This window comes from Maribacter huludaoensis (genome assembly GCF_029350945.1).
Taxonomy (GTDB): Bacteria; Bacteroidota; Bacteroidia; order Flavobacteriales; family Flavobacteriaceae; genus Maribacter; species Maribacter huludaoensis.
In genome coordinates this window covers 397,288-448,589 of record NZ_JARKMS010000004.1, presented here as the reverse complement: position 1 = coordinate 448,589, position 51,302 = coordinate 397,288, and the positions used below count along the sequence as shown (strand labels likewise).

The 51,302-nt window shown below is 35.1% G+C and carries 56 protein-coding genes; 34 read left to right on the top strand and 22 right to left on the bottom strand.

All coding sequences use genetic code 11. From position 1 onward, the window contains the following. Positions 1–203 precede the first annotated feature (203 nt). The 5 genes from PXC01_RS14270 to PXC01_RS14250 all read left to right on the top strand — a co-directional run bounded on the left by PXC01_RS14270 (position 204) and on the right by PXC01_RS14250 (position 5,174). Entirely contained in the window at positions 204–980 is a 777-nt protein-coding gene (locus PXC01_RS14270) for a ribonuclease E inhibitor RraB (RefSeq protein WP_276472951.1), read from the top strand. Positions 981–1,254: 274 nt separating this feature from the next. Then, complete coding sequence (locus PXC01_RS14265; protein WP_276472950.1) at positions 1,255–2,403, top strand: hypothetical protein; 1,149 nt, start codon at positions 1,255–1,257, stop codon at positions 2,401–2,403. An 881-nt stretch (positions 2,404–3,284) separates the two neighbouring features. Continuing rightward, complete coding sequence (locus PXC01_RS14260) at positions 3,285–4,130, top strand: alpha/beta fold hydrolase (protein WP_276472949.1); 846 nt, start codon at positions 3,285–3,287, stop codon at positions 4,128–4,130. Positions 4,131–4,132: 2 nt separating this feature from the next. Then, complete coding sequence (locus tag PXC01_RS14255) at positions 4,133–4,600, top strand: RNA polymerase sigma factor (protein WP_276472948.1); 468 nt, start codon at positions 4,133–4,135, stop codon at positions 4,598–4,600. Further along, positions 4,590–5,174, top strand: coding sequence for a hypothetical protein (locus PXC01_RS14250; RefSeq protein ID WP_276472947.1), 585 nt, complete (start codon positions 4,590–4,592; stop codon positions 5,172–5,174). Before PXC01_RS14255 ends, PXC01_RS14250 begins: the two co-directional genes overlap by 11 nt. A 223-nt stretch (positions 5,175–5,397) precedes the next feature. Here PXC01_RS14250 and PXC01_RS14245 read toward each other — a convergent pair whose 3' ends face one another. Next, positions 5,398–5,808 (bottom strand): Lrp/AsnC family transcriptional regulator, encoded by a 411-nt coding sequence (locus tag PXC01_RS14245; RefSeq protein WP_276472946.1) that lies wholly within the window; start codon positions 5,806–5,808, stop codon positions 5,398–5,400. Positions 5,809–5,928: 120 nt separating this feature from the next. Here PXC01_RS14245 and PXC01_RS14240 point away from each other — a divergent pair, with 120 nt between their 5' ends. The 3 genes from PXC01_RS14240 to PXC01_RS14230 all read left to right on the top strand — a co-directional run bounded on the left by PXC01_RS14240 (position 5,929) and on the right by PXC01_RS14230 (position 7,912). After that, on the top strand, positions 5,929–6,858 hold the full coding sequence (locus tag PXC01_RS14240; RefSeq protein WP_276472945.1) for a 2-hydroxyacid dehydrogenase: 930 nt from the start codon (positions 5,929–5,931) through the stop codon (positions 6,856–6,858). Between the two features lie 4 nt (positions 6,859–6,862). After that, positions 6,863–7,276 (top strand): VOC family protein, encoded by a 414-nt coding sequence (locus tag PXC01_RS14235; protein ID WP_276472944.1) that lies wholly within the window; start codon positions 6,863–6,865, stop codon positions 7,274–7,276. A 225-nt stretch (positions 7,277–7,501) separates the two neighbouring features. Next, positions 7,502–7,912, top strand: coding sequence for a hypothetical protein (locus PXC01_RS14230; RefSeq protein WP_276472943.1), 411 nt, complete (start codon positions 7,502–7,504; stop codon positions 7,910–7,912). A gap of 56 nt (positions 7,913–7,968) precedes the next feature. On the opposite strand, the gene PXC01_RS14225 is transcribed toward PXC01_RS14230, so the two are convergent. Next, on the bottom strand, positions 7,969–8,514 hold the full coding sequence (locus PXC01_RS14225; RefSeq protein ID WP_276472942.1) for a peptidylprolyl isomerase: 546 nt from the start codon (positions 8,512–8,514) through the stop codon (positions 7,969–7,971). 157 nt (positions 8,515–8,671) lie between these two features. On the opposite strand from PXC01_RS14225, the gene PXC01_RS14220 reads away from it, so the two are divergent. From PXC01_RS14220 to PXC01_RS14210, 3 genes are read left to right on the top strand one after another with little or no spacing between them, the layout of a single operon-like run. Next, positions 8,672–9,562, top strand: coding sequence for a PIG-L family deacetylase (locus tag PXC01_RS14220; RefSeq protein ID WP_276472941.1), 891 nt, complete (start codon positions 8,672–8,674; stop codon positions 9,560–9,562). 11 nt (positions 9,563–9,573) lie between these two features. Beyond that, positions 9,574–10,431, top strand: a complete 858-nt coding sequence (locus tag PXC01_RS14215) for a tetratricopeptide repeat protein (RefSeq protein WP_276472940.1) — start codon at positions 9,574–9,576, stop codon at positions 10,429–10,431. Beyond that, complete coding sequence (locus PXC01_RS14210) at positions 10,424–11,398, top strand: carbon-nitrogen hydrolase family protein (RefSeq protein ID WP_276472939.1); 975 nt, start codon at positions 10,424–10,426, stop codon at positions 11,396–11,398. The genes PXC01_RS14215 and PXC01_RS14210 overlap by 8 nt, the downstream gene beginning before the upstream one ends. Before the next feature lie 12 nt (positions 11,399–11,410). On the opposite strand, the gene PXC01_RS14205 is transcribed toward PXC01_RS14210, so the two are convergent. Then, positions 11,411–12,421: an LLM class flavin-dependent oxidoreductase gene (locus PXC01_RS14205; RefSeq protein ID WP_276472938.1), complete on the bottom strand. Its 1,011-nt coding sequence runs from the start codon at positions 12,419–12,421 to the stop codon at positions 11,411–11,413. Between the two features lie 52 nt (positions 12,422–12,473). Further along, positions 12,474–12,743, bottom strand: coding sequence for an ArsR/SmtB family transcription factor (locus PXC01_RS14200; protein ID WP_058105637.1), 270 nt, complete (start codon positions 12,741–12,743; stop codon positions 12,474–12,476). A gap of 116 nt (positions 12,744–12,859) precedes the next feature. Here PXC01_RS14200 and PXC01_RS14195 point away from each other — a divergent pair, with 116 nt between their 5' ends. From PXC01_RS14195 to PXC01_RS14170, 6 genes are all read left to right on the top strand, one after another. Beyond that, positions 12,860–13,303, top strand: a complete 444-nt coding sequence (locus PXC01_RS14195; protein ID WP_276472937.1) for a hypothetical protein — start codon at positions 12,860–12,862, stop codon at positions 13,301–13,303. A gap of 124 nt (positions 13,304–13,427) precedes the next feature. After that, on the top strand, positions 13,428–14,900 hold the full coding sequence (locus tag PXC01_RS14190; protein ID WP_276472936.1) for a potassium/proton antiporter: 1,473 nt from the start codon (positions 13,428–13,430) through the stop codon (positions 14,898–14,900). A 1-nt stretch (position 14,901) separates the two neighbouring features. Then, positions 14,902–15,276, top strand: a complete 375-nt coding sequence (locus tag PXC01_RS14185) for a hypothetical protein (RefSeq protein WP_276472935.1) — start codon at positions 14,902–14,904, stop codon at positions 15,274–15,276. A gap of 103 nt (positions 15,277–15,379) precedes the next feature. Next, the gene (locus PXC01_RS14180; RefSeq protein WP_276472934.1) at positions 15,380–15,859 is read left to right on the top strand and encodes a hypothetical protein; all 480 of its coding nucleotides are present in this window, start codon (positions 15,380–15,382) and stop codon (positions 15,857–15,859) included. 132 nt (positions 15,860–15,991) lie between these two features. Continuing rightward, on the top strand, positions 15,992–16,603 hold the full coding sequence (locus tag PXC01_RS14175) for an alpha-ketoglutarate-dependent dioxygenase AlkB family protein (RefSeq protein ID WP_276472933.1): 612 nt from the start codon (positions 15,992–15,994) through the stop codon (positions 16,601–16,603). 74 nt (positions 16,604–16,677) lie between these two features. Beyond that, on the top strand, positions 16,678–18,228 hold the full coding sequence (locus PXC01_RS14170) for an NAD(P)/FAD-dependent oxidoreductase (RefSeq protein WP_276472932.1): 1,551 nt from the start codon (positions 16,678–16,680) through the stop codon (positions 18,226–18,228). 192 nt (positions 18,229–18,420) lie between these two features. Here PXC01_RS14170 and PXC01_RS14165 read toward each other — a convergent pair whose 3' ends face one another. Continuing rightward, positions 18,421–18,657 carry a hypothetical protein gene (locus PXC01_RS14165; protein WP_276472931.1) on the bottom strand — a complete coding sequence of 79 codons (237 nt, stop codon included), beginning with the start codon at positions 18,655–18,657 and terminating at the stop codon, positions 18,421–18,423. Between the two features lie 451 nt (positions 18,658–19,108). After that, entirely contained in the window at positions 19,109–19,345 is a 237-nt protein-coding gene (locus PXC01_RS14160; protein WP_276472931.1) for a hypothetical protein, read from the bottom strand. Positions 19,346–19,819: 474 nt separating this feature from the next. Between PXC01_RS14160 and PXC01_RS14155 the strand changes: the two genes are divergently transcribed. Beyond that, positions 19,820–21,121, top strand: a complete 1,302-nt coding sequence (locus tag PXC01_RS14155) for a DEAD/DEAH box helicase (RefSeq protein WP_276472930.1) — start codon at positions 19,820–19,822, stop codon at positions 21,119–21,121. Between the two features lie 50 nt (positions 21,122–21,171). After that, complete coding sequence (locus PXC01_RS14150; protein WP_276472929.1) at positions 21,172–21,864, top strand: Type 1 glutamine amidotransferase-like domain-containing protein; 693 nt, start codon at positions 21,172–21,174, stop codon at positions 21,862–21,864. Between the two features lie 224 nt (positions 21,865–22,088). On the opposite strand, the gene PXC01_RS14145 is transcribed toward PXC01_RS14150, so the two are convergent. Next, entirely contained in the window at positions 22,089–23,072 is a 984-nt protein-coding gene (locus PXC01_RS14145; protein WP_276472928.1) for an SDR family oxidoreductase, read from the bottom strand. A gap of 43 nt (positions 23,073–23,115) precedes the next feature. Continuing rightward, positions 23,116–23,496 carry a glyoxalase superfamily protein gene (locus PXC01_RS14140; protein WP_058105621.1) on the bottom strand — a complete coding sequence of 127 codons (381 nt, stop codon included), beginning with the start codon at positions 23,494–23,496 and terminating at the stop codon, positions 23,116–23,118. Between the two features lie 126 nt (positions 23,497–23,622). On the opposite strand from PXC01_RS14140, the gene PXC01_RS14135 reads away from it, so the two are divergent. Further along, entirely contained in the window at positions 23,623–25,650 is a 2,028-nt protein-coding gene (locus PXC01_RS14135) for a S9 family peptidase (protein WP_276472927.1), read from the top strand. A 95-nt stretch (positions 25,651–25,745) separates the two neighbouring features. Here the strand turns inward: PXC01_RS14135 and PXC01_RS14130 are convergent, their stop codons facing one another. Then, complete coding sequence (locus tag PXC01_RS14130; RefSeq protein WP_276472926.1) at positions 25,746–26,582, bottom strand: alpha/beta fold hydrolase; 837 nt, start codon at positions 26,580–26,582, stop codon at positions 25,746–25,748. A gap of 127 nt (positions 26,583–26,709) precedes the next feature. Between PXC01_RS14130 and PXC01_RS14125 the strand changes: the two genes are divergently transcribed. From PXC01_RS14125 to PXC01_RS14105, 5 genes are all read left to right on the top strand, one after another. Continuing rightward, a complete protein-coding gene (locus tag PXC01_RS14125) occupies positions 26,710–27,318 on the top strand; it encodes an FMN-binding negative transcriptional regulator (RefSeq protein ID WP_276472925.1) in 609 nt (202 codons plus the stop codon). A 104-nt stretch (positions 27,319–27,422) separates the two neighbouring features. Beyond that, a complete protein-coding gene (locus PXC01_RS14120) occupies positions 27,423–27,917 on the top strand; it encodes a CIA30 family protein (RefSeq protein ID WP_276472924.1) in 495 nt (164 codons plus the stop codon). Between the two features lie 85 nt (positions 27,918–28,002). Then, positions 28,003–28,491 carry a DoxX family membrane protein gene (locus PXC01_RS14115; protein WP_276472923.1) on the top strand — a complete coding sequence of 163 codons (489 nt, stop codon included), beginning with the start codon at positions 28,003–28,005 and terminating at the stop codon, positions 28,489–28,491. Positions 28,492–28,625: 134 nt separating this feature from the next. Then, positions 28,626–29,045 carry a DUF2141 domain-containing protein gene (locus PXC01_RS14110; RefSeq protein WP_276472922.1) on the top strand — a complete coding sequence of 140 codons (420 nt, stop codon included), beginning with the start codon at positions 28,626–28,628 and terminating at the stop codon, positions 29,043–29,045. 81 nt (positions 29,046–29,126) lie between these two features. Continuing rightward, the gene (locus PXC01_RS14105) at positions 29,127–30,062 is read left to right on the top strand and encodes a LysR substrate-binding domain-containing protein (RefSeq protein WP_276472921.1); all 936 of its coding nucleotides are present in this window, start codon (positions 29,127–29,129) and stop codon (positions 30,060–30,062) included. A gap of 3 nt (positions 30,063–30,065) precedes the next feature. Here the strand turns inward: PXC01_RS14105 and PXC01_RS14100 are convergent, their stop codons facing one another. Beyond that, a complete protein-coding gene (locus PXC01_RS14100; protein ID WP_276472920.1) occupies positions 30,066–30,485 on the bottom strand; it encodes a hypothetical protein in 420 nt (139 codons plus the stop codon). Positions 30,486–30,563: 78 nt separating this feature from the next. Next, positions 30,564–30,761, bottom strand: coding sequence for a hypothetical protein (locus PXC01_RS14095; protein WP_276472919.1), 198 nt, complete (start codon positions 30,759–30,761; stop codon positions 30,564–30,566). Between the two features lie 144 nt (positions 30,762–30,905). Between PXC01_RS14095 and PXC01_RS14090 the strand changes: the two genes are divergently transcribed. After that, positions 30,906–32,174 carry a D-alanyl-D-alanine carboxypeptidase/D-alanyl-D-alanine-endopeptidase gene (locus tag PXC01_RS14090; protein WP_276472918.1) on the top strand — a complete coding sequence of 423 codons (1,269 nt, stop codon included), beginning with the start codon at positions 30,906–30,908 and terminating at the stop codon, positions 32,172–32,174. Here the strand turns inward: PXC01_RS14090 and PXC01_RS14085 are convergent, their stop codons facing one another. From PXC01_RS14085 to PXC01_RS14060, 6 genes are all read right to left on the bottom strand, one after another. After that, positions 32,175–32,675: a peptide-methionine (S)-S-oxide reductase gene (locus PXC01_RS14085; RefSeq protein WP_276472917.1), complete on the bottom strand. Its 501-nt coding sequence runs from the start codon at positions 32,673–32,675 to the stop codon at positions 32,175–32,177. Positions 32,676–32,696: 21 nt separating this feature from the next. Continuing rightward, positions 32,697–33,281: a GDP-mannose pyrophosphatase NudK gene (nudK, locus tag PXC01_RS14080; RefSeq protein ID WP_276472916.1), complete on the bottom strand. Its 585-nt coding sequence runs from the start codon at positions 33,279–33,281 to the stop codon at positions 32,697–32,699. Positions 33,282–33,355: 74 nt separating this feature from the next. Beyond that, positions 33,356–34,114 (bottom strand): DUF2461 domain-containing protein, encoded by a 759-nt coding sequence (locus PXC01_RS14075; protein WP_338089472.1) that lies wholly within the window; start codon positions 34,112–34,114, stop codon positions 33,356–33,358. Between the two features lie 449 nt (positions 34,115–34,563). Further along, positions 34,564–35,361 carry a TIGR00266 family protein gene (locus PXC01_RS14070; RefSeq protein WP_276472915.1) on the bottom strand — a complete coding sequence of 266 codons (798 nt, stop codon included), beginning with the start codon at positions 35,359–35,361 and terminating at the stop codon, positions 34,564–34,566. A 68-nt stretch (positions 35,362–35,429) separates the two neighbouring features. Then, a complete protein-coding gene (locus PXC01_RS14065; RefSeq protein ID WP_276472914.1) occupies positions 35,430–35,939 on the bottom strand; it encodes a hypothetical protein in 510 nt (169 codons plus the stop codon). 5 nt (positions 35,940–35,944) lie between these two features. Continuing rightward, complete coding sequence (locus PXC01_RS14060; RefSeq protein ID WP_276472913.1) at positions 35,945–36,406, bottom strand: DUF4442 domain-containing protein; 462 nt, start codon at positions 36,404–36,406, stop codon at positions 35,945–35,947. A gap of 194 nt (positions 36,407–36,600) precedes the next feature. On the opposite strand from PXC01_RS14060, the gene PXC01_RS14055 reads away from it, so the two are divergent. The 7 genes from PXC01_RS14055 (at position 36,601) to PXC01_RS14025 (ending at position 42,949) form a co-directional block, all read left to right on the top strand. Next, on the top strand, positions 36,601–37,083 hold the full coding sequence (locus PXC01_RS14055) for a DUF4870 domain-containing protein (protein WP_276472912.1): 483 nt from the start codon (positions 36,601–36,603) through the stop codon (positions 37,081–37,083). Positions 37,084–37,266: 183 nt separating this feature from the next. After that, a complete protein-coding gene (locus PXC01_RS14050; RefSeq protein ID WP_076550581.1) occupies positions 37,267–37,602 on the top strand; it encodes a PadR family transcriptional regulator in 336 nt (111 codons plus the stop codon). A gap of 2 nt (positions 37,603–37,604) precedes the next feature. Next, on the top strand, positions 37,605–39,395 hold the full coding sequence (locus tag PXC01_RS14045) for a PspC domain-containing protein (protein ID WP_276472911.1): 1,791 nt from the start codon (positions 37,605–37,607) through the stop codon (positions 39,393–39,395). 110 nt (positions 39,396–39,505) lie between these two features. Then, positions 39,506–40,228: a head GIN domain-containing protein gene (locus PXC01_RS14040; protein ID WP_276472910.1), complete on the top strand. Its 723-nt coding sequence runs from the start codon at positions 39,506–39,508 to the stop codon at positions 40,226–40,228. 88 nt (positions 40,229–40,316) lie between these two features. Then, entirely contained in the window at positions 40,317–41,330 is a 1,014-nt protein-coding gene (locus PXC01_RS14035) for a dipeptide epimerase (RefSeq protein WP_276472909.1), read from the top strand. Continuing rightward, positions 41,330–42,373: an aminotransferase class I/II-fold pyridoxal phosphate-dependent enzyme gene (locus PXC01_RS14030; protein ID WP_276472908.1), complete on the top strand. Its 1,044-nt coding sequence runs from the start codon at positions 41,330–41,332 to the stop codon at positions 42,371–42,373. Before PXC01_RS14035 ends, PXC01_RS14030 begins: the two co-directional genes overlap by 1 nt. A gap of 129 nt (positions 42,374–42,502) precedes the next feature. After that, on the top strand, positions 42,503–42,949 hold the full coding sequence (locus PXC01_RS14025; RefSeq protein WP_276472907.1) for a hypothetical protein: 447 nt from the start codon (positions 42,503–42,505) through the stop codon (positions 42,947–42,949). A gap of 63 nt (positions 42,950–43,012) precedes the next feature. On the opposite strand, the gene trxB is transcribed toward PXC01_RS14025, so the two are convergent. After that, positions 43,013–43,996, bottom strand: a complete 984-nt coding sequence (gene trxB, locus PXC01_RS14020) for a thioredoxin-disulfide reductase (protein ID WP_276472906.1) — start codon at positions 43,994–43,996, stop codon at positions 43,013–43,015. A 221-nt stretch (positions 43,997–44,217) separates the two neighbouring features. Between trxB and PXC01_RS14015 the strand changes: the two genes are divergently transcribed. Then, positions 44,218–44,913 carry a LytR/AlgR family response regulator transcription factor gene (locus tag PXC01_RS14015; RefSeq protein WP_276472905.1) on the top strand — a complete coding sequence of 232 codons (696 nt, stop codon included), beginning with the start codon at positions 44,218–44,220 and terminating at the stop codon, positions 44,911–44,913. Between the two features lie 12 nt (positions 44,914–44,925). Here PXC01_RS14015 and PXC01_RS14010 read toward each other — a convergent pair whose 3' ends face one another. The 4 genes from PXC01_RS14010 to PXC01_RS13995 all read right to left on the bottom strand — a co-directional run bounded on the left by PXC01_RS14010 (position 44,926) and on the right by PXC01_RS13995 (position 50,863). Continuing rightward, positions 44,926–46,059, bottom strand: coding sequence for a formylglycine-generating enzyme family protein (locus PXC01_RS14010; RefSeq protein ID WP_276472904.1), 1,134 nt, complete (start codon positions 46,057–46,059; stop codon positions 44,926–44,928). Positions 46,060–46,108: 49 nt separating this feature from the next. Continuing rightward, positions 46,109–49,300, bottom strand: coding sequence for a beta-galactosidase, LacZ type (lacZ, locus tag PXC01_RS14005; RefSeq protein ID WP_276472903.1), 3,192 nt, complete (start codon positions 49,298–49,300; stop codon positions 46,109–46,111). Positions 49,301–49,801: 501 nt separating this feature from the next. Beyond that, complete coding sequence (locus tag PXC01_RS14000; protein ID WP_276472902.1) at positions 49,802–50,041, bottom strand: hypothetical protein; 240 nt, start codon at positions 50,039–50,041, stop codon at positions 49,802–49,804. 225 nt (positions 50,042–50,266) lie between these two features. Continuing rightward, the gene (locus PXC01_RS13995) at positions 50,267–50,863 is read right to left on the bottom strand and encodes a GrpB family protein (protein ID WP_276472901.1); all 597 of its coding nucleotides are present in this window, start codon (positions 50,861–50,863) and stop codon (positions 50,267–50,269) included. Positions 50,864–51,302 lie beyond the last annotated feature (439 nt).

The window sequence follows — 51,302 nt, the reverse complement described above, 5'->3', positions numbered from 1 at the left end:
TAAAACTAAACAATAAGCTTTAGCTTCGTGCGCAGACGGAAACGAAAAGTTTCCTTGCCTCCGCACTACGCTTAGCCCAAACGTTGTAACCAATTTAAACAAGCCTTTAAGATATAAGAATGACCAAACAAATAATTCTACTACTAATTACAATTCTTCTAACTTCTTTTAAAGGAAAATCACAAAACAAACAGAATTCTAATATGATTACATTCGAGAAAGTCCAAGAAATGTATACAAACATGCACTCAAACGGAGTTGATACGGACAACAAAATGTTATATGGTTATTTTTTCACTAATGTTGAACCGAAACAATTGGAAAAAGTGTCTGAGCACTTAAAAGAAGATGGATTTGAATATGTTGACATTTATCCCGATAAATCAGGAGAATACTGGTTGCATTTAGAAAGAATTGAAATTCATAATGCAAAATCATTGTTCGAGTTGAATAAAAAATTATACGCAGTTGCTGACGAATTCAAAGTAACCTCATACGATGGATTTGATGTTGGAAATGCAGACAAAAACCAACCAATAGAAAGAGACACATATGTTGTTCCTGAAGAATTTGGAACAAAAGACCTAATGATTGGCGGCATACCTAAACTAATTGTTGGAAATAAAGCGTTTGAACAATTTCCTCACAAAGACGAATTCTATTATTTTATTGAAATCAAAACAAAATATGAGGTAGAAAATGCCTCTATGCTACCAACAAATAATGAATTAGAAGTTCTTAACGATTTTGAAATCTTTATTGAAAATAATTTAACACAAAACGAGATATCCAATTACTATATTGGTCGCACAACCTTCAATGAAGAAAGAGTAATCAACCTTGTCACAAATGAAAAAGAAGGAGCAACTGGACTTCTGGAGTTTATAAAAGAGAATGGGAATCAAAGAGAATTTGAGTATAAAATAATTGAGGATAAAGAATGGAAATTATACTCGGATTTGATTAGTACGCTGGAATAAAACTGGTTACAACAAAACCTATAAACAATACGGGCTTCGGGCTTAATTGAAAGGTTTGTGTATTTTTATGAAGTCCGCAAAATCTTTTGGATTTTGCTATGGACAGGAAAAAATAAATCAAAACAATAAGCTTTAGCTTCGTGCGCAGACGCAAACGAAAAGTTTCCTTGCCTCCGCACTATGCTTAGCCCAAGCGTTACCTGCAAGCAAAATGAACAAACTGCATATAATCATAATTCCATTCTTATTGTTGTTACAGACTATGTTTGCCCAAATGAAAGAAATTAAAGGAGACACAGCTTATTGGTATAAAAGAAATGTTGAATTTCAAAAAACCTTGGGTTTAAAAAAATTTGAAAAATCGCAAGATGAATTCAATTTTAGATTTTGGAATCACGGACAGGTAATTGAAATTTCAAAAGACAGTTCAGAAATAAATGGTTTAATTGTCAATTATATTTATCACACCAAAAAGGCTAACAAAAGTCAAAGTGAAGCACTAACAAACAAAGTGCTTCTGACATCACAACAATCAGAGAATATCTATAATATTTTACAAAACTCTAAAGTTTTAGAATTGCCGTCGGATAAAAATATAGAAAATTGGACTCAAGGAATGGACGGAATTACTTATATAATAGAACATTCTGATAAAAAAAGCTATTGGTTTAAAAATTACTGGACACCATCTTCACAAGATTCAATTCCAGAAGCAATTGTTGTGTTAGATTTAGTAAAAAAGCTGTCAGACACTTTAAACCTAAAGGAAGTTTATACGTCATTTAAAAAATCATTACCAAAAAAAGGTTGTTACAATTCTGGAGGAATGGTAAATATGTGTTATATATCAAATTCTTTAGAGTTAGGATATAGCGGAGCTACAAAATTACCTTTAGGTTTTTATTCATCTTATTCAGCTACATACATAGGCGAAACAAAAATAAACGGAAGTGCTTCATTTCGGTACAATTTTGACAATAACGGATTTCATCATCTGAACTTACAAATAGCCAAATGGAATATATTTCATAAAAATTCAAGTCTGTCCGATTACATAACATATAATTATCAGAATAGAATTCTCAATATTAATGATGCAAAAAATGAATTTGAAAATCATCAATTCAAATACGGCTTAAATCTTAAAAAGAACTTGGGTATAGGATTTGGATTGGACTATTTGAGCAGGAATTATGATAAAATTGGAGGTCTTTTATATGCTTCTAAATGGTTTTCTAACCCAAAAATAAGCACGACATTTTCGACTTCAATATTAAATAATCAGATTAATTACAAAGCTGAAATCTTCAAGGATATCAACTTTAACAATACATTCCTTGTAAACAGAATTTCTTTCGGAATAGCTTATGAGGATTTTATGGAATATAAAGATTTGTACTTTAGTTTTAGAGTACTGCTTTAAGAAATGCCAGCAGGTAACACTATATATAGCAAATTGGGCGAATAGTGTTTAATCCAAAGGTTATTGTTTATTTGCAAAGTCACCAAATCTTTTGATTTGGTATTAAAAGAGAAAAATTAAAACAAAATAAAAAGATTTGGCTTGTGGTTAATCCGAAAATAATCGCTTATTTTCTGCCCAACTTGCCAAATATTTAACGTTGCCATTCATTGTAAAAAAATAAAAACTCAATAATCTAAATGAAATACAGCAAATGGAGTTTGATATTTGGAATTATTTCTTCTATAGTATTTATTGGGCTTCTAATGGATTCCGAACCTTTATCTTATCGAGGACTAGAAATTGACATTCGAGTAGCAAGAATGGTATGCTTACTGATTGCCATATTAAACTTAGCTAGTTATTTGGGGTTAAAAAAATGGAAATAAGTTAATTCATTTTCAGGATTATTAAATTAGTTGAATTGCAATACATTCAATTTTAAATGGAATCTAAATAACAATACCCTTAAGAAAAACTTACGGATTCTTAATTGGAAGGCACTAATTGAACGCAAAGAAAAGTAACTGTACAAAAACAACGAATGGCAACAAAACCTATACGTAATGTGGGCTTTGGTGTTTATTCAAATGGTTTGCGTATTTTTATGATGTCGAGAAATCTTTGTGATTTCGCTTTGACCAGAAAAAGAAAAAACAAAACCAAAAGATTTCGCTAAGCGCTATGGTTGAATGGGAAGCCCAACTCCGCTGCCACATTATATATAGCTCAGGCGTTATATGCAACCCTATTAAAAATCCTGCAGAAAGAAAAAATAAAGTACTTTGTAACATTTTGTAGTTCCTCGTATCTAAAAGGCGAACCATAAAGAAAACTACAAAATGAAAAACTCACTTTTTTCAAGCATCTTTATTCTAATCATCACTCAAACATTTGGACAAACGATTTCCGAATATCCATTTGAAGTGAAGAAAAGCGGGAACGGAAATCGGACGATTGTGCTAATCCCAGGGTTTGCGTGTTCGGGCAATGTATGGACTGAAACTAAATCTGTTTACGAAAAGGACTTTACTTGTTATACTCTAACAATGGCTGGATTTGCGGACGCTGAACCTAGTCCAAATCCGAATTTTGAGAACTGGAAGACTGGAATTGCCAATTTCATCAGCGAAAAGAACATTGAAAAGCCAATTTTAATCGGTCATAGTATGGGCGGCGGTTTGGCAATGGCAATAGCTGCCGATTATCCGAAACTTATTGAGAAAATCGTTGTTGTAGATGCCCTTCCCTGTTTGGCAGCATTAACCAATCCAAACTTTAAACATCAGGAAAATATAGATTGTTCAGGCATGGTCAATCAGATTACAGCGTTGCCAAAAGAACAATTTCATCAAATGCAAAAAATGACGATGCCGCAACTAATTGAAAATAAAGAAATGATAGAAACAGTTGTAAATTGGAGCATACAATCAGATAGGCAAACTTTTGCAGAAATGTATTGTGATTTTTCAAACACAGATTTACGAGAAAAAATTAAAGGTATTGAATGTCCTTCTTTAATTCTACTAGAATCTAACTTTACAAGCATTAAACCTGCAATTAAAGAACAATTTAAAAATCTCAAATCGGCTGATTTGCAATATGCAAACCAAGGACTTCATTTTATAATGTACGATGACAAAGAGTGGTATTTTAACCAATTAGAAAATTTTATAACCAATAATTAAACGTGTTCGAAGATATATACAAAAATTATTGGCAAAGAATATTTCGTTTATGTATGGGCTTTGTAAATGACAAAGACTTAGCAAAGGATTTAGCACAAGAAACATTTATAGTTGTATTCAAAAAACTTCCAGAATTCAGAAACGAGTCGAAAATAGGTACTTGGATTTTTAGAATTGCATCTAATATTTGTTTACGCCAAATCGAACGCCAAAAGCGCTATCCAAAAGACGAACTACCAAAAAACCTTTCAGAAGAAAATACATACGATACTGAACCACAAATCAAGTTTTTGTACAAATGCATATCCGAATTAGCCGAAACTGACAGAATAATTATATCACTCGAACTTGAAAACATCAAACAAGAAGACATCGCAAATATAGTCGGACTTTCAAACCCTAATGTTCGCGTTAGAATTCACAGAATAAAAGAAAGGATAAGAACAAAATTCAGAGAATATGAACAATGACAAAAATCTAAACGAATTGTGGTCTGGACAAACCACAAAACCACCTCAAATAGAAGAATTGTTTTCAAATTTTGCGCAGATCAAGAAAAAAAATCTAGCAACACTAATTGCTGCTAATTTTTTGATGGTAGCTACAATTGCATTTATCATTTTTATCTGGTTTTATTTTAAACCTAAGTTGGTTACTACAAAAATCGGAATAGGATTAACGATTTTAGGAATAATTGTTTATCTATTCTTTTACAATCAACTTATTCCATATTTGAGAAAAATCAATGAAACTAAGAGTAATATCGAGTTTTTAAAAGCGGTTATAAAACTGAAAGAAAAACAGAAATTTTTACAAACGAAAATGTTGCAGATATACTTCATTACACTAACCTTTGGCCTATGTTTGTATCTATATGAGTATGTGTCACTAATACCATTTCCGTGGTCTATTTTTGCCTATTTAGTTACTTTGATATGGATTGGCTTTAATTGGTTCTATCTTAGACCAAGAGTAGTTCGAAAGCAGCGTGACAAACTGGAAGGAATTATTAAAAAGTATGAAAACATAAAAAATCAGAATTAAAGACAGTCGAGAAAGGGCAGCATATAACAAAACCTATAAACAATACGGGCTTCGGGCTAAAAGTAAAGGTTTGTGTATTTTTTTGAAATCCGCAACATCTTTAGGATTTTACTTTAAACAAAGAAAAAAACAAAACAATAAGATTTCGCTATGTGCGTGTCAATAGGCAAACGCTAGTTTACTCCCGTATTAATTTTATCCCAAACAATAGCAATTATTAAATCTAAACTTTAGATAATATAAGAAAAGTATTAGTATCACTAAAAACCATAAGTTGGTCCAATAATTCCTGTAAGCATATTTGATTTTTCACAACCACTTTCAAATGAATATTTTGACTACCTGTAATTCTATGTGCTTCCTTAATTTCTTTGAAATCATTTATTTTATCAAGAACATGTTTAAGTTGACCTGGAAAAACTTTTAAGAGAATAAAAGCTTCTATATCATTACCAAGTTTTTTATTATCTAATTGGATACTATATTTCTCAATAACTTCAAGTTCTTCCAATTTTTGAACCCTTTCCCTAACTGCTGATGGGGATAAATTCACTTTTCTACCTAAATCAGCAAAAGATAATCGTGAATTCTCTTTCAAAATATCAATAAGTTGAAGATCCATATCATCTACCATTGAATCAATCTTTAATTGGTTTATAAAAACCGTTATCAACTTCAAATATACACAAATACAAAATAATCGATTTTCTGATTATATAACTGTGTAATAAATTTGCATCAAACTCCTTTAAATATGAGCATAGCCATAATTTTTGAAAACAAAAATCCTATACCATGGAAAAAAGCATTAAAGAAACGATTACCAAATACTACAATTGAAATATATCCAAATGTAAAAAATAAAGAAGCCGTGGATTTTGTGATATGCTGGAAGCCAATAAAAAATGTCTTTGAACAGTTTCCGAATATAAAAATCATCCAATCGGTTGGCGCTTCAATTCAACATATTACAGCTTCACAGACTGTTAATGACAACACTATAATTACACGTATAGTTGATGAGAAGTTATCAAATGATATGTGGGAATTTTTACTTACAATTGTTTTATCAGAATTAAAAAATATAAAGACTTATAAGGAACAGGAAGCAAAAAATACTTGGAAACAGAATAACTATAAGACTGTTGATGAAACAACCATTTCTATTTTGGGTTTAGGAAAAATTGGAGGTTATGTTGCTGAAAAATTTGCTCAATTTGGTTTTAATGTCAAAGGTTGGAGTAACTCTAAAAAACAAATTCCAAACGTAAAAAGTTATAACGGAGAAAGTGAATTTAATAACTTTTTAAAAAATTCAAATTTTCTAATCAACCTATTGCCGTTAACCGATAAAACCAAAGGAATCTTAAATAAAAACACATTTCAAAAATTACCCAAAGGTTGCTTTCTTATTAATGTTGGTAGAGGGGAACATTTAGTTGATGCTGATTTAATTTATAAACTTGATGACTCTACATTATCTGGAGCGTTCTTAGATGTTTTTACAAATGAGCCTCTACCTAGAGAACATCCTTTTTGGAAGCATCCCAAAATTCAGATAACACCACATATTGCAAGTTTAACAAATGTAGAAACAGCTACTGAGCAAATTTTAGAAAATTACGGGCTGTTTTTAAAAAATGAAGAATTAATAAACGTTGTATCATTAAAAAAAGGATATTAAGATTATGAACACAAAATTTCATCTTGCTTTTAAAGTAAGGGACATAGAAAGTACTATTAGATTTTATCACACTATATTAGGGTGTGAATTAGGGAGACAAACAGAAAGTTGGGTTGACTTTAACCTTTTTGGACACCAATTATCCGCACATGTTTCTGATAGAATACCTGAACTAGACTATTGTGGAAAAGTAGAAGACTTAAAAGTTCCTATTCCGCATTTTGGCTGTATTGTAAATAAAACCGTTTTTAATGACATAAAAGAAAGATTGGAGAAACATGACATAGAATTTATTTTTAAACCACAAAAAAGATATCAAAATAAAAAAGGAGAGCAACAAACCTTGTTCATTCTAGACTATAGTAATAACCCGTTAGAATTTAAAAGCTTTGAAAAAAATGACGATATTTTTAATTAACACTTGCTAATAGGCTATAAAAATATAGGGTGTTTGTGATTGAGCAAAATGCTTGTGAAGAATTATTAAGTCCGATAAATATAGAACTTGGCATTTATGATAAAATAGATAATAGCGATATATTTATATCTAACTAAGTAATAAACCGAAACGATAGTGCTTATCAACTGCCCTACGTTTCTTATACGAGACGTTATCACTTAACGAACATTTAGAATCTCCTAATTGAAATCAAAAATTATATCATTTATTATAACTAAAGGACTAATAATCGGCGGATTTTTTATGTTAATAATTGCGATTATAATTCTAAATAATGGAGTCGTAAAAAAGAGAATAACCGAACAGAATAAAATTGTAACTGCTAAAGTTCTTGAAACACCAAAAGACTGTGATAATCTTGGACAAAGGGGTGGATATTATAAATTGACATATAATGGACAGGTTTTCTTAAAAAAAGGAAATAGGCTAATTTGTGAAACGATAATTGGTAAAAGTGATATTGAAGTATTGACCAATGATAACAAGGACAAAATTGTATTTTTAAATGAATATGAAGAGTCAAATGATTTTTGGAGCGGAATTTTACTCGGAATCATTGGAATAGTAATCGCATACAAAGGCTGGAAAAAATAAAAACTGTTTACAACAAATCCTAATCATAATGTGGATTTTAAGGCAAAAACAATTAATTATTTACTTTCCCTCTTAAGCTCTTTTAACCTTTTTTCAGAAATTTTTATAATTGAAATATTTAATGGTATTGGTGTAAACGGTGTATTTGTTGTGTCTTTTGGAACACCTACTATTTCATTCACCACATTCATTCCTTTTAAAACATTACCAAATACCGTATAATCACCATCTAAACGATGCAGGCCTTCTTTATTTTGTACAATATAAAATTGGCAACGTGCAGATAATTTCTCTGCATTACCATCTCGCCCCGCTCCTACCGCTCCATATGTATGGGTTAGTTTAGAATTAAATTCTGGAGCTAATAAATATTCAGGATCATTAAATCCTTCTGGAGTGTCCGGGCATCCACCTTGCGCAACAAAATCTGGAATGACCCTATTAAAAGTTAGGGAATCCCAATAACCAGCGTTAGCCAACGCTATAAAACTAGCTTTATGATTAGGAGTTTCGTCATGTAACCAAATTAAAATATCTCCTTGTGGAGTGTCAATTTTTCCTATTTCGTAAGACTTACACGCTTTAATTAGTACTAAAACCATTAAATACTTTAAACACTTCATTTAGCTATAATTTAGTAATCAGTTAAAGTAGTAAAAATTGATATAAAAAATTAGTACTTAAATTACCAGTAGTTAAAAATAAGCTCCTGCCTAGATTATCTTCGCTATTATCATTAGAACATCAATAACGTAATAGATGACATTTTTTAAACATATAAAGATTCAAAAAACAATACTAATTCTAATCTACTCTGTTTTTCTAGTACTTGGAGGCTGTAATGAAAACGGTCAAAAACCAATTGATCATAAAAAGAATTTAGTCCAAAGTAATGCAGCTCTGAAAGAAACTAACAAAGGCAAAACATTACTGGCCATATTTGCCCACCCAGATGACGAGATTGTTATTTCTCCCATCCTTTCAAAATATCAAAAAGAGGGAGTTCGTATTCACTTGGTTATTGTTACCGATGGTTCTAACGGTGTTATGCCACATGCGAATATTCCTGCTGGCGAGTTACTTGCTAAAACACGTACGGAAGAGGCATTATGCGTCACCAAAACATTAGGAATTAATCCACCAATATTTTTGAAGTATACTGATGGGGATTTAGCCCTAAAGGAAAATATCAACTCTTTAGATGAGAAGATTGATAGCTTATTTACAAGTTACAAACCAAACGTAGTCATTAGTTTTGGTCCTGGCGGCCAATACGGGCACCCAGACCACAGAATTGTTAGTAATGTGGTTACAGAGGTTTTTCAGCGAGAAACATCAAAATCGTTACAGAACCTACTCTATTATGCATATCCAAAGGAAACCAGTAATAAAGACATTAACTTTAAAACAGATTTAGTGCAATGGTTAAACGATAATTTAAAAAGAACTCAAAAAAAATTTCTTACTTACAGAATACGCTATGATAAGGATGATTTAGATTTAGGACATACAGCATCAAACTGTCATAAATCTCAATACACACCAGATGCTATTGATGATTTACTTTCGATTGTAGCGCAGACAGATTCCGTAGTATATTTTAGACCTTGGAATGGCTTAAATGAAATAAAAAATAATATTTTCGAATAAACATATTTTCAATGTCATTGAAGTACCCTATTTATGCACTAATCTTTATATTGTTTACTTCATGTCAGCAAAAACAAAATAAATCATCTACCCAACCAGCCGTTTACACTTACGGTGCTAAAAACGATTCTGCCGTTTTTTATTTTAATAAAGGTTGGGAGCATATTCTAGATTATGGTCAATGGACGCTATCTGAAAAAGCATTTAGAAAAGCTGTAGATTTTGATTCTACATTTATTGTAGGTAAAGCTTTGGTTGGAAAAAACACCACAAACCTAAATGAAAGAATTCAAATTTCAAATGACATAAACAGCTCACAAATTAAGGTTAGTGAAGACGACCAATTAATTTTAGAAGTAACACGCATTACTTTAGAATTGTTTAATGCCCGTGGACAGAATGTGAAATTAAATAAAGACTTTATATCAAATTTTTTGACCACTGCCGAGAAGAACTATAGAACCTTTATCCATAAATACCCAAACGAATCATATATTAAAGCTGAGTATATAGAGGTTTTGAATGCAATATATGGTGCAAAAATAGCCTTAGATTCATTACATATACTTACCTCTGCTAAACAGAAAAAGATTCCATTTTTTATTAGCTATGCAGCTACTTTAGAATCTGATTTAGGAAATTTTAAAAAAGCACTCTCCATTGCCGATGATTTTAATAATCAAATTAATGACCCGAACATACCGCAACCTTACGTGCTGTACGGAAGTATTTATTTAAAAATGGATAGTTTGTCTTTAGCGACTTCAAACCTTGATAAAGCCCTTCAATTAGATCCTAATCATATTTTTGCACAGCGATTTAAAACTCAGCTTCTCAAAAAAGTAAATACCATTAACACAAATGACTAAAATTATAGACACACCAGAGCAAAACCACCTTAAAATTGCCATGGCACAAATAGCACCGGTTTGGCTCAACAAATCTGCTACTATTGATAGAATTAAGGAATATATTATAAAGGCGGCCAAAGACAATTGTGAGCTTGTTGTCTTTGGTGAGGCTTTGTTACCGGGTTATCCTTTTTGGATTTCCATGACCGATGGTGCACAATTCGATTCTAAAGTTCAGAAAGAGATTCATGCGCATTACGTTAAAAATTCGGTTCAAATTGAGGCTGGAGAATTAGATGACATCTGTGCGCTTGCAAAACAACATAAGATTGCCATCTACTTAGGCCTCATGGAACGAGCACAAAACAGGGGCGGTCATAGTATTTACTGCTCCCTTGCATATATTGACAACCAGGGCGAAATAAAATCGGTACACAGAAAATTACAGCCTACCTACGAAGAGCGATTGACGTGGGCACCGGGTGATGGTAACGGATTACAAGTTCATGATCTTAAGAACTTTAGTGTTGGCGGATTAAACTGTTGGGAAAACTGGATGCCCTTGCCTAGAGCTACCCTGTACGGGCTGGGAGAAAACTTGCACATTGCCGTTTGGCCCGGATCGGATTACAATACTGCCGATATCACAAGGTTCATTGCACGAGAATCCAGATCTTTTGTAGTTTCCGTATCTAGCTTAATGAGCAAAACCGATTTTCCAGAAGATACTCCGCATTTAAACGCCATTCTTGAAAATTGCCCGGATACATTGGCAAACGGTGGTTCTTGTATTGCAGGACCGGATGGGGAATGGATTTTACCTCCGGTCATAGATAAAGAGGGATTGATCACAACAACTATAGATTTTACCAGGGTTTTAGAAGAACGTCAGAATTTTGATCCCGTAGGGCACTATTCCAGACCAGATGTAACTAAACTTTCCGTTAACAGAGAAAGACAGTCTACCATAGAAATTAAGGATTAATAAGGGGGAGAATTATCCCTTCTCCCCATTCAATTCTTTCATAATCTCGGCAAACATGCGGTATGATTTTATGCGGTCTTTACCGTCATAAATATTGGTAACCGCAATAAGTTCGTCCACTTGGGTATCGGCAATAAACTGTTGCACTTGTTTTTTAACGGTCTCTTTGTTACCAATAAAGGAATACTTCAACATTTGCTCTACAGACGGATTTTTACTCAATTCACGCAAATCAGGAGTCATAGGTACCGGTGGTTGCATATAGCCCCTTTTTCCTGTCAACAAACCAATAATCATTTTATAAAGGGATGTTGAAATGCGTTCCGCTTCTTCATCTGTATCCGCAATGATAATATTTACGCCCGCCATAGTATACGGTTTCTCCAAAGCCTTAGAAGGCTGAAACTCCTGATGGTAAATTTGCAAGGCGTTCATTAAATGGTTCGTAGCAAAGTGACTCGCAAAGGCATAAGGCAATCCTTTTTTGGCGGCTAAATGGGCACTTTCCGTGCTTGAACCTAAAATATATAAAGGTACCTCTACCCCTTCTGCCAGCGTAACACGCACTTTTGCGTCTGCATTTTCCGTAGAGAAATAGCGCTGAATTTTTTCCACTTCTAACGGAAACGACTGTGCCGCCTGGAAAAAATCTGACCGTATGGCTTGGGCGGTTAATTGATCGGTTCCCGGTGCACGCCCTAAACCTAGGTCTATTCTATTTGGGTACAGTATTCCTAAAGTTCCAAATTGCTCTGCAATTATCAATGGGGAATGATTTGGTAACATAATACCACCGGATCCCACGCGTATAGTTTTTGTTCCTTCAGCAATGTAACCCATTAATACAGACGTGGCGCTACTACCAATAGCTATAGAATTATGATGCTCTGCCAACCAAAATCGGTTATACCCAACTTCTTCCGCAGCTTGTGCCAATGCCAAAGAGTGGTCAAAAGTATCTTTTAACGTTGTACCCTCTGATACAATGGCTAAATCCAATATAGAATATTTAATATTTTTCATTCAAATAGTTTCATTAATACATTTAAAAGTATCTATATATTTTATCAAAAAACTACAGTTGCTTAAGTCGTAACATGTAATTATCCCAAACTTCATGATTTAAGGAATAGTGATAGTTACGTCCTATTTTATGCTGATTTATGAGTTCTGCCTCAACCAACCTTTTTATATGATGACTAATGGAAGGCTGACTTAAATCTAGCAGGTTACACGCTTTGGTACATTCCACCTTGCCTTGATTTTTCTGCATATACTGCAGAATCTTTAAACGATTTACATCACTTAATGCCTTAGATATTTTCTCCACTTGTTTTAGCTCCATGATGATTTATTATATAGATATATGTAAATGTATAGATAAATATTGATACTAAACTTTTATTGTGATTCTCTTAATAATGATTAACTTGACTTTAGGAATAATACTACAACAAACTGATGACTAAAATTACTAGGACACCCCATATTGTTTTCTGGACCCTGATTCCCATAATACTACTCATAAGATTTTTAAAACCTGATAAAACACTAGACATTAATATTCACGACACCTATTTTGTAATTGGACTGATTAGCTTGGCGGTTCTTATTTCTATCATTTTTGGAATTCTTGGTTTGGGATACTGGGTCGTAATTAAACTTAACAGAAGGTTGGTAAATTGGCTGACCATAATTCATTTAACCATTACGGTTATTGGCTTCTTCTCAATTATTTTAATTTTCTTTTCCCTACCCAGCATAGAACAAGAAGGTTTCTCTTATAATTTTGAAAACTTTCTTGAAATGCAGGTAATTGTCTTTTACATTTTTTCCTTAGTACTCTACATTCAACCTCTTTATCTCATAAATATTATTATTGCTTTGCTAAGTAAAACGGAATAGTTTTTTCAACCTTATTTAAACAGCTATACAACATGTTAACATTGTGCCAAACCTTAACATTTGTATTGGTTTTTTGATAAATGATCTAACTTTGTTGCCTTAAAATTAAGGCAACTGACCACCAATGAACCTTACCATAGAAAACATACTTCTTGTAGGCTCTATATTACTGTTTATCAGCATTATAGTTGGCAAGACTTCGTATAAATTCGGGGTACCTACATTGATCCTTTTCTTGGCCATAGGTATGCTTGCCGGATCAGATGGTATTGGCGGTATTCAGTTTGATGATCCTAAGCTTGCCCAATTTATTGGTATTGTCTCTCTTAACTTTATATTGTTTTCTGGTGGTTTAGATACCAATTGGAACGCTGTAAAACCTATTTTAAAAGAGGGACTTGTGCTATCTACCCTAGGGGTTTTGCTCACAGCGGTCACCCTTGGAACTTTCGTCTATTATATTACCGATTTTACCATATACGAAAGCATGTTGTTGGGCTCTATTGTATCTTCTACAGATGCCGCAGCGGTTTTCTCCATTTTACGTTCTAAAAATTTAGCTTTAAAAAGTAATCTAAGACCCACGTTAGAGCTTGAAAGTGGTAGTAACGACCCCATGGCTTATGTACTTACTCTTGCTTTTTTGACCTTGGTCATTAATCAAGACCTGAGCGTTCTCTCTATTATTCCCTTGTTTTTACAACAAATGATATTGGGCGGCATTGGCGGATTTGTATTTGGAAAGCTGAGTGAAATTATCATCAACAAAATTAAATTAGGCTTTGAAGGTTTGTACCCTGTGCTGGTCATTGCCTTAATGTTCATAACCTTTTCCGCTACGGACGCTGTTGGCGGTAATGGCTTCTTGGCTATTTACATTTGTGCCGTGTATTTAGGCAATCAAGATTTAATACATAAGTCTACCATTTTAAAAATGTTCGATGGTATGGCTTGGCTAATGCAGATCGTATTGTTCTTGACATTAGGGCTACTCGTTTTTCCTTCTCAGATTTTACCTTATTTGGGTATTGGTCTGCTTATATCGGTATTTTTAATTCTTGTGGCAAGACCTGTAAGTGTTTTATTAAGCCTTATGTTCTTTAAAATGAAAATGGGCAGAAGATTCTATATCTCATGGGTGGGCTTACGTGGTGCAGTGCCTATCGTATTTGCAACTTATCCCCTTTTGGCGGGAATTGACAAGGCTAGTATTATTTTTAGTATCGTATTCTTTATATCGGTTTCATCGGTTTTAATCCAAGGTACTACTTTATCCGTATTCGCCAAATGGCTCAATGTTGCTTTACCGGAAGAGGTAAAACCAATTGCCGAAAACGATAGGTACATACTTAATCTACCCAAATCTGCCATGGAAGAAGTTACGGTTGTTCCCAACAGTTTTGCTGTAGAAAAACGAATTATCGATTTACACTTTCCAAGGACCACATTCATTGTCATGATAAAAAGGGATGGACTTTTTGTTAGACCAGGTGGATCTACAATTATTAAAGCTAACGATACTTTGGTCTTGCTTTTAGATAATGAAGAAAGTTTAGCAGAAGTAAATGTTATATTAAATCAAGCGGTTGTAGTATAAAATGCAAAGTTTTAACAACATAGTAAAAGTGCTACTCCTCGTTACAATTTATTGTTTCGGGTTAGTTAATTCTGCAGATGCCCTAACTAACTTTAACCAAACACCATTAAGCGAATATAGCGAGCAAAAAAGCTATTTTACAGCGTCCACCAAACTTTTATCTCCACATGCCCAGCAAACTGAAGTTTCGGTTTCAGATGTTGCCGAAGTTATTTCGCACAATTACAAGCTTCCGTTTACTGGCTTTACCGCTAGCCTTAACAGTATTGATTTCGCCTCAATTTCTAGATACAGGCAATATATTCTTTATGCCAAAACACTATTGATCAAGTTTAAAAAAACTGATCTTATTTTTCCTTTCCATAATTTCTGGTAGACCTCTTCATATAGGCTATCAATCTGATAGCTAAACAACTAGGTCTTATGATGTATCACTTTACATCATACAATAATCAGTATTAAAAATTAAAATTTACAACATGGAATTTGGAGTAACTGCTATTGGTTTAGCATCTGTTGCACTATGCGCAATGCCTTTTGTTTTAACGAACAGAAACAGAAAAATAAAAGAAAAAAAAATGATGTCATCTTTAAACGACATCGCAACTACACCTCATTGTAAACTAACGGAATATGAGATTTTTGGTCACTATGCCATAGGTATGGACACTGAAAAGAAATTTGTATTCTTTGTCTCAAAAAATGGCGAAGAACTACATCAACAGTATGCCGATTTAGCCACTATTAAAACTACTGAAATTGCGAACATTGGTAAATCCTTTGCCAGAAAAGAGAAAATCACAGAGCGATTGCTGCTGCAACTTTTCCCCAAAAACGTCAATGTACCAGATGTAGTTTTTGAATTTTATGATGTTGAAGTCAACTATCAATTAAGTGGAGAATTTCAGTCTATAGAAAAATGGAACAAAGCGATTAAAAACTTGCTCAAAAGCAATTAGTATATATCAACAAAGTTCTTTTTAATTATAAAAGCGAATAGAAAATCTTATAAAAAAGGTTAACTATTCGCTTTTGCTTTTAAGATGATTACCAAGTACTTTAGTGCTCTTAATTGTTAGAAAACAAGCATTATGAAATTATTTGATATTGAGGTTGACCACAAGAAAAACCTACTTCCACGTGACGGAACGGTACATTACTTTGGTAAAATATTAAATGAGGAAGACGCTATACACTATCTAAATGTCTTATTGAACAAAATAGAATGGAAGAATGATGAAGCTATCATCTTTGGCAAAAAGATCATAACCAAAAGAAAAGTAGCATGGTATGGCGAAAAACCATTTCAATATACCTACTCAAAAACTACCAAGCAGGCACTACCATGGACTACAGAGCTGCTAGAATTAAAATCTAAAGTAGAGCAAGAAAGTGGCGAAACCTTTAACTCTTGCCTGTTAAACCTATATCATGATGGCAGCGAGGGCATGGCGTGGCATAGTGATGGAGAAAAAGATCTGAAAAAAAATGGCGCAATAGCTTCAGTCAGTTTTGGATCGGAGCGAAAGTTTGCATTTAAACACAAAGAAACGAAAGAAAAGGTTGAACTCGTTTTAGAACACGGTAGCCTTTTAATTATGAAAGATGAAACACAGACCCACTGGTTACATAGATTGCCACCCACTACAAAAAGTAATACACCAAGAGTAAACCTCACATTTAGAACCATCGTTGAAAAATAATTTTACAGCAACAGACCTTATGCATTTTTAAGCCGCTACAGCTATACATCATCTTTTTACTTTAATTTTGCCCCATGGTTAGAAATGTACAGCTACGGTTAACTTTAAAGGAAGAAGCAACCCCAAACGGTTTACAATTACGCACAGCAAAGTATCTTGGGCTCGAAGAAGGGGCTTTCACCCTTAAAGTCTTACGTAAATCTATTGATGCACGTAAACCTAAAATTGTTTTCAATTACAAATTGGCGGTATATATTAACGAGCCCGCACCTAACGACGCCCTTCATTTTGAATATAAAGATGTATCAAAAGCCAAACCCATACATATTGTAGGATTTGGACCTGCAGGTATGTGGGCGGCACTACGTTGTTTAGAAATGGGTTACAAACCTATTGTTTTGGAACGTGGTAACAATGTAAAAGAACGTAGACGAGATTTAAAAGCCATTAACCAGGACCATCAGGTAAATCCTGAAAGTAATTACTGTTTTGGTGAAGGTGGCGCAGGTACGTATTCTGATGGAAAATTATACACCCGTAGTCTTAAACGTGGAGATGTACGTCGAATTTTCGAAAGTTTGGTATTTCATGGTGCAACAGAACAAATATTGGTAGATGCACATCCGCATATAGGGACCAATAAACTCCCTAAAATTGTACAGAATATTCGTGAAGTTATACAGCAGCACGGTGGTGAAGTTCATTTTAATACCAAGGTGACCGATTTTGTTATCAAGGACAATACGTTAAAAGCCATTGTTTTAAATGACAATAATGAAATGGCCGTGGATCGCGTAATTTTGGCTACGGGACATTCCGCTCGTGACATTTTTGACTTATTACATAAAAAAGATATTGCGCTACGAGCAAAATCATTTGCCATGGGCGTGCGTGTAGAGCATCCGCAACATATCATAGACAGTATTCAATACCACTGCTCTGGTGACCGAAGCGAATTGTTACCTGCAGCTTCTTATAGTTTAGTGGAACAAGTGAAGGAACGTGGCGTGTATTCGTTCTGTATGTGCCCTGGCGGATTCATAGTACCTGCTGCAACTTCCCCTGGCGAGGTGGTTGTAAACGGCATGTCACCATCAAAACGAAATAACCTGTATGCCAATTCCGGTATCGTAGTGGAAATTAATGTGGATAAGGATATTCCTAAATATGAAAAATTCGGGGCTTTAAAAGGATTGGAATATCAAAAAAATTTAGAGCGACTGGCATTCACTTCTGGCGGAAGAACGCAAACTGCCCCAGCTCAGCGATTGACCGATTTTGTGGAAGGAAACTTATCCGTAGACCTTAACCATACCTCGTACCAACCCGGATTAAACTCCGCTCCCCTACACTCCCTGTTACCTAAACTTATTGGTAGTAGATTGCGACAAGGCTTTAAAGCTTTTGGTGATAAAATGCATGGTTATTATACGGCCGAAGCAAATATTGTGGGCGTAGAATCCAGAACCTCATCACCTGTGAGCATCCCTAGAAACGAAAAACTGGAACACCCAGTGATCAAAGGACTTTTCCCCTGTGGTGAAGGTGGTGGCTATGCCGGTGGTATCGTTTCTGCAGCAATGGATGGCGAAAGATGTGCCGAAGCTGCTATGGCAGGGTTGTAAGTTTAAGTGCAACTTGGTTGTTCGTTGTTCGTTGTTAGTTGTTAGTTGTTAGTTGTTAGTTGTTAAAAACTATAAAATTTAGCTTTACTAAATACGATTGGTCAGGAACTAATCAAAAAAAGTCTATTCTCTATATTCTATTTTCTAACTTCTTAATACTTTGTACTTAATACTTAATACCAACTACTGTAATTACGCCATTTTAGGCTTGTTAGCCTTAGTGATAAAATTCAAATCTCTTTTAATTCTTGAATTTTTGAATTTGTATAAACGAGCAACCTCAGCATTAGATTCCGCTTTAACTTCATTTGTAGTTTCCGTAACAATGCTCATTTCAATAGTTTCAACTTTAACCTCTGAAGTTGTGTTTTGAGCTTGAGCAGTGAAGCTTAAAAAGATGATGAAGATGATAGTTGCTAATGTTTTCATGATTTGCGTTTTGTTACAATTATAAAACGCCGTAGACCTTGTTTTACTAGGTGATGAATCGCTGAAAAACACCGTATTCTCGTTACTTGACAAAGATTCGGATGAAGTGTAAAATCTCGTCGATTAACGACATTACCCCTTTTTTCACCTTACCGATTTTTAGTGTCGTTAATCGACAACCCATGTTTTAAATACAAGCGCAATCTCAAAAATCAAGGTCAGGATTAGTTGTTGGTTGTTGGTTGTTAGTTGTTAGTTGTTAGTTGTTAGTTGTTAGTTGTTAGTTGTTAGTTGTTAGAAACTATAAAATTTAGCTTTGCTAAATAAACTCGATCGGGAACTAATCAAAAAAAGTCTATTCTCTTTATTCTATTTTCTTACATCCAACTACTTTATACTTCTTACTTAATACTTAATACTTAATACTGTAACTGAAAACTGAAAACTAGAATTACGCCATTTTAGGCTTGTTAGCCTTAGTGATAAAATTCAAATCTCTTTTAATTCTTGAATTTTTGAATTTGTATAAACGAGCAACCTCAGCATTAGATTCCGCTTTAACTTCATTTGTAGTTTCCGTAACAATGCTCATTTCAATAGTTTCAACTTTAACCTCTGAAGTTGTGTTTTGAGCTTGAGCAGTGAAGCTTAAAAAGATGATGAAGATGATAGTTGCTAATGTTTTCATGATTTGCGTTTTGTTACAATTATAAAACGCCGTAGACCTTGTTTTACTAGGTGATGAATCGCTGAAAAACACCGTATTCTCGTTACTTGACAAAGATTCGGATGAAGTGTAAAATCTCGTCGATAAACGACATTACCCCTATTTTCACCTTACCGATTTTTAATGTCGTTAACCGACAACCCATGTTTTAAATACAAGCGCAATCTCAAAAATCAAGTTCAGAATTAGTTGTTGGTTGTTGGTTGTTGGTTGTTAGAAACTATAAAATTTAGCTTTGCTTAATACGATTGATTAGGAACTAATCAAAAAAAGTCTATTCTCTTTATTCTATTTTCTTACTTCCAAATACTTTATACATCTTACTTAATACTTAATACCTAATACTTCTTACTTTGTACTCAACACTTTGCACTTTAACCCCACTTTACATTTCCTTCCACATTAAAGCGTACCTTTGCAGCTTATTGAAATTTTATGACATTTAAAGAACTCGGCTTAGCCGAACCTATCCTTAAGGCATTAGAGGCTGAAGGATATACTCACCCTACTCCAATTCAAGAACAATCCATACCCATATTACTGAAAGGCAAAGATTTATTGGGCGTTGCACAAACGGGAACCGGTAAAACGGCCGCATTTGGTATTCCTATCCTACATCAATTATATGAAGGTATAAGCCTTAGCCAGAACAAAAGAAAAATTAAAGCGCTGATAGTAACACCTACTCGGGAACTTGCCATACAAATAGCCGAAAGTTTTACGGCCTACGGAAAATACACTGGCCTACGTAATACGGTTATTTTTGGTGGAGTAAAACAGGGTAAGCAAGTAAACGCCCTTAGAGGAGGCGTTGATATCTTAATTGCCACTCCCGGTCGCTTATTAGACCTAATGAACCAAGGTTTTATTTCTTTCAGAGATTTAGAACACGTAGTACTTGATGAAGCTGACCAAATGCTGGACATGGGCTTTATTCATGATATTAAGAAAATCATCGCGAAATTGCCTCCTAAACGACAATCGCTTTTCTTTTCGGCAACTATGCCAAAAGACATTGTTGAGCTTTCTAGAAAAATGTTGGGCGATTTTGAACGCGTTACCATTAGACCAGAACAAGCTACAGCAGAGAAAGTTGAACAAGGGGTATATTTTGTTAGCAAGCCTAACAAACCAAAACTGCTTATCCATATCATTAAAGAAAACCCTGAGAGTACGCTAATAGTTTTCTCCAGAACTAAGCATGGTGCCAATAAAATTGTCAAGAAATTAGACCAAGCAGGTATACGTTCTGCAGCCATACACGGTAATAAATCGCAAACTGCAAGACAAAAGGCACTAAGCGCTTTTAAAGAGGGAGATCTTAAGGTATTGGTTGCAACCGATATTGCCGCAAGGGGAATTGATGTAGAAGACCTTTCCTTGGTCGTTAATTATGATTTACCAAACGTATCCGAAACGTATGTTCACCGTATAGGTAGAACAGGTAGGGCAAATGCAAGTGGTACGGCACTTTCTTTTTGTGATAAAGAAGAAAGAGCATACCTAAGAGATATCGAGAAATTGATAAAACAATCTGTACCTCGCATGCCTGAGCATCAATTTGTTGATGAAGATACGCCTTCTGACGATCAACCGATTCCGCCGAAAAAAAAGCAGGGTAATTCCCGAAATAATAACAGAAACAGAAATAGATCTGGTGGCAACAACTTTAGGGGAAAGAACAATAGAAATACAAACAGGCCTAAAAAACGAACAGATTCTAGCAGAAGCGAATAGCTTCTGTTAGAAATTCATTTTATCTTTAGCATAAACATTTTATCGTCTTTATGAAAAAGCAAATGGTAATTTACGGCAGTGGTCGCCACACCGTACCTTTCTTAAACTACATTGCCAAAGCTACGGGCAAGGAAAAACCGAATATGGGTTTTATCCCTACAGCTAGTGGTGAAGACGAACAATATATTGCTTCCTTTTATGATGTTTGCTCTCAGATAGATGTTACGCCACATGTACTCTCGGTCTGGATTAATTCTTATGACCAAAAAGAATCGTTCGAAGAAATCATCTCCCGGATGGATGCCATAATCGTTGGTGGTGGAAATACGTTGAACATGCTCGCCATTTGGAAAGCACAAGGCATTGATGTTGCCCTTAAAAAAGCTTATGACAACGGCGTAGTTATGGGTGGTGGCAGCGCTGGTTCTTTATGCTGGTTTAATGGCGGTACTACAGATTCTAGACCAAAAGAATTAAGTATTGTAGGCGGCATGTCATTTATAGACAAGAGCCACTGTCCACATTACAACTCTGAAACTTCACGAAGACCTTTATACTTTGAAAACATAAAGACCGGTAAACTATCCGATGGTTATGCCTGCGACGACCGTTCCGCTATTCATTTTATTGATGGTGAAATTCATACTTCTGTCTCATTGAACGATGAAAACCATTCTTATTATGTGTATTTAAAAGATGGTGAAATTGTGGAAGAACTGATACCGAGTACTGTTATTTCGTAAATATTACACTTATATTTAATCATTTAAAAACCCACCCCTAGCCCCTCCCTAGAGGGTAATAGCAGGTGCTATTATTTAAGCTTTGCCACTAAAGTCAACAAGCTGACTAGAGATTTTAAAATTTATCAGAAACTCAAAAACAAAACGTAAATCTCCCCTCCAGGGAGGGGATTTAGGGGTGGGCAATACGAATGGTGAATCAACCTGCTAGAGCTCTTAAAAATCTACAAACCTTTATAAGCCTTCAACACATTCTCAATCTTAGCCTCTGTCTCTTCATCTATGTTTTGATGTTCTGGATGCTCTAACAACCACTTTACGGTCCTCTTTATCCCTTCCGAGAACGGAATTGTAGCTTTAAAACCCGGTACAAAAGTTTTTATCTTGGTATTATCGAACAAGACACTTTCTGCTTTGTCCGCTAAAAGTGTACCCGTAAATGACGGCTCTACTTTACAAATAAAGTCCGACGCTATATGAACTACTTTTGCTTCCTTCCCTAAAGCATCAGCCAAAATCTTATAAATCATATTCCAGGTCAGCACCTCATCTGAAGTAATATGAAAAGCATGCCCTATTGCGGTCTGTAATCCTAATAGACCTACAAATCCCTTTGCAAAATCATCTGAATGTGTCACTGTCCAAAGTGAGGTTCCGTCTCCATGTACAATTATTTCTTTGCCATCCAATATTCGCTGTGCGGTATTGAATTTATCAAATCCACCAACTGCTATTGGTATTACTGTATCATACGTTAAGGATGGTCTTACTATGGTAATAGGAAATCCTTCCTCACGATATGCTTTCTGTAACCTGTCCTCACATTGAATTTTACCTTGAGAATAATCCCATAGATTATTATGTAAAGGAGTAGATTCCGTAATCACCGGATAGCTCAATGGCGTTTGATAACAAGATGCCGAACTTATAAAAATGTATTGCTTGGTCTTTCCTTTAAACAATTCAATATCGCGCTCAATATCATCAGGTGTAAACGCTATCCAGTTCACCACAACATCCCAATCATGTTTTTTCAGCTCTTCAAGTTCATCTGGTTTGTTGATATCACCAATAATACTGTGTGCGCCCTTAATATCAACTTTTGCTTTGCCCCTATTTAATAGGTATAAATCCATTCCTTTGGCAACTGCCAATCTACTACTTGGTGTACTTATATTTCCTGTTCCTCCTATAAATAATACTTTCATTTCTATATTTTAAATTCTTGATGATTCCATAAAACAAAACAGCCTAAACATCTCTATAAAATGTTAATCCGTTTTTAAATGGATCGTAAAAAGCAAACTCCCTTGTTCCCCATGCGGTCTCCCTTAGCAATGTATGTGCATTAAAAACATCTACGTTTGAATACTCGTTGTACAAAGCTTCTATGTTTTGAGAGACAATGCGCAACATAGGTCTATCTATATCTACCTCCCACATTTTTTTATTGTGCCATTGCAAATGGATCTCAATATCGTCCCTTAAGATACCCGCATATTTTGGGTTTTTGGCATCATCTGCGAAGGCAATCTTAAACCCCAATCGGTTAACATAAAAATCTAACGCTTCAACCACATCCCAAACCGGAAGCACAGGGTGAATTTGATGTAAATAGCCTTTTTCTTCCATACCGTGAAAATACAAAAAGGATTAAAGGTTTGAATGTTAATACTTCCTCAAATCTTAATGTAATGCGTTCAATTTTTTTAGTAATTCGCTATCTTCAAGGCATCATTTCAAACCAAACTCAACACTATGAAAATTATTACAAAAACACTCTTTCTCCTATTATTTTCAATAACGGTAACTGCACAAGTTTCTTCAAATCTTGAGCTTACCGATATATTTAACATGGAGTATGTATCTGACCCTCAGATATCGCCAGATGGTAGTAAAATAATCTACGTTAGAAACTTCAAGGATATTATGACCGACAAGAATTTATCTAATCTTTGGATCATAAATTACGACGGTTCACAAAATAGACCTTTGACAACTGGCAACCAAAACGACTTCTATCCACGCTGGTCTCATGACGGTAAAAAAATCATTTTTAAATCGAACAAAGAGGATTCCAAAATGAAATTATACCTCATGTGGATGGATACCAAAGAAATTGCTCCATTAACGAATACTCCTAAAAGTCCCGGTGCCGTAAGCTGGTCTCATGATGATCGTTATTTAGCTTTTACCATGTTTGTGCCAGAGGCTGAAAAATCTATCGTAAAAATGCCAGCGAAGCCTGAAGGCGCCAAATGGAATACCCCACCAACATATATTGACAAATTAAACTATAGGGGTGACGGTCAGGGTTATATTAAAGGCGGACATACTCAAATTTTCACCTTATCTATTGATGGCGGTACACCAAAGCAATTAACGACTACAACATTTGACCATGGTGCTCCCGTTTGGGCCAAAAATGACAAGGCGTTATACTTCTCCGCAAATTTTAATCCTGATGAGGCTTTTGAACCTGCCAATAGCGAGGTCTACAAATTAGACTTATCAACGGCAGAGGTAACTCCGCTGACTTCTAGATATGGACCGGACAATTCACCTACAGTTTCTCCAGATGGCAAATTAATAGCCTATACAGGTAACGATGATAAATTACAGGGGTATGAAATTACCAATCTTTATGTGATGAATACCGATGGAAGCAACCCTAGATTAATTTCCGGTGATTTTGATAGGGATATTGCCAATGTGCAGTGGTCAAATGATGGCAAAGGTCTTTATTTTCAGTATGATACGGAAGGAGCTACCAAAATAGGTCATATTACTCTGAATGGTAAAGTAACCACTCTTGTTGAGGGACTTGGTGGTTTGTCATTGGGAAGACCCTATAACGCGGGTGATTTTACCGTTTCTAACAACTCTAAATTTGCCTATACATTAGGTAATACCGAACACCCGTCTGATTTAGGTGCTGCCGATAAAAAAGGTTCTAAACGATTGACTTATGTAAATGACGATCTTTTCTCTTTTCGTGATTTAGGCAAGACCGAAGAAATTTGGTGGGAATCTTCATATGACCAGAAAAAAATACAAGGTTGGGTGGTTACTCCGCCAAATTTTGACCCAAGTAAAAAATATCCGTTTATTCTTGAAATTCATGGCGGACCGTTTACTAGCTACGGCTCAGTTTACAGTGCCGAGATACAAGCTTATGCTGCAGCTGGTTACGTTGTGCTGTACAGTAACCCAAGGGGAAGTACTAGCTACGGAGCGGAATTTGGTAACTTAATTCACCATGACTACCCTAATCACGATTATGAAGATTTAATGAGCGGTGTAGATGCCGTCATTGAGAAAGGATTTATAGATACCAACAATCTATTTGTTACCGGTGGTAGTGGCGGCGGAGTACTTACTGCGTGGATAGTGGGTAAAACTGACCGTTTCAAGGCTGCCGTGGTTGCCAAACCAGTAATAAACTGGACAAGTTTTGTACTTTATGCAGATGGTGCCGCTTTCTTTTCTAAATATTGGTTCGGCAAAAAACCTTGGGAAGATCCGGAAAATTATTTTAGACGCTCTCCGTTAATGTATGTTGCCAATGTTACTACGCCAACTATGCTGCTAACGGGTGAAGAAGATTACAGAACGCCTATTGCAGAGTCTGAACAGTTCTATACCGCCCTTAAATTAGAAGGTGTTGAAACTGCTATGGTGCGTATTCCCGGAGCAGGACATGGCATTGCTAACAGACCTAGTAATTTAGTAGCCAAAATTGCCAGTGTACTAGCTTGGTTTGAAAAATACAAGGATGCGGAATAAAGTCAAAAAATTAGCAACAAAACCTTTTTTTACACAAATAAAAAATCCCTATTGCCATTGGCAATAGGGATTTTTATCCTAAGCACTATACTTGATTACTTTTTTAAAAAAGAAATCAATATTTCGTTCAATTCATCTGCGTGTGTTACGTTCAAGCCATGTGGTGCACCTTTAATTATTTCATAGGTGCTATCTTTTATTCCCTCTGCTGCTTGTTTTGCGGATGTTTCAATAGGTACTGTAGCATCTGCGTCACCATGTACTATCAATGTTGGTACAGTTACATTTTTTAATTCTGGTCTAAAATCTGTGTGCATCCATGCTAAAGCTGCTTGTATTGTTGCTCTAGGCGAGGCAAAAGAGGCAATAGTAAAATCATAGTCTAACTGCGCCTGACTGATTCTTTCTCCTTTATTTTCTTCAAAATTGTAAAAACCTTTATGAAATTTTTCTTTAAGAAAAGCTACCCTATCATTTTGTAGCGCATCGATAATACCATCCAAAGCATCTTCTGGTACTCCTGCAGGGTTATCTGTCTTTTGTTTTACTAAAGGAATTATAGAACTGATCAATGCTGCTTTTGCAATTCTATCAGAACCATAATCCGTTAGATAACGCACTACTTCTCCGCCTCCCATTGAAAAGCCTACTATTACGGCGTCTTTCAAATCCAACTCTTCTATGATAGCATTTAAATCACTTGCCAATGCAGAGTAATCATAACTTTCCCATGGTGAAGATGATGTACCAAAACCTCTACGATCATATGATATGCAACGGTAGCCTTCTTCAACTATTTTCCAAACCTGTTGCTCCCAAGATTTTCTGCTCAATGGCCAACCGTGAATTAAAATTACAGGTTGTCCGCTTCCATAGTCTTCGTAAAAAATATCTACTTGTTCCTTTGCTTTAGTATTTGTTATAAATGGCATATTCTTGTTTTAAAATTTACCTCTAAGTTAATTAGAACGCTATAAATTTAGTAGTACAAATCATTAAATTATTGGTTCTAAACATAATTACTTAATACCTTTATACACCGTAATTAAATTAAGGCCCATGTTTATTCCTGAACACTATAAGAACAATGATATTGAAGAGGTTTACGAGTTTTTAAAGAATAACAGTTTCGGTATCTTGATCAATACCGTTGCGGGCAAACCTTGGGGCACCCATATTCCTTTAGAACTTGAAAAACATTTAGGGCAAAAAGATATTCTTGTAGGCCATATTGCCAAAGCCAATTTGCAAAGTAAAAATTTGGTCGATGGTGATGAAGTACTTTGCATCTTCAACGGTCCGCATAGTTATATCTCCTCCTCTTGGTACCAGAATGAAGAAGTACCTACCTGGAACTATATTGCAGTTCATGTATACGGTACCGTTAAAATTCAAACTCCGGAAGAATTATTAAAATCGTTACATGCCCTAGTTGATAAGTACGAACAACAGTCAGAAAATCCTATTTCCCTTAATAACATGTCTAAAAAAACAATGAGGCAGGTATCTGGTATTATTGGTTTTGAGATTGAAATTAATGACATTCAGGCCGTAAACAAACTTTCACAAGGCAGGGAACATGACCACCCGAAAATTATAACTGAACTTGAAAAAAAATCTGCTAGTGAGAAAGCAGTTGCCCAAGAAATGAAGAAACAAATGCGATAAATGGATTGTCATTACAGCTAAAATTATTGCTTTTGGGGCAAGCTGACCACTTGGTTTTATTTTACTTTTAGAGGTACCAAATATGCTGCCTAAATATTTAAATTATGAGCGAGATAAAAACCCTGTACAAATTTGATGAAAATTTCCATCTAAAAGATTGGCAAATCGTCAATGACGATGTTATGGGCGGCCTATCCATGGGGCTTATTCAAGTGAATAAGGAGGGTTTTGGAGTATTTAGCGGACATGTGTCATTAGAAAATAATGGTGGTTTCTGCATGGTAAGGCGCAATGTAGAACGTATGCACGTGAACGTGTATACCAAATTTCTGCTATCCGTCAAGGGAGATGGTAAAAGATATGCTTTTCGGTGTAAGTCCGGTGAACATCAAAGACATACCTATAGTTATGAATTTACTTCTACCAAAGATTGGACAACAATAGAAATACCTTTTAAGGATATGCAAGCTGTTTTTAGAGGTGAAGAATTAAACCTACCCAATTATCATGGAGATTATTTAACGCAAATTGCCATTATTATTAAGAACGGAATTGAAGAAGATTTTGTGCTAGAAATAGATAAAATTGAAATAAAATAATAATTCTGATTATAATTTATATTGATATTGGTCACCTTTTAATAACTTAAATTTTAATAAGTTTAAGTAACCAAAACTTAGACCTATGTACCACCAACTGCAACCCATTAAAAAATTAATTATTCCTTTTAAGGTAGATGCTCTTTTACCTAATATATTAATATTAATACCTAGATTAATTACAGGATATCTTTTGTCCTTTGTTTTTGCAATAAATAAATTTGGCACTCCATGGACGCCTGCCTCTATGAATTTAGAATATCTTGAGGTTTCTGATTGGTTTATTGAATTGGTAACACAATTTGGAACTCCATTTTCATTGATGCCAGAAGTATTTGCTTGGTCCGCAGGTTTTACAGAAGCTTTAGGCGGCATCCTACTTATTCTAGGATTAAATACAAGAATAACTTCGTTTTTTATTACCACAACTATGTTCATTACTATAGTATTTAGACCTTGGGACTATACATGGAGTATTATGCCAACCTTTATACTTTTCTGTTTAGGTCTATTTTTTATGGGTTTTGGCTCAGGTAAATTTGGTCTAGATTACTTTCTTACCGCTAAACGATAGTGTGTCTATTTTTCTTTATAGCTTAAAATTAACAACTCAGATACATTTTTCTACAGTTGGGTTCAACACTTTTTTAAAAAGGATATTCATAAGGCATCTTTGAAGTATCAATTAATCTTTAAAAACCTTATAAAATGAAAAAGTTACTTTTTACTATTACCGTATTAGCATTGAGTTTTACCATGAATGCCCAAGAAAACGAAGGCATTACACTTACCGTAATCATTGAAAATGTATTGAGTAGTGACGGGCATATTTTAAGCGGATTACACAATGAAAATACCTTTATGAAAGCTGAAGCTATTAGAAGCAGTAAGGATAAAGCTGAACCGGGAGAATTGATTATCACTTTTGAGAACGTTCAACCGGGAGATTATGCTTTTTCAGTACTTCATGATGCCAATGATAATGCACGTATGGATTTTGAACCTAACGGAATGCCCAAAGAAGAATATGCTATGAGCGGAGATTTCATGCCAATGGCACCACCAACATTTAGCGATGCCAAGTTCACTATTTCAGCAGAAGACATGGAATTAAAGCTTCGTTTTTAACTAGAAATAAAGCGCTACGTGGCATCGTTAAATAGGTTATAATAATGCTTTTTAGTAATTTTATAACCTTATACTATATACATGACCATTACCCAATTACAATACGTACTTGCTGTTGCGGAATACAAGAATTTTACCTTAGCCGCCGAAAAAAGTTTTGTTACACAGCCTACGCTTAGCATGCAAGTACAAAAGCTTGAAGATGAACTGGATATATTACTTTTTGACCGAAGTAAAAAGCCGATTACCATTACCGAGGTAGGTAAAAAAATTGTAGCTCAAGCTAAGAACATTGTAAATGAAGCGGCACGTATAAAAGATATAGTAGAACAAGAAAAAGGATATATTGGTGGGGATTATGTATTGGGTATAATACCAACAATAATGCCCACTTTATTACCTATGTTCTTAAAGAATTTCATTCAGAAATATCCAAAGGTAAACCTTATTATCAAAGAGCAGAATACAGAGAATTTAATTCAAAATATAGAGGATGGCCATATAGATGCCGCTATAGCCGCAACGCCGTTAGAGGTCGATTTTATAACAGAAAGACCTTTGTATTATGAGCCGTTTGTGGGGTATGTACCCGAAGAACATAGATTAGGAAACAGTTCTCAGATTACCCCAGAAGATTTAGATATTGAAGATATTCTGTTATTACAGGACGGACACTGTTTTAGGGAAGGTGTCCTGAACCTTTGTAAGGCCCCAAAAGTAGGTGTTGAGCATTTTAGTTTGCAAAGTGGTAGTTTTGAAACACTTATAAACCTTTCTAATGAAGGGCTGGGCATGACACTTCTACCCTACTTAAATACTTTAGAGCTTGACGATATAAAAAAGAAGAACTTAAAATACTTTAAGGAACCTTCGCCTGCGCGTGAAGTAAGCCTTATATATCATAAAAAAGAACTGAAAGTACAGATTACGGAAGCCCTAAGAGATGTGATTACCGGTATTGTACGTGGCGCCATCGCTTTTCAAGATGTAAAAATTATAAGCCCGCTAAATAAGTAGCGCCTACTGTTTTTTAAATCTGTACAAACACCCTTCAAAGCAAACAGATGGGTATGATGGTGAAATGGTTAAACTTGTTTTATTTTCATTAAAATCTGCGCGGTACCCCAAAGTATCTTTTTGGTCATTGGTATAGAAGTATAAAAATAGCTCTTCGTCCAAAATTTCATAGGTGCCAGATTCAAGTTGGTTCTTGCTAAAATCGGTTCTTTCATAACTTCCATATTCATCGAATAAAAAGCGATAACCTTCATCCACCTCTTTCCACTCCGTTGCACCACCAGGGCTCACATAAGATGCTGTTAACAACCACTCGCCCACCAAACTTGTATCGTCAATTGGTGTATCATCAAACGTTACATCGTCTTTTTGACATTGCATTAAGAAAAGCAAACATATTGCAACACTAAATTTGAATACCATAATGTCTTTTATTATAAGATGTTAGAAATTAAATTAGGTTGCTTTTAAAATGAAAAGAGCCACTAACGTGGCTCTCAATTATGCTTTTAAATAAACTAAACTTTGATGTAGTTCTGGTTTATCCGTAATATAACTTTCTAACCAGATTTTTAATTCTTCTGCCTCTTCCGGCATAAGCGTCATTAACGCTTTCTTTAACTCTTTACAAAATAATAAGGTATCAAAACTAACCTTTTTAAGCACTGTTTTACTATACTCTAGCATAGACTTAGACATTTTGTTGATAGATTAATAGATTTGTTGTTGTATAAAGGTAAACAGAAATGCAGTTTTAATATTGTATACAAAAAGTTAAAGTAATTAAGTACTTGTTAAATTTTTATAACATTGATGAGTTTTCATTTTTGTATTTTCGAATACATGAAGAACTTCATTGTTGTAGGTATAACTTTACTTCTCTTTGCGGCATGTAGCCCAAAGAAATCCTTAATTTCAAAAACATTCAACGAACAATTATCCTCTGCCTTTTATCAGAACCAGTTTACGGGTATTTTAGTAGTGGATGCCAATACCAAGGACACCATTTATAACCTAGATAGCCACAAATACTTTATACCGGCCAGTAATACCAAAATTTTTACACTTTTTGCCGCACTAAAGACATTGCCTGCACAAATACCCGCTTTAAGATATATAGAGATAAACGACTCGCTGTATTTTGAAGGAACGGGCGACCCTTCTTTTTTACATCCGTTCTTAAAAGACTCAACGGCATTAAAGTTTTTACAACGGCATGATAACCTAGTATATACCACCAACTATTTTGGAGATGAAAAATATGGACCAGGTTGGGCTTGGGATGATTACCAATATTACTATTCTCCAGAAAAAAATGACCTTCCCATACATGGAAATGTAGTAATGACTTCAAATAATTCAGGTTTAAATGTATCGCCTTCATATTTTAAGGATAGTGTCTTTCAACTAACTAAAAAGAAAAATCGTAAAGAATTTTCTAACACCTTTTATTACTCGCCATTGTCTAGAGATACGTTAGAAACTCCGTTTATTACAAGCAACACTACTACTAAATCTATTTTAGCACACCTTTTGAACAAAAAAATTGAGCAACGTGCAACTATGCCCTTCGGAAAAAAACAGACTTTGTATAGTATAGATTCAGATTCGCTTTATATTAGAATGATGCATGAAAGTGACAATTTTATTGCAGAACAATTACTATTACTTGCCGGTTCTGAATTGAAGGACTGCCTTGACAGCAAACTGATTAGAACCCTTATTCTTGATAATGAATTGGGTAATTTAAAACAAATACCTAGATGGGTAGACGGTTCCGGACTCTCTCGTTACAACCTGTTTACCCCACAGAACATGGTAACTGTCCTTGATAAGTTGTACCGGATGATTTCTACAGAACGTTTATTCGCTATTTTTCCGGCCGGGGGAGTTAGCGGAACTTTAAAAAACAGGTTTTCTGGTGATGACCAGCCTTATATCTACGCAAAGTCAGGTAGTTTAAGTAATACCTATTGCCTTAGCGGATACCTTTTAACAAAATCTGGTAAAACATTGATTTTCAGCTTTATGAACAACCATTACAAACAAGCTACCAATGAAGAAAGGATCAGAATGGAACGAATGCTCCAAACCCTAAGGGATACCTATTGACTATTTCACTTTGGAAGATAAATGTTTAGCGTATTTCTCCTTTAGCATTTTTATTTTTGGCGATATGTGCGTTTTACAAAATGGCTTTTCAATATCACTGAAATAATAATTATGAAATCTTTCTTCAGATGATTTAAAGGTACCAAATGGTAATATAGCGGTAATTAATTCATTATTATATTCCTCTTGTTTGTCGCTAACAATTTGCTTTAATACAGGTATGAATTCTTGACCAAAATAATAAATAGCAGACCTATACTTGTTTCGCATAGAATGATTTTTATCACTTTTATGGGTGTCTAAATGAATAGCTACCAAATCCTTCAATGTTATAATAGTTGGATCATAATGTACAATGACCGCTTCAGAAAAATCTAAGGAACCGTCTTTTACGGCAATAAAACCCTGTTCTACTATTTCAACACCGTTCAGGGCCAAGAATACAGCCTCGGTACACCAATGGCACCCGCCACCAAAACCAATTTTTGAGACTTTATTCATTTGTAAATAGTCGGTATTCAACTACTGAACTAATGCGTTCAATTTTGCATATTGCAGTAACATAATAGTTTTGGCATCTTTTATTTCTCCGCTCGCAACCATATCCATTGCTTGGACAAAGTCTAGTTCCAATACCTCAATATTTTCGGTTTCGTCTTCTGCCCCACCACCTTCACCTATTTTCATACTATCGTCATACTCACCAACAAAAAGATACAATTCTTCGGTAACCGAACCTGGCGACATGTAGGTTTGAAATACTTTTTGAACGTTGTTTATCCTATAACCAGTTTCTTCCTCCGTTTCTTTTCGAACACAATCAGCAGGATTATCTCCATCAAGAAGCCCTGCACAAACCTCTATCATCATTCCATCTTCGTTACCGTTTACATAAGTTGGCATTCTAAATTGCCTAGTTAATATTACAGTTCCTTTTTTAGAGTTATATAGCAAAATAGCTGCTCCGTTACCTCTATCGTAAGCTTCTCGCTCTTGTGTTTCCCAACTGCCATCCGGGCGTTGATATTTATAAGTAAATTTATGTAAGGTATACCAATTATTAGAAAGCAATTCTTTCTTAACGTCTTTAATACTGCCGTTTTTCAATGCTATTGTTTTAGTATTTAATGTTTAAATATACCTAGAATTGCCAAAAAAACTTCGCAATGTTTTTAGAACTTTTAAACCGTAATCGCTTTATTTAAATAGCGCCTAAAAGGTAGCATTTCTTTATAGGCTTTAATTAACTCATTATCAAAATTAGCCTTGTTGGTTTCTTTAGTATCAAATTCTTGGAATACAGCAAAAGTCTTGTTTTTGAGCAGTTCTATATGCTTATGATCTTTGGCAAATCCTTTAGGTGCGTTTGTTAGTTTCGCATCTTCAAAAAGATTTCCAAAACGAGTTTTAAAAGATTTCTTATTTAAGATTTTTACCAACTCTTCTCCGTCATAATCAATGGCTTCGCGTACACTACGCAATACTTTTGGCTCCGGTCTCCATAATCCACCAGCAAATATGCAACGGTCTATTCCTAATTCAAAATAGAAATCCGCAGTTTTTGGTTTCTTATCGAATCCGGTCCCAAAGTGATCTTTGTATATGGGTTTATTTGGGTAAAACATTAGATTATTATTGATACGATTAATTCCCTTTTTACCGGGCGTATCATAGTAGTCGTCATCAATAGCGGACAGTCTCCTATTCATACTATTTAACCAATCTATATATTCATCCCGTACCTGTTTGTACCATTTACGATTGGCATCCATCCATTCCTTTGAATTGTTCTGCTGTAACTCTCTTAGGAAGTCTATCTGATTTTTAAAACTCATAAGTTCGTTGCTCGTTGCTCGTTGCTGGTTGCTGGTTGCTGGTTGTTGGTTGCTGGTTGTTGGTTGTTGGTTGTTGGTTGTTGGAATATTAAAATAAAAACTCAAGCTCAAAAATCAAATTCAAGTTCAAGTTCAAAAATCAAATTCAAATTCAAAAGTCAAGTTCAAGTTCAAGAGTCAAGTTCAAGTTCAAAAACCAAATTCAAATTCAAATTCAAATTCAAAAGTTAAGTTCAAGTTCAAGATTCAAGTTCAAATTCAAATTCAAAAGTCAAGTTCAAGTTCAAGTTCAAAAATCAAGTTCAAAAGTCAAGTTCAAAAGTCAAGTTCAAAAGTCAAGTTCAAACTCAAAAGTTAAATTCAAATGTTTTTTTACACTTTGTACTTCGTACTTAATACTTTGTACTTTGCACAACTTACTTCTATCATCGCTGAATTCTCCTTAAATGCTCGTATCAAAACAAGTCTATTTTCTTTATTCTAATTCTCTTCTCAAAATACAAACAAAATACTTAATACTCCGTACCCCGTACTTTGTACCTTGTCCATAATTTTTAAAACCGGGTATCTCCACCAACAATATCTCCTAAGGTCCCAAGAATACTACCTTCTCCTTTATCTTTTCCACCTGTAGGTATTGATGCTAGTACTCTACCTGCCAATCTGCTAAATGGTAGTGATTGAATATATACAGTACCTGGTCCGCGAAGCGTTGCAAAGAACAATCCTTCTCCGCCAAAAACAGTATTTCTAATTCCGCCAACGAATTCAATATCGTAATCTACCTCTTTGGTAAACCCTACTATACAGCCGGTATCTACTTTTAGTACTTCACCAGGTGCCAACGTCTTTTTTGCCAGTGTACCACCTGCATGAACGAAAGCCATTCCGTCTCCTTCTAATTTTTGCATGATAAAACCTTCACCCCCAAAGAGTCCACGTCCCAATTTCTTTGAAAACTCGATGCCTACGGATACTCCTTGTGCTGCACATAAAAAGGCGTCTTTTTGACAAACGAAACGTCCGCCCATTTCAGAAAGGTCAATAGGCAGAATTTTACCTGGATACGGAGAAGCAAAACTTACTTGCTTTTTACCCTGACCAATATTTAAAAATGCCGTCATAAACAGACTCTCACCTGTCAACATTCTTTTTCCTGCTGAAAAAATCTTCCCTAAAACGCTATTGTCTTGATTGCTACCATCACCAAAAATGGTGCTCATTTTAATATCGGTATCCATCATCATAAAGCTACCAGCCTCGGCAACAACTGCCTCTTGTGGGTCTAGCTCTATTTCAACGTATTGCATTTCTTCCCCAAAAATCTCATAATCTATTTCGTGTGCGTTCATGTGTATATTTTTTTTGATTGATGCTTATTAGTTGTTAGCAGAAGTACTTTTGTTACAACTAAACCGAATTATTTTAAAAGAGATTTTAAAAATTCTTCGGTCTTTTGCGAGCCAAAAAGGTACTTTTTACCATTAGTCTGTGTTATGGCGACTCCTTCTTTACCCTTTACATTATAGACCGTACCGTACTTTTTAGTTTTTCTGATACCATACCCTACAAAATCATAATTAACGATTTGTTTTTCTACTACTTCATTTAAATCAATGACTTTACTGAAAAATACTAGATGATGAATTTTTATATCCTTATCCGAAACCGATACTTTAAGTTTTGATAATGCCAAAAATAAAATGGTAGCTACATAAACTAGGACGCAGATAAATTGAACAATAGATAACCTACCCGATACCCAAGAAACACTTACATTTCCTGAATCATCAGGAGTGTAACCGCTAAAAACATAAAGAATAATACCTAAAAAATTAAAAAATACTAAAATTATTGGAGCAAGTATGATCAACCACAGCCACCATTGGGTAAATTTCTGAGTCTCTTTGAATCTTATCGCTCTTTTCACTGAAACTACTTTTTCTGTTTCAACCTCACCGTCCATTCAAACTTGAATGTACTAACCACTACCCCATCTGTATTTACACCTACAGATTTCATCCAAATGGTTTGTCCTTCTCCAGTGGCAATCGTTTTATCCAAAGCTTCTTTTATAAGGTGTCCGTCTTCACAAGTAAATGTAATTCTACCTGTGGCCTTTTTAGAAAAATTTGCGGTATTGTTGGCTACCAACATAGAAATTTTCTTTCCTGTTGCCTCAATTTGGTCTATCATCAAAGCCCCAGTCGTTAATTCTGCAGCCATACCTTGAACAGCCCAAAACATAGAATTAAACGGATTCTGATTGAACCATCTGTGCTTTACCGTCACCACTGACCTGTTTTTATCTATTTCCTTTAAACGCACCCCGCACCACCATGCAGATGGTAATTTAAAAAAGGAAAACATATTGATTTTACTAGGTGTTACCGCCATTTTATTCTAAAATTTGGATAAAAATAGCTATAATTTACACCAATCTAAAATGTTAAAATAATGTTAAATATTAGTACTATGCGTTACATAGTACCTTTTTTTAGACATATATTTGCATAGGAAGTTAATAGGTAATCAACGTAATTGGCTTTTGCATAGTATTAAAATCAATCATCATCAGTAACGAATCAATCATGACAGAATCAGTAACAAAGCACGAAAGAAACCTCTCTGCACTTATACATGCAAGTACGTTCTCTAAGTTTTTTATTCCCTTTGGGAACTTCATCATTCCTTTGGTATTATGGACTGCAAACAAAAAAGAATATGAGTTTGTAGACCACAACGGTAAACAAGCTTTAAACTTTCAAATTAGCATACTACTCTACTCTATTCTTGTAGGTATGGTCAGTATTCCATTTTTCCTAGGCGGATTTTTACCGAACATTTTCGACTTTGACAATTTTGGCTTGGTAAACGTCCATAGTTTCAACAGCATCAATTTTAATTTTGATTCAGACGACTTTTTCGGTCCATGGATGATACCTGTGGGAGTTTTGGGCTTAGCTCAGTCTGCCCTGTTTATCATCAACATTGTTTATACCATTTTAGCTACCATAAAAACTAACGAAGGCGAAGTTTTTGAATATCCCTTCACTATAAAATTTATTAAATAAAATCATCAGTACACATATATAATGGGTATTCATCACACCCTTAAGAGTTTATTAATCAATCAAAAAAATCAATAAGGATGTTTATTCATCGAACAAAAAACGAACAGTTAACCTATGCAGACAACAGAGACAATGGAGCAATCCCCTCCAAAAACGGGACTGCATAAAAAGCAAAAAGAGATTATGAATGTAGAAAATACAAAAGCACAAATGCGTAAAGGGGTTTTGGAGTATTGCATCCTGTCCATTTTAAATGGACATGATAAATATGCTTCTGAAATCTTGGGCACGTTAAAAGATGCAAAAATGCTAGTAGTGGAAGGCACTATCTATCCGCTATTGACCAGGTTAAAGAATGCGGGGCTTCTGAACTACCGTTGGGAAGAATCTACTTCTGGACCACCAAGAAAATACTATACATTAACCGAGACCGGTAAAATATTCCTTAAAGAATTAGATACCACTTGGGACGAATTAAGAAAAGCCACCAACCTGGTAACCAACTCAAAAAACAGCTGATCATGAACAAAACAGTAAATATAAATTTAGCGAACATGCTCTTCCATATAGATGAAGAGGCATACAATATAATGCGTAGGTATTTAGAATCTGTAAAACGTTCTTTTGCCAACACACCGGGCAGCGATGAAATCATTGCAGATATAGAAGCCCGTATAGCCGAACTTTTTCATGACAAATTAGAGAATGAAAGACAGGTTATCACTCAAAAAGAGGTAGATGAAGTTATTGCCATAATGGGGCAACCAGAAGACTATATGGTAGATGAGGACATGTTTGAAGATGAGCCTAAAGAAAAGTCTGCCTATACTAAGGAAAGAGTTAAGAAACTATATAGGGATACAGAAAAGAAATATGTTGCCGGCGTATCTGCAGGGTTAGCGCATTACTTTGGTATTGATCCGTTATGGATTCGTTTACTATGGATTTTCTTGACTATTTTCACTTGGGGAGGATTCATCTTTATCTATGGTCTTCTGTGGATCCTTATTCCTGAAGCCAAAACTACCGCTCAAAAATTAGATATGAGCGGCGAAACGGTCAACATCAGTAATATTGAGCGTAAAGTTAAAGAGGGTTTTGATGACGTAGCGGATCGTGTAAAAAGTGTAGACTATGAAAAAGTAGGAGACACCGTCAAAAAAGGAGGTAAAACGATTTTTGACACCTTTGGTGACATTGTAATGTTTCTGTTCAAAATCTTTGGCAAATTCATTGGTATTCTTTTAGTTATCATTGGTGCGGCTACATTGATAGGTCTTTTTGTAGGTATGTTTACCGTTGGTATTTTAGATATCATTCATGTACCTGGTATTGATTTCTACAATGTTGTAAATTCTACCAACTTGCCTATTTGGGTAGTATCGTTATTGGCCTTTTTTGCTATAGGCATTCCGTTTTTCTTCTTAATGTATTTAGGATTAAAAATATTGGTAAATAACCTGAAGTCTATTGGTACCGTTGCTAAATTCTCATTGTTAGGATTATGGTTAATATCAATTATATGTTTGGTCATCTTTGGTATTAGAGAAGCTGCAGCACACGCCTATACCGGTAGCACATCTGTTGAACAAGAGATTACCACGGTGATCCCTACAGATACGTTGAATATTAGGTTGGTATCTACGGATGAGTACGATTACGAAAAGGATATGCACATGGGCGATACCTTTATTTCTTATGACGAAGCTGGTAATAAGGTTTTGGTTTCCGATGATGTCAGATTCCGAATTCGTAAGTCTAAAGACACCTTGGTTCGTGTTCAAATTAGAAAAGAGGCTGATGGTCCATCCAACAGAGAGGCAAAAGATATTGCCAGTCAAATCGTCTATGAATATGAAGTAAACGGTAATACTATCTCTTTTGATGATTATTTGACCACACAAGGTCCTAAGTTTAAAGACCAGGAAGTTCGTGTAAACATATTTTTACCCGTGGGCACCATTTTAACCTATGACCAGACAAATTCTAGAGATTGGATTACCACTGTTAATACGGATAGGGATGTTGAAGGTCTTTCAGGATATATCTGGAAAATGACCGACAACGGTGAGCTTGAATGCCAGGACTGTCCTGAATTCATTGAAATGAACGATGAAGATGACGACAGCTCTAACCGCATCAATATCAATGAAAATGGTATTGACATCAACATTAACGATAATGGTGATAAAGGTAAAATCATCATCAACGAAAATGGAATAGACATTGACGTTAACGATAATGGAGAATCGTTTAAAATGAAGTTAGATCAGAACGGCGTAAAGGTCAATACCAACGATAGTATCAACTAATTACAGTTCATACACCTAAAACAACAATTCAGTATTTATTAATCGTAAAAGACTAAAAAAACAATCATTTTTACATCATAATATATTAATCAATCAAAAAACGAACAATCATGACAACACTAGTAAGAATAACCGTAGCACTCGTATTGGCCCTAATACTTTCATCTTGCAATTTTGATATTAATTTTGGTACCGGGGAAAAAGGTAATGGCGTAATCGTTGAAGAAACCAGGGAAATTACCGGTGATTTCACGGAAGTTGCCAGCTCTGAAGGGTTAGAAGTATTTGTAACCCAGGGTCCAAATTTTGACATTTCAGTAGAGGCCGATGAAAATATCATTGACTTGATCGGTACAGATATTAAAAACGGGAAATTAAAAATTCACAGTATAGAGAATATTGGTAGAGCTACTAAAAAGGTATATGTAACCATGCCCAATATTACCAGTTTAAAGGCATCTAGTGGAGCTCATTTAACGACTGAAAATAAAATTCAGTCAGATAAATTAGAAGTTGATGCCAGTAGCGGTGCCATTATCAATGCTACAGTAGTTGTAACCAATATGGAAATAGATGCCAGTAGCGGTGCAAATATCTCTTTAGAAGGTTCTGCCAAAGAAGTTTATGTAGATGCCAGTAGCGGTGCAAATATTAGGGCTAAGGACTTATCTACATTGGTGGCAAATGCGGACGCTAGCAGCGGTGCAAATATTAGCATTGACGTTACGGACAACCTAACGGCAGAAGCCTCTAGTGGTGGCAACATCTCTTATAAAGGTGACCCCAACGTTCATAAAAACAAATCGGTCTCCGGTAGCGTACACAAGTACTAATATCCTTGGACACACCTAAATTTAAAACCCACTGAAATATCAGTGGGTTTTCATTTTTTTGTCTATGCCTAATCTGTATATTAGTAGTATGCAAGTACAACTTAAAAAATACATTTTACCACTAAAACATACCTTTAGCATTTCTAGGGAATCCCATGATTTTCAAGATACTATAATTGCCTGTTTAACCTTAAACGGTAAAACAGGATATGGAGAGGCAACCTCCAATCCGTATTACAAGATTACTGTAGAGAGCATGATGGATGAAATTAATTCCATTAAATCTGAAATAGAAGTATTTGAATTTACCACACCAGAAATTTTTCATGAATTTCTAGTGCGCAAAGGTTTATCAAATTTTGCCATTTGCGCCTTAGACTTGGCCGCTCATGATCTCTATGGAAAATTACTGGGAAAACCATTATATGAGGTTTGGGGCACAAAGATTGAAAAATATCCTACCACTAACTACACCATTGGTATTGCTCCTATTGAGGTTATGTTGGCAAAAATGCAAGAAATGCCTTGGCCTATCTATAAAATAAAATTGGGTACTAGTGACGATGTCGCAATTGTCCGCGAATTAAGAAAACATACCAATGCTATTTTTAGAATAGATGCCAACTGTGCATGGACGGCAGAAGAAACCATATTCAACGCCCCCCTTTTGAAAGATTTGGGGGTAGAGTTTTTGGAACAACCTTTAAAAGCTGATGACTGGTCTGGTATGGAAGAAGTCATGCACCATTGTGTATTGCCCGTAATTGCTGATGAAAGTTGTGTTGTAGAGAGTGATGTAGAAAAATGCGCTTTACATTTTAGTGGTATAAATATTAAACTGACCAAATGTGGCGGCCTTACCCCTGCCCTACGCATGATAAAAAAGGCTAAAGAATTAGGTATAAGTGTAATGGTTGGTTGTATGACAGAATCTACAGTAGGTATTTCTGCTATTGCTCAATTAATTCCACAATTAGATTATGTGGATATGGACGGTGCTTTATTATTGAAAAGTGACATTGCAACGGGTGTTCATATTGAACCTGACGGAAAAGTGATTTTCCCTAAACTTGCCGGTAGCGGTGTTCAATTATTAGATTAATGTTTACTATTGATGAATTTCCCGATAGAACTATAAGCGTTGACGGTAAGGAATACCTATATTTTGGCGGTACGTCTTATTTGGGATTACAGACAAATGCAGATTTTCAATCATTGTTCATCAAGAATATCAAAAAATATGGCACAGCTTACAGTGCTTCTCGTAAATCTAATATTAAAATATCCATTTTTGATGAAGTGGATGCGTACTTGGCAAAAATGTCAGGTAGCGAAAGTTGTATTACCCTGTCTTCCGGGTATTTGGCAGGGCAGTTGTTATGCGACTATTTTAGCACTACTGACTATCAACTATTTTACGCCCCAAATACACATTCCGCTTTATATAGAAACCACCAGAAATTATCTGAAAATTGGGTGGAACTAGAAAATTCGATTAAAAAACTAACAAACAAAACACCTGTACTTTTTTTGGATAGTATTGACTTTCAAGCTAACAACTACCCTAATTATAACTATTTAAAAAGGTTAGCGTTAGAAGATATCATTTTGATCGTAGATGATTCTCACGGAATAGGGATTACAGGCAAAAACGGCGGAGGCAGTTTTAGATTTTTAAAATCACTACAGCCAAAAAATCTATTGGTCTCATGCTCATTGGGCAAGGGATTTGGCGTACAGGCCGGTGCCATTTTTGGCAATTTGAACAGTATAGACCAATTAAAGCAGACCTCTTTTTTTGGTGGCGCCAGCCCGGCAACACCAGCAGCTTTAGCTACTATTAAGGATGCTGAAGAACTTATCAAAATAAAAAGAGCTCAATTACATAAAAATACCGAGCTCTTCTTATCAAAATTATCAACAACTTCTATTTTTGTCTTTGCAGAGGGGCATCCTACCTTTAATTTTCAAAATGAATTACTAGCTACCTATCTAAAAGAAAACGGAATAATAGTTACAAATTTCAGGTATCCCACAGAAAAGGATTCTTTAATGAGTCGTATAGTTTTAAGCGCTTCACACACAAATCAAGACATTTCAACTCTTTGCAATATTCTTAATTCATTTTACACATGTACCCAATAATTGATACAATAAGATGATATTAATTATGTTATTCGTAATTATTAGTTATATTTTTTATTAAATTCTAATATTTAATTCGTATCTTTTTAGTACACGTTCACCTCTTTTATTAACTAACACCTTATCACTATGAAAAAAATTATAGGTTTGGTTTTGTTGATGCTCTTATTGGTTTCAGCAGCCTCTACAAATTCTATTAATGAAAACTATATGCATACCATACAAGGTACCTGGGAGCTAGAAAGTTTTTATAATTACGACGGACAACAAGTTATTGATACCATACCTACAGCAGATGGGTACAGACAGGTTAAAATGTATTATAACGGAAAAATTATGTGGACCAGATATGTACCCGTGGACAAAGTAGGTAGATTTGGTTACGGTACTTATAATATTACAGAAGATAAATTAATGGAAACACTGGAATATGGAGATAATGAAATGATCCAAGCTATGGACACCATGCGCATATTTACATTTGAACTTCAGCTTAGCAATGATAGGTTTAGTCAAATTAGTTTAGACGAAGAAGGTAACCGTACCTTCTCTGAAAACTATGTTAGAATAGATTGACCTTGAATTAAAAAACAAAAAAGGCCCATTTAAATGAATGGGCCTTTATTTAAAACTTTTTTACTATAATTTATATTGGTCTGCTACTGCTTCCTCAACAGAACCAATGGCTGCCAAATAACGCTCAGCATCCAAAGCAGCCATACAACCAGATCCAGCAGCGGTAACCGCTTGCCTGTATTCTTTGTCTTGTGCATCTCCACTGGCAAAAACACCAGGTAAATTAGTCTTGGTAGACTTACCTTCTGTTATAAGGTAACCAGTTTCATCCATATCTAACTGACCTTTAAATATATCCGTATTTGGTTTATGACCAATTGCGATAAAGATACCGGTAATAGCAATTTCTTCCTTTTCACCTGTTTGGTTGTTTACCATACGTAAACCTTCAACAACCTGATCACCTAGTACTTCATCAACTTCGGTATTGTAACGTACATCAATATTCTTTATACTGTGTACCCTATGTTGCATTGCTTTAGAGGCTCTCATCTCATCTCTACGTACCAACATGGTTACTTTATTACAAATGTTGGCCAAATAAGACGCTTCTTCAGCGGCAGTATCACCCGCACCTACTATGGCAACATCTTGACCCTTATAAAAGAAACCGTCGCACACTGCGCAGGCAGATACACCGCCCCCACGCAAACGTTGCTCACTAGGAATATTAAGATACTTGGCAGATGCTCCGGTAGAAATAATAACCGTTTCTGCCTCTATTACCTTATCATTGTCCGCAACTACCTTATGAATACCTCCTTTTTCCTTTGAAAATTCTACAGAAGTGATCATACCTATTCTAACCTCGGTACCAAAACGTTCTGCTTGTTGTTGCAATTGTACCATCATAGTAGGACCGTCTATCCCCTCCGGATATCCAGGAAAATTATCTACTTCCGTTGTGGTGGTCAATTGACCCCCTGGCTCCATACCTGTATACATAACAGGCTTTAAATCTGCACGGGCAGCATATATTGCAGCTGTATACCCTGCAGGACCGGATCCTATAATCAATGTTTTTACACGTTCTATTTTATCAGACATAATATCAAGTGGTTCTATTAAATTCTCTACTACAAAAGTAGGTTTTTGAGCTAAAAACTTACAATATAGTTATCAAAAGTTTTTATACGAATATTAGCTATGAAGATAACTATTTACTATTTTTCGCCTGTTTTTCTAACTTTAAGAATACATTAAATAAAGAAAAAACGAACTTTCCCCCATTCTTTACGTATGTATAATAGAACTTATATTATTATCGAATGAAAACCTTTAAATGTGCTATTATAGAAGATTCTAACACACAAAGGAAACTTCTAGAGCAAATTATTCAGCATAATAAAAACCTAAAACTGGTACATTCTTCAAGTGCTACCAATGAAAGTCTTGCCCTAGTAAATGAATTGAACGTAGATTTTTTATTTTTAGATATTGAAATGCCGGTGATGAACGGCTTTGAGTTTCTTGCAGGATTAAAAATAACCCCTCAAGTTATAATTACCAGCCATGACCAGAAATATGCACTTGAAGCTTTTGAATTCAACGTTACCGATTTTCTTTTAAAACCATATAGTAATGAACGGTTCAACATCGCTATTACAAAAGCCATAGACAAAATCAAGTTCATTAAAAACAAACAACCCGAAAATAAGATTACGGTAAAACACAATTTAAAACAGGTTGAACTTAATGTTCATGGTATTCTCTATGTTGAAGCTTTAGGCGACTACGTAAAAGTAGTGACCCAAGAACGTAATTACATTATATTATCTACAATGAACGCTTTTAACAAACGATTGGAAGCGGATAAGTTCATTAGAATTCATAAATCTTATATCGTTAACCTAAAAATGGTTGAACGCTATAACCATGAATTCATAGAAATTCAAAACAAGAAAATACCAATTAGCCGTGCAAAAATTGTTGAACTTGATCAACTATTAAACTGCATAGATTAATATCATCTTTGTCTAGTTTTTCAACATTTCAGCAGTTGCAACTGTTCTAAAACCTGTATGCTCTAATGAGGAATCCATACTGGACCTCATTCTTGCAGATACACGGTAACTTGCGCAATATGATGCACTACACAAAAAGGACCCTCCTTTGATCACTCTTTCTTTTGCAAGCGGGTTATTTGGTGTGTACGGACTTTCTGCTCCTTTGGGATTTACCAAAACCGTATTTTTAGATTTAGCTTCTTTGTAATAATCGCTATTATACCAATCACTGGTCCATTCCCATACATTACCTGCCATATCATATAATCCCAATGCATTTGGCGGATATGATTTTACGGGAGCCCTAAGTTCAAAACCATCTGCCAAGGTATTTTCAACAGGAAATTCTCCTTCCCACGTATTCGCTTTTTCCGCAAGAACGGATACATCATCGCCCCAATTATAAATGGTACCATATGAACCCGCTCTTGATGCCAGCTCCCATTCCGCCTCTGTAGGCAAGCGCCTATTTGCCCATTCGCAATAAGCCAATGCATCTTCGTATGAAACCTGTACTACCGGGTAATCCTCTTTTCCCTTTATGGAACTCTTTGGTCCGTTAGGGTGTTTCCAATCTGCGCCAATGGTCCAATTCCACCACTGGGAAAAATCATAAAGATTAGGTACTGAAGATTTTGCTTTTTTAAAAGTCAATGAACCGGGCTGCAATATGGAATCGTGCAGTTTTTCTGTGCCTGCCGGTACTTGCTTTTTCAATTCTTCCCAATCAATTCCCCTTTCTGCTACCGTTACATAACCTGTTGCTTTTACAAATGCAGAAAATTGTGCATTGGTCACTTCGGTAACGTCCATAAAAAAACCATCTACCATTACATCGATTGCCGGCTTTTCATGATCCATTGCTATTTTATCATTATTAACAGCACCTTGTTTAAAAACAGCGCCCGGCACCCAAACCATACCTTCAGGAGCAGTTACTCCTTCCGGTTTTTCATTCAATACCGTATGATCTATTACCGGTGTAGGCTTTTCATTCTCGGTTTTCTCTTCTTGTGTTATTTTGTCTTTCTTGGGTTCTGACTTACAATTGACCATCAATACACCAAAAACGATCAAGGCTACATATTGCATGCTTTTCTTCATGGTCTAAATATACTTTCTACTATTTAAAATTCTGATCAATAATAAGATTTTAACGTATAGGACTTATTACATAGTCAAACGAAAGATTTGCGGGTTTGATCTGATATTTCTCCATAGGTAGTAAACCCCAGCTATTATCACCACCTACACCCATTTGCCTATGGTCAATATTTATATTGATCAAATCTCTTGTAGGGATATCAAACGTATGCTGTTGCCTTTTTTCCATTCCTTCATCAAAATCTGAATTCAATTGATGGTGCGCACTAAACGAGAATAGATCTGGTGCGGTAATTTTGATACCCTTACCGTCCTTGTTCTCAAAGGACAAAGTTCTAATATCCGTTCTGTTTGCATTCTCCTGCGGACGAATATATTCATAATACAGATCAGATACCTGAGCACTATACACGCCCACCAGAGCAGATGTATTACGATCTTGGTAGTTTTCATGTTTTCCCCTACCATACCATGCTACCTGATCGTAATTGTTATCAATAATCAGGTTATTACCAAATCTTGGCAGAATGGGCAAATCGCCCTTAATACCTTTCAATTGTGTGCTCACCAAAATTTCACCTTTCGCATTAATAGTGTAGGTTACCTGTACCTCTCCATTTACAGATGGTAGACCGTATGTTGCATTTAACTTAAAATCATTTCTAATCTTAAACGGATTAGCGGTCAACTTTACAGCATCAATAATTTTCTTGCCTTCATTGGAATTCACTTGTAAACGCAATAGATTTTGAGTATCGGTAGCATCTTTCCAAGGCTTTAAAAGTTTTGGCATATTATAGCCATAATCATTATCGTTAGGTGCGCGCCAGAAATTAACGGCAGGTCCCTTTTGAAGCAAATTTCCCTGTCCGTAATCTATAGATGACAATGTTCCGTCCTTACTATTAAAACCTATTTTGAATCCGTCACCTGTAACGGTAATGATATCTTCTTTCTTGGTCAATTTTAATCCGTCAATATTCTCTTTAAAAACAGATGGTTTATAATCTGTCAATTGAAACTGTTCGTACGCCAATAGGTAGTGCTCAGGAATTAATGCACTTTCTTGCTTTGTGGTCATATATACATTCAAATGATACTCAGAAGTGGCATTTGCTAATTCTGGCAATTCTATTTGCACTGCTTTAGTTTGATAAGGAGCAATATCAACATCGGCAATTTTTCCTTTACCTACTTCTACCCCATTCTCCAACAATCTCCATGAAAAATTATATTCGGACAGGTTTGTAAAATCATACATATTCCTTAAACTGATTTTTCCCGCTTTTGGATTTTCCGATGTAAACTTTACATATTGATATACTTTTTTCACTTCATATAAAGCCGGATGTGCAGAACGGTCAGGATCAACCAAACCGTTCAAACAGAAGTTGTTATCGTTCTGTAATTCCGCTCCGCCCAAATCGCCCCCAAAGGCATAAAATTCTACGCCATCTTCATTGGTAGTTTTTAATCCTTGATCTACCCAGTCCCAAATAAACCCTCCTTGCAGCACATCATATTTTTCTATGGCATCCCAATATTCTTGTAAGTTTCCAACACTATTACCCATGGCATGCGCATATTCACATTGAATCAAAGGCCTCTTAGGATTATTTTCTGCATATTCAATAGTTTGATCTACCCTTGCATACATAGGTGCCTGTATATCGGTATTAGAGAAATTTGTGGCTCCTTCGTACTGTACAGGTCTTGTTGTATCATGTGCCTTTAACCAATCATACGTATCAAAAAGGTTTTGACCGTTACCGGCTTCGTTTCCTAAAGACCAGGTTACTATAGAAGTATAATTTTTATCTCGTTCAAACATTCTAATCGTTCTATCTAAATGCATTTCTCTCCACTCAGGTCTATATGCAGGGTGAACGGCAATTGCAGCCTCATCACCATCCAAACCTTGATTGGTTGCTCCCATACCATGAATTTCAATGTTGGCTTCATCAACTACATAAAAACCATATTTATCTGCCATTCTATAGAAAAATTCGTTTTTAGGATAATGACTACAGCGAATAGCATTGATATTGTTTTGCTTCATCACCTCCATATCTTTCAACGTAACCTCTTCACTGATCACATGCCCGGTTACTTCATCATGATCATGTAGGTTTACGCCTTTGATCAATACGGGCATACCGTTCACCAAAAATTGATTGTTCTTGATCTCAATTTTTCTAAATCCGATTTTTGAACTGATGGCTTCGGTAACGTTGCCTTTTTTATCCTTTAATGTAAAAAGTAGTGCATAAAGATTAGGTTTTTCAGCATTCCATGTTTTTACATTAGGAATCTCCTGAGCGAATTTTACCGTAGTTATTCCTTCAGCGACATCTAAACTTTGGTTTACTTTAAAGACTTCTTGTGCTCCATCCAATAATGTAATTTCTACTTGAGTACCTTTTTGTTTCTTACCGGTATTTGCCAATTCTAGGTCTAAACGGAATTTACCGTTCGTATAGGTTTCATCTAAATCTGCCACTACGGTGTAATCTTTGATAGTAGCTTTATTGGTTGCATACAAATAGACATCCCTATCTATACCACTTAACCTCCAAAAATCCTGATCTTCTAAATAGCTGGCATCAGACCAGCGTAACACCTGTACAGAAAGGTCATTTCTGCCTTCTTTTAAATACTTGTTGATATGAAATTCTGCCGGAGTTTTACTGCCTTCACTATACCCTACCATTTGCCCGTTCAAGTATACGTACATGGCACCGCTTACCGCTCCAAAATGTAGGTACACTTCTTTATCTTCCCAGTTTTCAGGAGTTTCAAAATGACGCTTATAACTACCAACGGAATTAATATCGTGAGGAATAAATGGCGGATTCTTTGGAAAAGGATATACCACATTCGTATATATGGGCGTACCGTGACCTTCCAGTTCCCAATTAGACGGAACCTTTATCTTGTTCCACCCAGAGGTATCATAATCCGGTTTATAAAACAATATCGGTCTTTCCGGTACACTTGCCGCGTAATTAAAACTCCATTCCCCATTTAAAGACTGATAGTTTAAAGAATTCTCCCAACTTTCATTTGCCAAAGCTGATTTTACGTCCTCATAGCGATAAAGTGATGCCGTAGGCTCTTCTCTGTTGATCTGAAATATTTCAGGATTCTCCCATTCCGGATTTTCCCATTTTGGAGCTTGTGCATTTAAAAATGCAGTAAATAAAAAGATGCCGAGTACGCAAATTTTAATACCGTTTTTCATGTTCTAGTTGTTCAAGTGTGTTAGTTTCAATATTTGCAAAATCACTCATATAATAGAAATTTCGCATTTATACCCATTTCAATTAATGAAATTCACATTTTAGTACACGCAAAATTATGTACTACATTAAATTCCATCCTTGCAAAATACAACTAAACTTGTGGATTTAAAAATGAATTATTATTGGAGAAAGCAACTTAGAAACAACAAATAGGATTACACTTAACAGTTTTAAACCCATTCCTTATTCATAGCAGATTATAGATCAGTTTTTTATACCGTTATTTTCTGCCTATAATTTTCGTTCAAGAAACTTGTAAATAATAAATTTGATATAACCTTAACTTTTTTATTTTGATTCTTTCCTTAGTAGTTGAATACATGTAATAACACTGAAAATAGCAATCAAAAATCTTCCTTGAAACAATAAGCCTAAGGCAATAAAAAAACCGAGAATACCAATAACGACAGATACCGCATAGTTCTTATTCCTATCCATAACTATTGCTCTATAATAGGCTTCGTAAGCGCATTTTTATTTTTGCTGTTGGTCCTTCTTTTCCTAACTTCCATAATGACCACTCCTGAAATCAAAAAAACAAAACCTAGAAATTTTAGGAATTGAAATTCCGAAAGCATGTCCGGTATTTCTCCATCAGAGAGTTTTATAACTATTCTAGCCAACATTCCTATACCAATTAAAATGCATCCAATAATTTCCAAAACTTTACCTAATTTCATATCAGTACTTTATGATTACCGTCTATAGGTAAAATTTCAAGTCAGTTTGTTACAATATTTTATAATAAAATGTTTAATGAAGTAAATTTTAACTGACTTGTGTTTAAAACATAGCGTGTAAAAATGTACTTACTTTTAAAGACTAAAAATAAAAGCCAAATTAAAAATTTGGTGGGTTTTCAAATGCAAATAAACTTTTTAGTTTAGCATTGATTAGCTATGGATTTATACACCCTGTTGCTCGCCGCTTTTTCTGCTGATTATTTCTAATGTTTCGTTGACAAAATCTGTCTTTCCTAGGACATAGGAACCTCTATCATTTTTAAATTTAGAGGCTAGCTCAAGTTTCAAATTTTCGTACTCTTTCGCTCGTATTTTATTGGTATTCAGATAGTCTCGAAAATCTATTTGTTTCCACATCACATTATCTTTTGGGCACATATGGATATGAAAAATTTGTTCTTTTTTGCCCTCCAAATTATATCCTTTTCCAAATGATGAATATTCCTTTATATCTTCTCTTGCTGGCACTTTAAAATGAGCGTAGCCCAATTGCGTAAATTGTTCAATCAAATTTTTATCAAACAAATATGCTTTAGGTATTTCAATCATTAAATCGATATATGGTTTGGATTTTATCAAAGGAATTGATGAACTCCCAAAATGCTCAATACGTAAAATCTTTTCATTACCAACCTTATCTAAAATCCGTTTTTTCTCGTTTTCAAAAATGTTTATCCATTCAGGATTATGGTCCACCAATTCTATCGGAAAAAGTGTATTCCAATCCTCTTTAGTTAAATCATTTAATGTCTTTTTCATTAATTCTTAAATTATTAGAATTTGTAATGCGGTTAATTTATGAATAATAGTAGGTGTTTTTGTACTTATCTTCCGTCTACGCATTAGGCTAAAGCTCCTAGCTTATTTGACATTTTCTTTTTTCCAAAACTAAATATGAGCATTTCACTCAGTTGTAATTTTCAATCTAGCGACTTTATAAATATACACAGACCTTTTGACTTAGCTCAAACCCCGCATTACGTTTAGGTATCCTAAGTTAGTAATCTGTTATCTTTTATAGTTTAACATAAGAACAAAAGAGCAGAGTAAGGTTATTTTAGGTTTAGGAACTTCAGATTCCGTCAACAAAGAAAATCCCTGCTCTTTTACTATTCAAATACGATCAGTTCATTAGGTCATTAGAACCTGTTTCCAGGATGATGTATAGCATTAGTTTTTGTTCTTTAAAATTTAATGA

Bases quoted from the DNA above. Each gene is read 5' to 3' on its own strand.
- PXC01_RS14145 (WP_276472928.1), bottom strand. From the start codon at position 23,072: ATGAAAGTATTATTTATAGGAGGAACAGGAAATATAAGTACACCAAGT.
- PXC01_RS13995 (WP_276472901.1), bottom strand. From the start codon at position 50,863: ATGAAAAAGACATTAAATGATTTAACTAAAGAGGATTGGAATACACTT.
- PXC01_RS14120 (WP_276472924.1), top strand. From the start codon at position 27,423: ATGAGCGAGATAAAAACCCTGTACAAATTTGATGAAAATTTCCATCTA.
- PXC01_RS14175 (WP_276472933.1), top strand. From the start codon at position 15,992: ATGAAATTATTTGATATTGAGGTTGACCACAAGAAAAACCTACTTCCA.
- PXC01_RS14030 (WP_276472908.1), top strand. From the start codon at position 41,330: ATGTTTACTATTGATGAATTTCCCGATAGAACTATAAGCGTTGACGGT.
- PXC01_RS14225 (WP_276472942.1), bottom strand. From the start codon at position 8,514: ATGGTTTTAGTACTAATTAAAGCGTGTAAGTCTTACGAAATAGGAAAA.
- PXC01_RS14220 (WP_276472941.1), top strand. From the start codon at position 8,672: ATGACATTTTTTAAACATATAAAGATTCAAAAAACAATACTAATTCTA.
- PXC01_RS14205 (WP_276472938.1), bottom strand. From the start codon at position 12,421: ATGAAAAATATTAAATATTCTATATTGGATTTAGCCATTGTATCAGAG.
- PXC01_RS14055 (WP_276472912.1), top strand. From the start codon at position 36,601: ATGACAGAATCAGTAACAAAGCACGAAAGAAACCTCTCTGCACTTATA.
- PXC01_RS14130 (WP_276472926.1), bottom strand. From the start codon at position 26,582: ATGCCATTTATAACAAATACTAAAGCAAAGGAACAAGTAGATATTTTT.
- PXC01_RS14095 (WP_276472919.1), bottom strand. From the start codon at position 30,761: ATGTCTAAGTCTATGCTAGAGTATAGTAAAACAGTGCTTAAAAAGGTT.
- PXC01_RS14270 (WP_276472951.1), top strand. From the start codon at position 204: ATGATTACATTCGAGAAAGTCCAAGAAATGTATACAAACATGCACTCA.
- PXC01_RS14090 (WP_276472918.1), top strand. From the start codon at position 30,906: ATGAAGAACTTCATTGTTGTAGGTATAACTTTACTTCTCTTTGCGGCA.
- PXC01_RS14040 (WP_276472910.1), top strand. From the start codon at position 39,506: ATGACAACACTAGTAAGAATAACCGTAGCACTCGTATTGGCCCTAATA.
- PXC01_RS14170 (WP_276472932.1), top strand. From the start codon at position 16,678: ATGGTTAGAAATGTACAGCTACGGTTAACTTTAAAGGAAGAAGCAACC.
- PXC01_RS14185 (WP_276472935.1), top strand. From the start codon at position 14,902: ATGCAAAGTTTTAACAACATAGTAAAAGTGCTACTCCTCGTTACAATT.
- PXC01_RS14110 (WP_276472922.1), top strand. From the start codon at position 28,626: ATGAAAAAGTTACTTTTTACTATTACCGTATTAGCATTGAGTTTTACC.
- PXC01_RS14155 (WP_276472930.1), top strand. From the start codon at position 19,820: ATGACATTTAAAGAACTCGGCTTAGCCGAACCTATCCTTAAGGCATTA.
- PXC01_RS14215 (WP_276472940.1), top strand. From the start codon at position 9,574: ATGTCATTGAAGTACCCTATTTATGCACTAATCTTTATATTGTTTACT.
- PXC01_RS14165 (WP_276472931.1), bottom strand. From the start codon at position 18,657: ATGAAAACATTAGCAACTATCATCTTCATCATCTTTTTAAGCTTCACT.
- PXC01_RS14250 (WP_276472947.1), top strand. From the start codon at position 4,590: ATGAACAATGACAAAAATCTAAACGAATTGTGGTCTGGACAAACCACA.
- PXC01_RS14195 (WP_276472937.1), top strand. From the start codon at position 12,860: ATGACTAAAATTACTAGGACACCCCATATTGTTTTCTGGACCCTGATT.
- PXC01_RS14150 (WP_276472929.1), top strand. From the start codon at position 21,172: ATGAAAAAGCAAATGGTAATTTACGGCAGTGGTCGCCACACCGTACCT.
- PXC01_RS14265 (WP_276472950.1), top strand. From the start codon at position 1,255: ATGAAAGAAATTAAAGGAGACACAGCTTATTGGTATAAAAGAAATGTT.
- PXC01_RS14050 (WP_076550581.1), top strand. From the start codon at position 37,267: ATGAATGTAGAAAATACAAAAGCACAAATGCGTAAAGGGGTTTTGGAG.
- PXC01_RS14190 (WP_276472936.1), top strand. From the start codon at position 13,428: ATGAACCTTACCATAGAAAACATACTTCTTGTAGGCTCTATATTACTG.
- PXC01_RS14210 (WP_276472939.1), top strand. From the start codon at position 10,424: ATGACTAAAATTATAGACACACCAGAGCAAAACCACCTTAAAATTGCC.
- PXC01_RS14015 (WP_276472905.1), top strand. From the start codon at position 44,218: ATGAAAACCTTTAAATGTGCTATTATAGAAGATTCTAACACACAAAGG.
- lacZ (WP_276472903.1), bottom strand. From the start codon at position 49,300: ATGAAAAACGGTATTAAAATTTGCGTACTCGGCATCTTTTTATTTACT.
- PXC01_RS14240 (WP_276472945.1), top strand. From the start codon at position 5,929: ATGAGCATAGCCATAATTTTTGAAAACAAAAATCCTATACCATGGAAA.
- PXC01_RS14140 (WP_058105621.1), bottom strand. From the start codon at position 23,496: ATGGAAGAAAAAGGCTATTTACATCAAATTCACCCTGTGCTTCCGGTT.
- PXC01_RS14105 (WP_276472921.1), top strand. From the start codon at position 29,127: ATGACCATTACCCAATTACAATACGTACTTGCTGTTGCGGAATACAAG.
- PXC01_RS14045 (WP_276472911.1), top strand. From the start codon at position 37,605: ATGAACAAAACAGTAAATATAAATTTAGCGAACATGCTCTTCCATATA.
- PXC01_RS14085 (WP_276472917.1), bottom strand. From the start codon at position 32,675: ATGAATAAAGTCTCAAAAATTGGTTTTGGTGGCGGGTGCCATTGGTGT.
- PXC01_RS14260 (WP_276472949.1), top strand. From the start codon at position 3,285: ATGAAAAACTCACTTTTTTCAAGCATCTTTATTCTAATCATCACTCAA.
- PXC01_RS14235 (WP_276472944.1), top strand. From the start codon at position 6,863: ATGAACACAAAATTTCATCTTGCTTTTAAAGTAAGGGACATAGAAAGT.
- PXC01_RS14135 (WP_276472927.1), top strand. From the start codon at position 23,623: ATGAAAATTATTACAAAAACACTCTTTCTCCTATTATTTTCAATAACG.
- PXC01_RS14010 (WP_276472904.1), bottom strand. From the start codon at position 46,059: ATGAAGAAAAGCATGCAATATGTAGCCTTGATCGTTTTTGGTGTATTG.
- PXC01_RS14180 (WP_276472934.1), top strand. From the start codon at position 15,380: ATGGAATTTGGAGTAACTGCTATTGGTTTAGCATCTGTTGCACTATGC.
- PXC01_RS14115 (WP_276472923.1), top strand. From the start codon at position 28,003: ATGTACCACCAACTGCAACCCATTAAAAAATTAATTATTCCTTTTAAG.
- PXC01_RS14060 (WP_276472913.1), bottom strand. From the start codon at position 36,406: ATGGCGGTAACACCTAGTAAAATCAATATGTTTTCCTTTTTTAAATTA.
- PXC01_RS14245 (WP_276472946.1), bottom strand. From the start codon at position 5,808: ATGGTAGATGATATGGATCTTCAACTTATTGATATTTTGAAAGAGAAT.
- PXC01_RS14125 (WP_276472925.1), top strand. From the start codon at position 26,710: ATGTTTATTCCTGAACACTATAAGAACAATGATATTGAAGAGGTTTAC.
- PXC01_RS14200 (WP_058105637.1), bottom strand. From the start codon at position 12,743: ATGGAGCTAAAACAAGTGGAGAAAATATCTAAGGCATTAAGTGATGTA.
- PXC01_RS14000 (WP_276472902.1), bottom strand. From the start codon at position 50,041: ATGAAATTAGGTAAAGTTTTGGAAATTATTGGATGCATTTTAATTGGT.
- PXC01_RS14035 (WP_276472909.1), top strand. From the start codon at position 40,317: ATGCAAGTACAACTTAAAAAATACATTTTACCACTAAAACATACCTTT.
- trxB (WP_276472906.1), bottom strand. From the start codon at position 43,996: ATGTCTGATAAAATAGAACGTGTAAAAACATTGATTATAGGATCCGGT.
- PXC01_RS14100 (WP_276472920.1), bottom strand. From the start codon at position 30,485: ATGGTATTCAAATTTAGTGTTGCAATATGTTTGCTTTTCTTAATGCAA.
- PXC01_RS14025 (WP_276472907.1), top strand. From the start codon at position 42,503: ATGAAAAAAATTATAGGTTTGGTTTTGTTGATGCTCTTATTGGTTTCA.
- PXC01_RS14160 (WP_276472931.1), bottom strand. From the start codon at position 19,345: ATGAAAACATTAGCAACTATCATCTTCATCATCTTTTTAAGCTTCACT.
- PXC01_RS14070 (WP_276472915.1), bottom strand. From the start codon at position 35,361: ATGAACGCACACGAAATAGATTATGAGATTTTTGGGGAAGAAATGCAA.